Below are 57,671 nucleotides of genomic sequence, written 5' to 3' on the forward strand. Positions count from 1 at the left end.
GCGAATAGGTCAGCAATTCGGCGCCAAGCTTGATATCGGTCGATGCTTCCGCGTTTCGTCCAACGGGTCCGGCAGCCGCTGCAGCGTCTCCGCCGATTTTGAATTTGTCCTTTAGCAGATCCTGCATGCCCTTATCGTTTACGGCAATCAGGACGAGATCGGTACCCTGACCTCCAGCTTGAAAACCAAAGGAGCCACCAGCCATACGAATAAATGCAGGAGCACTCCAGCCATGAGCTGTGCGGCAGGTAACGACGCCCTGGCCATATTCAGCTCCGATGATGAAAGCACCCTTCTTCAGTCCTGGAACCACGGCTACGCATTTTGCTTTGCGCATGATACTGTCCGGGATGCCCTTGTCGGGCGTTTTCATGATTTCGTTGATGACGTTCTTAGCGTTGTCCAGCCTTTCATTGAGCTGCGCCTTGTCGGTTGCAGCCGATGCGGAAAGGGTTGCTGCGGATACAAAAGCCAAAACCATCAAAGCATTTTTTGCACGACTGCGGATCGACACTCCAGAACTTTGGCAGCATTCAGCCGAAGAAAGCTGCACCTGAGCATCGTTGGAGAGTGCACGCCAGTGCGAGAAATGCTCCAGAGGGCGTTTTACTACCGTAGAGAGCTTTGTCAACATCTCTGCTTCCTCCTCTTTCTCCGGATATGGGATGCCGCATTTTCCCAAACGTAGGTACAGCATCGGGCGAGTATTTACAGGGATTCGGTCGGCAATCGTAACAGCGAATGCACGCATCAAATCCTCAATTTTCCCTGATTACGAGACTTCGATAGCTATTGTCCCGTTGTTACAGAGAGGTCAATTTTTTTTTGGCAACGATGCATTGGAAGTTACTAAATTCCATATCTTGCGATATCCGCGTGGACTTTCCCCTTGCCAGTGGCTTCGGTGGTTCTTTGTTCTGTGTTTGGGAGGGATTGGAATATACTGCTTCATCCAAGTCATCTCGACTTTGGCCAGTCCGCAACTGCTTGGTGGAATTCGGTTTTACACTGAGGAGGCGGAGATTTAAACGTTTTACGAGACGGCAGACAGGTTGCCGCACCTCGTTTGTAGGGATTGATTAGGAGGACAGGATATAGTGGCAATAGCATCTATGAGCGACACAGCCAATCTGGTAACGGAACAACGCAACCCCGCCACGGAAAATCTGGATCTCCTTTCCACCCAAGCTCTTATCGAAACCATTCATAACGAGGATGCCTCGGTACATCGGGCGGTCGGGGGCGAACTCGCAAAGATCGCGACAGCCGTTGACCACATTGTGGAGAGGCTTAGCTCCGGCGGTCGGATGTTTTATACCGGGGCTGGTACCTCAGGCCGCCTGGGTGTTTTGGATGCTTCCGAGTGTCCGCCGACCTATAATGTCGATCCCTCCCTGGTTCAGGGGCTGATTGCCGGAGGCGATCACGCTCTCCGCAATGCCGTCGAAGGTGCCGAAGACCGCATGGAAGAGGGTGTCGACGATCTGAAGGCCAACGGCTTCAGCGGCAAAGATGTCCTGGTCGGTATCGCTGCAAGTGGCCGCACCCCCTACGTCGTGGGTGCGCTCCGTCATGCCCGTTCCCTTGGGGCCTATACGATTGCTTTGAGCTGCGTCCCCAATTCTCGAATTGGAGCTGAAGCCGATCTGAGCATCGAGCCGATTACCGGACCTGAGGTGGTCTCCGGATCGACCCGTATGAAGGCTGGAACTGCGACCAAGTTGGTCCTGAATATGCTCAGTACCGCGACAATGGTCCGTTTGGGCTATGTTTACGGGAATCTGATGGTAAACGTCCAGACCACGAACCAGAAGCTGCGCGACCGTGCCGAACGGATTGTAAGGGAAGCGACCGGGATCACTCCGAAAGAAGCAGCAAGTCTTCTACAGGAGGCCGGATCGGTAAAGCTCGCAATCCTGATGCAGCAAAGGGGAATCGATCGCCAGGCGGCAGAGCTCCTATTGCAGAAATCCGAAGGAAATCTGCGCGTTGCACTGGGGCAATAAGATCTGACGGAATCGGGCTTTTTCCTTCTTGCGTGTGGCGGCTGAAAGGCAGATGATAGTCGCCGACGTGGGAGGACTCTATGACGAAAGATTCAATCGACGTCTATTACCTTTCGCTTGATCCGGAGCTGGAAGACGAAAAGCTGACCTGTGTTCGTGCAACAGCAACAAATGTAGCCGATCCCTCACGGCATGTTTCCTCGTCGCTCAGTCCGGCAAGGGCATATGACCTCCTTGAATTTGCGTATGGTGGCGAGCAAGAGGTGGTGCTCTATCAGTTTGAGCAGCTGGAATCCGGCCAGAAGGTGGCTTCTATGTCGGCTGGTGACGACTGCTGCAAGTTTACCGTCAACGAGCTGATTGCTTTTGGCTTCGACGCCAATCGTCTGGAGGCCGTTCATGAGGCCCTGACGAGGTTTGCGGCTTAGCCGGAATTAGATCTTCGTAGCCCCTCGCTTCGCTCTATCGAGGTCGGATCCTCTCCGGCCTCGGTAGAGAAAGAGGCTGACACTGTGGTGTGTGCCTCTGGTAGATTGCTCCTCCCACGGGAAAATTCAGTGCGAGTAAGGCTTCTCTGTATTTCAGATTTACCGGACTACATTTGGAGATGTCCACGGAAAGTATCCCGGAGGGATGCTCCGAAAGTAGCCACGGGTGTAGCGCAGCGAAACCCGTGGTGACGTACAAAAAGACATTGCCCGCCCCGTAAGGTGGCGGGGCGAAATCCTTGCCATCCAGCGAAGTAAGATTCGTTCCGCCCCATCCGGGGCGGAGATATTTGGGGGGAAGCTAACCCCGCGCTCCCATCCGCAGAGCGGACTCCGCACGGGCTATTGGCGATTCGCCCCTAATGGGGCGAGGTTGTGCAGTTTCTACATTTACCGCACTAAGTTGTTTCAGAGATATTTCTCATCGTCATTGCATGCTAATCCCGCCAACTTATAGATATCCCAAATCGTGGTAACATCCGAGAAATAGCTGGCATCAGGTTCAGCTATGGAGGTCTAAATGAGCAGCTTTTCCCGGCGCGACTTCCTCAAAGGATCACTTGCTGCTGGAACGATAGCCAGCATTGGAACGCTACCTCTACGAGCGGCACCCCGCACGGCTTCGGATGTTGTCACGCTCGGTAAATCTGGCATGAAAGTTACACGGCTTGCCTTCGGCACCGGCAGTGGCAATGGTTATGTTCAGGCTTCTCTTGGCCAGAAAGAGTTCAACCGCCTTGTTCACTATGCTTACGATCACGGAGTCCGGTTCTTTGAAACAGCAGAGGCCTATGTAACTCCAGCTATGTTGGGTGAAGCGCTCAAGCCCTTCCCTCGTGATAGCTATCAGCTTATGTCCAAGGTGACGACAAGTCATGGAAATGATCCACTAAAGCGCTTCGACGAGATGCGGCGTATCTCCCAGACGGAATACTTTGACATTCTGCTGCTCCATTGGCAGCACACGCCTACCTGGGTCAGCGATACGGCCCGTTGGCAGGACGGTATCCAGGAGGCACAGGAGAAGAAGATTATCCTGAAGCGTGGCGCATCGGTTCATGGTCTACCGGCCTTGCGTCAGATGCCCGGCAATAAATGGCTCGAAGTTGCGCTGATTCGCATTAACCATAAGGGCACGCGCATGGATGGGCCAACCTGGGAGGACAGCTCCTACCCGGATAGTGTTAGCGAGGTTGTTCAACATATCAAGCAGGTTCATCAGCAGGGAACAGGCGTTATTGGGATGAAGCTTATCGGTGATGCTGCGTTTGTCCGTAGGGAAGATCGTCAGGCCGCAATGCGCTTTGCCTTCCAGAATGCCGGGATCGATTGTGCAACCGTCGGTTTTAAAAACACGCAGGAGATCGACGAGGCCATCAGCAATATGAATCTTGCTTTGGCCTAAAGGTCATTGGTTTTATGCCATCCCAGAGCCGCCTTTCCTCGGAATGGCGGCTCACACCATAGTGGCCGCCAATTTCTGAGATACCTTAAGCGTGTCCTCCGTGTTCACGGATCAAACGCATTGCTTCTGTGTTGACGAGCTTTTTGAAATGGAAGCGTTCTCCCCAGCTAAGTGGAGTAACATCGCGATATTCATGTAATCCTTTAATCTCGTAGCCGGGATGCAGCTCTTTGCGTAGAGATGCGCGAGCATTTGGATCGGCTCCCCGGTCAAGGAGCAGACGTGTGAACGCTGCTTCCGGGGTGTGGCCAAGGTGATTGTTGCGGAAATTTGTTTGCGAGACGACGGTTGCAAAAAGAGCTGTGTGGCCGCCGAAGCCATCCTCGTCGATTGCAGCTCGTGCATCGACGTTCATCCCTTGATCTAGCAGCCAACGAGCAATTTCGATTTCGCCATAGTCAGCACAGATATGAAGTAAGGTAGTCCCTGAAAGTGGAGTTCCGTGGGTCATCATCACTTCGTCTCCGCAGCCAAGCTGCTCTGATGGGAAGATCTCTTCGTGGCTGAACGTTCGCCGAAGCAGATTGGGATCACGCCGAAGATGATCTTCGAGAAGATCGATACGGCCTCGATGCAAAGCCATGGTGGGAGTGTCTGGTAGGGAGAATCCGTGTTCTACATACGACTCCAGGATGCGATGTTTGGCGAAAGAATCCCGGCTATCGGTTCCCAGGACAACGCCAACAGGAGCGAGGCTGTGCCCCTGTTCGTCATAGACGCGGGCACCGAGTTCGAGCAACAGTTCTGTTCCCGCAACGTTGAGAGTGTAGGCTGGTCCGTCTAACGTGCCATCTGCAGGGCGGGGTGCGCCCATCATGGTGTGGAGCTTGCGTGCCGTCTCAATATGTCCTTGCAGGCAGGCGCGTTGAAAGGCATATTCCAGGTCGGAGGCGCCAAGTCCCCGAAGCATTTCGATGATGGCATCCTGCCCGACATTCGCTGCATAGGAAAGAGGCGGTCCCCAATTGCCCTTAATGCCACGCGCATCCTCGTTGAGTAACTTGGGATCGCTTAACACCAGCAGACGAACTCTTTCGGTGTCTCCCTTCCAGATGGCATCTGTCATGCGACATGCTGTTACCAGGCGGGGCCAGGAGGGAAGTCCATAGCTTCTGGCAAGAACAAGCTGTGCATCGGCAAGCTTCGCTTCGGAGGGCTCGACAAGACGAAGGTGATACTGCTGTAAATCGGCAATAGCCTCGGGGTCGTTTGAGCGTATCGACTTTAGCAGCTCTTTGGCTTGGCGTTTTAGTTGATCCAGGTTCGGACGAACGGGAAAGTGACGTTGCGGCATGACGGACCTCCTTGATAGTTGTGCCCGTGGTCCGCCGTCAGGCAAAAGGAGATACGTATGAATCTTGTTGTAGAAACTTCACAGGTGGACTCGGTCCTCTTCGCGGACTGGTGGCGGCCTGTACGCCGGAATCAGTGTACAACGGATGTCTTCGGGATGGTTCTTTTCAATTTCAGCTTATGCGGGGGCACTTAAGAGCTTCCATTTCTTCAAATTAGAGAGAAAAGGCTTTCTTCCTCTTTCGAAGTGTTGTTATATTGTCCCGAACACGATTCTGGGTAGATTTGCGGCCTGAACGGAGTATGGTTTCAGCAAACGCTTTCTGAATCGTAATTGCCGGTACGAACGAGAAGGTCATGTCAAAGAAGATTTCTATTGATCGTGAGGGCAAGGCGCCCTCTGAGGCAAATAATTCCATGGAGCACCTGGTCAGTCGGCGCACCTTCCTTGCTGGAGTTGCAGGGACCGCGGTAGCTGCCGCTGCCGCCGGACCTCTTACAGCCAATGCTCTGGCGGATGCTGGTGCTACACCGGTCAATCTGGCCATTGTGGCAACACCCTCGGCTCTCTACACCTCCGGCGACACGAAATTGTCTGCACTAAACGATGAGTCGAATCCCGCGAGTTCGAGAGACTATCGCGTCGTTCCTTTCGGAACCTGGCCTCGTACGGATAAGCAGTGGGTCCAGTACGACTGGAGCAAGCCGGTAACTACCAGTAAAGTCGATCTTTACTGGTGGGAAGATGGACGAGGCGTTGGTCTGCCTGCCTCCTATCGCGTGCTTTATTGGAATGGTAAGGATTTTGTTCCCATTTCCAATGCCAAGGGCCTGGGCGTTGCCGGAAATCAGTTCAATAGCACTACCTTCGATCCGGTGACGACCGATAAGCTGCGTCTGGAGATAGAGGGCGACGGCAAGAAGTCTATCGGCATCCTCGAATGGAAGGTGCTCAGCTCCGGACAGGTGCCTGCGTTCCCTCCGATCACTGAAGCTGGTCTGGACCGCGTGGTTGTGCTTGGCGGTCAGACTTACCTGGCCGGTAAGGCGAAGTGGCTTGAGCCTTCCGTAATGAATCGCGCGGTCTGGAGCAAAGTCTCCGGACCTGGAACCGTGACCTTTGCCAACGCTGCTGCTTCCGAAACAACGGCAAAGTTTTCTGCCCCTGGAGAATACATCCTTCAATTGATGGCAGGGCGCGGCAAGGAGACATCCGTTTCGAAGCTTCGTGTCCAGGCCGAATCGGCTCCTCCGAAGGAGCGTCTGGACGTGGTCTACACAACGAAGTATTCGATTGATAATCCTTTCTGGAACAAGAGGGCAAAATCGCTCATCACCAGCTGGATTCCGCAGTGTATCTACTACTGCGAGCGCACCGATTTGAAGCCCGGTAATGGTGACGGAGGCATCGACAACTTCATCGAAGCTGCCAAGGCTCTGCGTGGAGAACCGCATGGTAAGCACAAGGGCTATGTTTTCTCTAATGCCTGGGTTCATCAGACGGTCGAGTCGATGTGCATTGCGCTGATGGTGGATGCCCAGGGTGATCAGGAGATCCTGGCAGCACAGGCAAAGATGCGGGAGACCATCGATCGCTGGATTCCTATCATTCTCTCGGCACAGGAGCCCGATGGCTACTTGCAGACTGCTTATACCCTGGAAGACCGCTCGGAGTGGAAGGAACACTGGTCGCCCGAGCAGCGTGGTAACCATGAAGGCTATGTCGCCGGATACTTCATCGAATCCGCCATCAATCACTACACACTGACCGATGGCAAGGATCTGCGTCTCTATAATGCCGCCAAAAAGCTGGCCGATTGTTGGGTTGCCAATATCGGACCGGGAAAGAAAGAGTGGTTTGACGGGCACCAGGAGATGGAGCAGGCGCTGGTTCGCTTCGGGCGCTTCGTGAATGACATGGAAGGAAATGGTCGCGGTGACAGCTACATTAAGCTTGCCCGCTTCCTGCTCGATTCCCGTCGTGGCGGGCAGGAGTACGACCAGAGCCATCTTCCTCCGATACGTCAATACGAGGCCGTGGGCCACGCTGTCCGCGCCGTCTACTTCTACTCGGGCATGGCCGATATTGCTGCCGAAACGGGCGACATCGATTATCAAAGTGCCGTGATGTCGCTCTGGGACAACATGGTTAACAAGAAGTATTACGTAACGGGTGGAGTCGGTAGCGGCGAAACCTCAGAGGGTTTTGGTCCGAACTATTCGCTGCCGAACGATGCGTATTGCGAATCCTGTTCCAGCTGTGGATTGATCTTCTTCCAGTACAAAAACAATCTTTCCTATCATGATGCTAAGTTTGCCGATCTGTACGAGGAGACGATGTACAACGCTCTGATGGGGTCGGTGGATCTGGAAGGGAAGAATTTCTGTTACACCAATCCTCTTGAGGATACGATTCGCACGCCCTGGCATGTTTGCCCCTGCTGCGTCGGAAATATCCCGCGTACCTTGCTCATGGTTCCGACGTGGAGCTATGTGAAGAGCAAGGATGCAGTCTATGTGAATCTCTTCATCGGTAGCCGCGTCAATGTTGGCAAGATTGCGGGAACTGAAGTAGAGATGGTGCAGAAGACGAATTATCCCTGGAACGGGACGGTCTCGATTACCGTTAATCCCAAAGAGACCAAGACCTTTTCCGTTTATGTCCGTGTTCCCAACCGCCAAACCAGCAAGCTGTACACCTCGACTCCTGAGTTGCGTGGGTTAAAGAGCTTTGCTGTAAATGGCAAAACTGTCACGCCGCACATCGAGAAAGGCTATGCCGTCATTACGCGCGAGTGGAAGGCGGGCGACAGCATCAGTGTCGAGTTTCCAATGGAAGTGCAGCGTGTCAAGGCCGATCCGTTGGTCAAAGCCGATGTTGGAACCGTCGCTCTACGTTATGGTCCCCTGGTCTATAACGTTGAGAAGGCCGATCAGCCCGATGTTACCCAACCTCTCAGTGCTGCTCCACTAAAGGCGGAGTGGCGTGAAGATCTGTTGGGTGGACAGATGGCGATTACGGGTAAGTGGAAGGATGGTTCGCCGCTGCTGGCTATCCCTCACTATGCCCGCATGAATCGTGTCAAAGGCGGCCCGGAGGTCTTGGGCGGTACTGTGGATTATGCTCCAGGTTCGGCAAATGGCGGTTCTTCAGAGAATGCCGAAGCACAAGGCCCACAGCATCCACCAGTCCGATCACAGGTGTGGATCAAGGACAAAGCTTAGAGCAAAAACAGCGTTACGGTGTTTTTGCCCGAATATCGATGATGTGCAGGTTCTCTTAAGGGAAAACCTGCACAAGGATTTGTATATTTAGAGAAAGAAGAATTAAGAGAAGTGAAATAGTAATACAAGTGATTCAGCTTGTTTTGTGGCATTGTGTCAGGGCTGGCCTTCAGGCCAGCCGCAGCAAGTCTTATAAGAGTGAATAGACATTTTCGGTAACAAATGCAGCGTGAGGTAGGGCTGCGCGAACAGTTACAAGACACGACTTGATTAGTCTTGGATGTGAAGAGGCAATGGCAGAACGCGGGAACGGCTATAGGTTTAATGCTTTTGCACCTTCATCAACATTCGTTACCGAGAATGTCTCACACCCAAGGAAGACAGCTTTAGGCAGGACTGAAGTCCTGCCCTGACACACAGCCGAAGCCAATTCGCCTTTACGATTCCGGCTGTATTCAGGAGAAAGCTGCTCTTCACTCGACATGGAATTCACAGCATTTGGGAAGGCTTTGAGCCCTCTCCTCCAAAAGTATTTCCCGGAAAGACGTAGATCGAAGTAATAGAGGTTGGCGCGGCTTTCCATCAAAGAAAGCCACTCTTTACCTAACTTAGAAAGTTCACAGTATTTCGGGAAATGCTGTAATTCGGAATCTCATTCACTAACCTTGGGGACAGCAATGAGCTTACATTCTTACTTACGACATCTCGCCATCTCTTCGCTTGCCATTTTCCTACTGCCCTGTCTTTGTCGCGCGGAAAATCCTATCATTCAAACCAATTTCACAGCTGATCCTGCTCCCCTCGTTTACAAGGGAACGGTATACCTCTATACCAGCCATGATGAGGATGATGCCACAGGATTCAAGATGGTCAATTGGAAGCTCTATACCTCTACAGACATGGTGAACTGGACTGACCATGGCACGGTGGCCTCTCTGGCGACCTTTCCGTGGGCTGTGCAGACCAACGATGCATGGGCGCCGCAAGTTGTGGAGCGGGACGGAAAATTCTACTTGTACACACCCATCAGTGTGCCCGGGTGGCCTAAAAATGTGATTGCGGTAGCCGTGGCCGACAGCCCCTTCGGCCCTTTCAAAGATGCACTCGGTCATCCCCTCATTGATAAAGCCGCGGACAATATCGATCCAACCGTCTTTGTCGACGATGATGGTCAGGCTTATCTTTACTGGGGCAATCCGAATCTCTGGTATGTAAAGCTCAACAAGGACATGATTTCGTATTCAGGTGGCATCGTGAAGGTGGATTCTAAGCCCGAGAACTACCAGGAAGGCCCATGGTTTTACAAGCGGGATGGCAAGTATTACATGGCCTATGCGTCACACTGCTGTCCGGAAGGCATTGGATATGCCATGAGCAACAGCCCTGTCGGTCCTTGGGAATACAAAGGCATGATCATGGATTCGGACAAGAGGTCGTCTGGCAACCACCCAGGCATCATTGATTACAAGGGACACTCTTATGTTTTTGGATTCCATTACGTGCTCAATTTTTCATTAACAGACGTACATCGGGAAAGACGCTCCATTTGTGCTGCTAAGTTTAACTACAATTCCGATGGCACTATCCCTACTCTCCCATGGTGGGACAAAAAGGGCGTCGAGCAGCTTGGCACCCTGGATCCGTATCGCCAGAATGAAGCTGAAACCATTGCATGGGAATCTGGAGCTCTCAGTGGCACTTGGAAGACCGGTGTAAGGACCATGCAGAGCGACAAGATCGGTGTCTATGTCACCCAAATAAATAATGGCAGCTATATCAAAGTTGCGGGCGTGGATTTTAGTAAGTCGTCCGCCTCGACGTTTACGGCCAGCGTTGCCAGCGGTTCGAATGGTGGATCGATTGAGCTACATCTGGATCGTACCGATGGGCCTATGATTGGCTCATTGCCGGTTACCTCGACCGGCGGATGGTACAGGTGGGAAACCTTGACGGCTCCCGTTTCCAATGCAACCGGAATACATGATCTCTATTTTGTGTTTAAAGGAGATCCGGGTACACCACTGTTTAACTTCGATTACTGGAGATTCGATCGAGCAGAATCCCATCACTAGACACTATGCCTCCCCCCTTTATGAATCACTCTGCTGCTTTCGCAGTGTGTGGATTGGCCGGGATGCAGCTATCACCGGCCATTCTTTTCCATTTTGATCGGTACGGAGTTTGATTCATCCCTTCGAGCCAATCTGCGTCCATCATGGTCCCGCCCTTGGATGGAGTGGCTATAAAGGTGTGAGAACAGCAAAGTCCTCCGTAGGCGTTCCGCGTGATTTTGGTCTCACCGGTAATTGACGATTCGACCTTTAATAACTCGCCGAAATATCCCCCCGAATCAGGGCGCTTCGTGATCGTGGGTGAAAGTAAGACTCGACCCATGGCCTTGAGTGAGTCGAACCATCCAATGTATTCTCCGGGTGCGCCCTGTGCGATATGTAAACAGCTTAGGGTTACTCCTTCGGCAGAAGACCAGGTGCCAAGGAACCAGGCATTGCTCCCTGTTGAAGAGGATGTAGGCCGTCGCAATGTTACCTGGGTATCGAGGGGACCACGATGCACTCGTCCTGTCCATTTGTCTCCGGCGATATGCTGCAAATCCAAATCCAGGAATGATGAGTGTAGTGTCAGACGTCCGTTTTCATAGCGTAGCCCGCCTTGCAGGGTATCACTGCCTCCAGTCCCATAGCCGGGAGTGAATTCTCCACTTGTTCGTTGATAAAGACGTGCTTGAAGAGAGACCCACCTCAAAGGGGCGCCAACAAGCGTTGTTGCGTTCGGGGGAGCAGAAACGGAGAGCTCAAGTTGCAAGCCTATCACTCCGCCGTCCTGGTCAGAGGTTTCCCATATGCCGGATAACTCTTCCGGGTGAGTTACAGGTCTTCCTAGATAAACGCTTTGCTCTCGTGGCTCTTGTGGATTGAGGGTGGTCTGCGCGACGGTATTCCTTGAGCAGGCAATTGCGAGCAGACTTGAGGTAATAAGGAGAAGTGCAAGCGACTTGGAAGGCGGCCAATACTTCATGCTGTCTTTAGACACCGCAAGCGAGTAAATGTTCGCGGGATTCTAAGTTGGTTTCTCCGTGGATTGAAATGTGCGAGTGCAGAAACCCGGGAGGCTGTAAGTGTAGACTCCCGGGTTGAAAGAGTTATTTACTTTTTGAGCGGACGTGATACTACGCACGCGTTTACGCCACCTATGCCCATGGAAAGCTTTCCGGCAAGCCCTGCTGGAGGTGTGCAGGCTTGGGTGAAGACGAATTCGTGGTGGAGTGCTCCAATTGTCTTATTCAGCTCGTCCTTTGTTAACGGGGTGGGGAAGAGATGGCCTGCTTCAAATCCCATGTACTGTGCTGTTAGTTCCCAGCCGCTACCGGCGCCCATGCCATGTCCGAAGGTTCCTTTCCGTGCAGTAACGAGCACCGTTTCAGGAAGCATTGTTCGTAGCGTGCTGAGCTCCGCATAGTCGCCGGGAGTTGCGGTGGCGTGCAGATCCCATGTTCCAATGTCGCTGGCTTCTGCGCCGCCTTCTTCCAAGGCTTGTCTGATCGCGGCTCTGGGGCCTTCTGCAGACGGGGTAATGATGTGATGCGCGTCTGCGCTTACGCCAACTGCAACCGGCTCCATCCCGATGGGCTCAAAACCCTGGCTGATCATATAGTCCATATCGCCGACAATCCAAACGACAGATCCTCCCGCTACGTGAGTTCCTTGGAGATGAGTTAGCGGATAGGATACTTTGCCGGTTGCGGCCAGAACCCTTGCCGCATAGAACGAGCCAACCGTCAGCGGATGCGGTGGAGGATCGGTGGCTCCGACTACAACAATTTTAGCGTCTCCACACTGGATAGCTCGCATGGCCAAGCGAAGTGCAACTCCAAAGGTGGAGCAAGCAGCGACAGGCGCAAAGCTGAGTCCGCTGATCCCGGACAGGATCGATATCTGTGCTGCCGGAGTATTGTGAATGTTCCAGATGAGATTGGGCGAAACCTTCCAGGGTGGTTCGGGCGACTGCCATTTTCCTTGAAGACGGGCGTGGCGTCTGCTTCGTTCTCGTAGAACATTGAGCTTACTGTTCTCAATTTCTCCCTCGACGCTCAGGCTGTCGATGCTCGCTGCTTCCGCCAGATATTCGGCTAACTCCGGCGATTGAGCCATCCAGAAAACATCCCATTCCGGTGAACCTTCTTCCATTGGCGTGGAAGGTGGGGAGTATCGATGCGGTGTACTGGCTGCTGCTTCGATATCCTTACCGGCGATGCGATCCTCCAGATACGCAGCGATTGCCGAGTTCTTATCGGGGCGAGCCCAGAAGGTATTCCATCTTATTTGAGCTTCGTGGAGAGCGATGCTGCTCTTATAAACCGTGTCGATTGCGCCCAGTCCTGTCCCGACATAGACGTGGGTTTCTCCTCGAAGATCGCGAAGCAACGGCTCCAACGCTGGGACTTGTTCGATAGCTTGAATGAAGGCTCCGATGGCATAGAGCGATGGCAGATCCATCTTTTCCTTCAGATTCTGGAAGTGCCGCGGTGCAAAGCGTTCGTCGATCCAGGGCCGATAATCCTCGAAGTTGAATTCCGGCTGCCCAACCAGAAAATTGTTCGGTCCGAAGCCCTCAAAAGGAGATAGCCAGGATTCCGATCCTTCCAGATTTTTTCTGAAAGCAGTAATGTTTGGAGATTTAGGAGCAACGAGGCCCCAGGCAAATACACCTACTCTTTTATTCATGCAGTTTCGTAGCTCTTTCCGACAGCCAGGACAAATATCCGCATGTTCGTTGTAGGTTGTCTTCGATTACAGGGAGTAGTGCGGGGAACTCGATATATCGGAGATCTTCCATCTGTCCAACATACCGGATTGTGACTGAATGTTGTCAACTGCCGCGGCACTGTACCGCCGGCGTCCTCGCCAGTTGTCGTGGAGGGTCTCCAGGCCCTCCACTTGGGAAGACGGGAACAGAACGATACTTCCATTTCCTATGCTGCATCGCCTGTGTGGGCGAGGACGCCCACACGACAGCCGGCCTGGAGACCGGCGGTACAAAGGGAATACCTATTGGGCAATCTTTTTTCTTTTTGTTTTCAGGAATTTGGATTAAGCTGTTGTCACTTTTAGTTGTAACGTAAAAAAGACATATGAAATTTATAAACGACACACCGAAATTGCTTATCCTTTGGGTCCTTGCGCTTGGGATGTCGTCTTTTGCGCAGAATCGGCCTTCTGCGACTTGGTCCGACGATCTGCATCAACTGGAGGCTGTACCAAATTCGCAGGAAGTGACGCGGATACGTGCTGAAGTTGAAAGCTGGCTGAAGCAACATCCGAATTCGAAACTCTCTCTTGCTCCAGCGCCGGCGCAGCCGTGGACTCCGGAGCAAACAACGCAACAGGCACAGAGTCTCCATCTGCTGATCGAGGCGATTCTGAACCAGGATCCCAATCATCCATTTCATTTGGGCATAGCAGAAGTGCAGGTAACGGGTAAGAGCTCCGATCTCTCTTTGGTTACGACTTCGATCGATCAGAGCACCATCCGCCAATACAACGCCGTGACTGCGGCCAAGGCTCTCGACTATCTGCCTGGAGTATCGATCCAGCATATCGATGGCAACCGAAACGAAGCAGGCATCACGATTCGCGGCTTCAGTTCGCGTGGTCAGGTCCCGCTCTATCTGGACGGAATTCCGATTTATGTTCCTTATGACGGCTATGTCGACTTCAACCGCTTTCTGACCAGTGATCTTGCAGAGATCGATGTTTCGCGGGGAATCTCTTCTCCGTTGTTGGGACCGAATGGGCTGGGTGGTTCGATCAACATGGTGACTCGCGAGCCGGTAAAGCGTTTTGAGGGCGATGCGTTGATGGGAACGGCTGCGGGCGACAGCCTGTTGTCTTCGCTCCATCTGGGTTCTCTGTGGCCAAAGTTCTTTGCCCAGGGTTCGGTCGACTGGTATCAAACGGACTATATGCCGCTCTCGGGCAACTTCGTCCTGAACAAGTATCAGCCTACCTATGAAAGAAAGCAGTCCTATACACAGGACGCAAAGTACAGCGGACGTATTGGATGGAGACCCAAAGGCGAAGACGAATATGTCTTCAGCTTCATTAATCAAAAGGGCCAAAAGGGCGTGCCCCTCTATGCCGGTCCAAATTCGACGGCAACATTCAGAAATTTCTGGAAGTGGCCTTATTGGAACAAGACCAGCTATTACTTCCTCTCCAATACTGCTGTAGGCGAACAGAGTTGGCTCAAGTTCCGGGCTTTCTACGATCAGTTCCGCAACAGCATCGATATGTACGATGATGCGACCTATTCGACGATGAAGAGCAGTTCCTCCGAGCACAGTCATTATGACGAGCACACGGATGGGGCATCGATGGAGTTTACCAACCACAGCATCGCTCGAAACCAGCTCGGCGCCTCGTTTTTCTTTAAGGACGACACACATCGCGAGTATGGAACATATCCAGGAAAAGCTCCCTATCCCTTTGTACAACCTGCATTGGTTGATCGCGACCAGCAGATCTCTATTGGTGTGCAGGACAACTTTACGCTTAGTAAGCGCCTTTCTATTTCTGCAGGATTCAGCGCAGACCATATGAATGGCTTGCAGGCTCAGGCCTACAACTCAGCAGGCACGAAGTTGATGGCTCTAACCTGTACTACGGATCCAAAGAATACAAAGTTCTCCGGCTGCACGTCACATGTGTGGAACTACAATCCGCAGGTTACGGCAACGTATGGCATTTCCTCTAGCGATACCGTATTTGTTACTTTTGCCGATGCTGCACGTTTCCCGATGCTGAAGGACAGTTACTCCTATAGCATGGGAAAGGGGCTCCCCAACCCGGATCTCCGTCCGGAGCACAGCCGCAATTGGAACATCGGTTATACGCACCTCTTTCCGGCTACAACGCGGCTGGAAGTAGTGTTGTATCGCAGTGATTTAAGAGATGCGATTGAGACGGTCTATATTCCCGATTCCAATTCTCAGTGTCTGAACAACACCGGTGGACTGAAGGGATATTGCAATATGAATGCAAACATCGGGAAAGAGGTGCATGAGGGCGTGGAGATCGGTATTCATAGCACTCCTATCTCATGGCTCACCATCGATAGCAGCTATAGTTATCTGAACCGGACTCTTGAGTACAAATTCTCTGACTTTGCAAACGTGAGTCAGGTGAATACTACCGTTCAGACCCTGCCTACATTACCGAAAAACAAGCTCATTGGCAGCCTTACAACTAGATTGCCGCACAAGGCAATTGCGAATGCTCTTGTTCATTACGAAGGAGGTCTGACAATGCAGGATACGACTTACGCCAGCACGTCTCCTTTCTACAAACCCTTTAGTTCATGCTTTAGCACCGTAGAGCTAAACGGCTCGATCCCGTTCTACAAGACGGCGACATTGCAGACGGGAGTCAAGAATCTTCTCGATAGGAACTACTTCTTTGTTCCTGGTTATCCCCAGGAAGGAAGGAATTGGTATTTGAACTTGCGATATCAGTTCTAGATTTTATGGTCTCCATGGAAAAAGCTGAATCATTCCGCTTGCTCCACACGATTTGAGAATTTCAAGAATCGTGTGGAGTTCTTTTTTGTACAGTCTGAGACCAGCCCGAGGTAACTTGCTGTCCCGGTTTGCTGCAGCGGAAGCTGCAGTCGTAATTAATTCCGGATCGCTTGTCTGCTGTTCATTTGCGGACACACCCATTCCTTTTCGGACATAAGTAACAGTAATGTTGCGTCTTAATATATGATTCCAGGATATTTAGAAGGCTTCTCTTTTGGGCTGTGAATTGCTCATGAGGGTTTCCAGTCTGGCATTTCGCACAGATCTTTTCTGTGGCGAAATATTGGATGCCGAGGTGATAGGCAAATGAATAATCGGGTCCTCTCAGGTGGCAAGTGTTCGAAGACTTTTGAGTTTTCCTTTCTGCTGTTTGTAACAGGAGTGTTAGTTCTTGGCCTTTCTGCGCTCCCTTCTGTAAACGCGCAAACTTCAAGTAAACCAATCGCGTCTCCCGGGATAACTCAGAGTTTTTCGCTAGCCGATCTGAACGCGCTCAACGTGGTTGGAGGAAGGGCCGAAATCGTCCAATATCGGGGGCGTACAGCTTTGCATTTGACGACGACGGAGTCGAGTGAAAAGGTCATGGCTGTTCTCAAGGGCACGCAAATTCAGGATGGAATCATCGAGGCTGATGTTGCTACAAAGTTTGTGTCTCGACCTGGTGTTCGGATGCCCGGTTTTGTTGGAATTGCTTTTCGAACGAAGGCCGATGCTTCATCCTACGATCTGTTTTATGTCAGACCCGGAAATTCCCACTCCGAAGATCAGGCTATGCGGAACCACTCTGTGCAGTATTCCGCTGCGCCGGGATATGACTGGTATCGATTACGTCGGGAATGGCCGTCTATTTACGAATCCTATGTGGATTTGCAGCCCGAACAATGGACCAAGATGAAGATCGAGATTCACGGAAGAACTGCAAAGTTGTTTGTCAATGGGGCGGAGAATCCAAGTCTGATAGTGAATGGGATGAAGGGCGAAGAACTGCAGGGAAGAGTTGCTCTATGGGGATACTCCGGCGAGGACTCTTATTTTTCCAATGTCAAAGTTACTCCTGCAGCGCCGGTAGCCGTCACGAATGGTGGCGAAGCTTCCGGCAACTGGGCCGTAAAATTCGCCAGCGATTACGGCACCTATGAGGGAATCATGAATCTTCATCGCGATGGTAACGCGGTAAAGGGTACCTGGTCCGGGGCCTTTGGTCAGGAGCAGGCGGTCAGCGGAACATGGCGCAATGGCTATGTAGAGCTTACGTTCAACGGCACCTGGTCTGCCAACAAAGTGCCCGCGACAGCAACTCTGGCGGGGTGGATTGATGGAGATTCGGCTGGCGGACGTATGAAGGTCGAAGGCCGGGCCGATGGTCCATGGACGGCTCAGAGAAAGTAATCTAAAACGAAATCAGAGTTACTGTGTCCGATCCGGCCAAGGCTAAGAGCAGCTTTTGCAGACGGAAAAGCTGCGCGATCTTCCTGGGCTTGCGGATACATCTACCCTGATTCCTCTTGAGCTGTGAATTTTCGATAGATCACAGAACTTTGCAAAGATTACTCAAAGGGCATCCTGGAGGGATGCCGAGAGAGTAGCCACGGGTGAAGCGTAGCGAAACCCGTGGTCCCAATGCCAACAGGATCTCCGCCCCGGATGGGGTGGAACGAATCGTAGCCGTTCGTGCCATCTCCGTGCGTTTTATGAATCTACGGCAGACGTGCAGAATCGTACCGCCGGTCTCCGAACCGGCTGTGGTGGCGGTTTCTGACCGCCACCCTCTTTGCCATGCCCCCATGACAGATGTAGAAACTTCAGGATTCGCCTCTCTGGGGAGAAGTGTTGAATTGAATTTTAAGAGCTCACGGCCTGATACTTTTGTTTCCATAACCAGTCTTATCCGGCGCTATCCTTTACGATCTGCTCGATTGCCTGGAGTGCTCTTTGAATATCTTTCGAGGTATTCGAAAGGCCGATGCTAAGCCTTACCGTTCCAGTCTTCTCGGTGCCGAGGGTCTGGTGAGCGAGGAATGCACAGTGCAGGCCAGGACGAGAGGCAATGGAATAATGGTCAGCCAATTCCTCACTCACACGATTGCAGCTCAGATTCTCAATTCTGAAAGAGACAACGGGCGCCCGTTCTTCTCCCGGAGGCGGACCAAAGAGTTCGATCCCAGAAATTGTCGCGAGTCCTGCAAGCAATTCTTGAGTGAGCTTCTGTTCGTGCGCTCTGATGGTTTCGACACCATGCTGCAGGATGTATTCGAGTCCTCCCTGGAGTCCGGCGATTCCCGGAGTATTCAATGTTCCTGTCTCATAACGATCGGGCATAAAGTTAGGAACGTTGGGGAGTGCAGAGTCACTGCCTGTTCCTCCCTCGCGCAGAGGTTTGAGGGTAATTCCTTCGCGAATATAAAGCCCTCCCGTTCCTTGCGGCCCAAGTAAGCCCTTGTGTCCAGGGAAGGCTAATAGATCGATGTTCATTGCTTCAACATCGATGGGAAGCGAGCCTGCCGATTGCGAGGCGTCGACGAGAAAGAGACAGTCCTTGCCGCGAAGAGCATTGCCGATTTCTGCAATGGGATTGATTGTGCCGCTTACGTTCGAGGCATGAAGCACAACAACCATGCGCGTATTCGGACGGAGCTTTTGTAGAACAGCCTCGACGCTGACTCGCCCCTCTGTATCTGCGTCGGCATGCGAAAAGCTGACACATGTTTGAGAAAGGGCAACCAGGGGTCTCCAAACAGCATTGTGCTCCATGCTGGAACAGACAACGTGGTCACCTGGGCGGAGACAGCCTTTGAGTGCCAGATTCAGGGCTTCGGTTGCGTTTGTTGTAAAGCAAAAGCGAAGTGGATCGTCGGTGTGGAGGAGTGTTGCCAGAGACTGTCGGCATTCGAGAATTTTCTCGATTGCCTGGAAGGCTTCCGGATAACTGCTTCTTCCCGGATTTCCCCAGGGACGCTCCAGTGCCTGACAGATAGCGGTGCTGACGCCGGGAGGTTTGGGCCAGGAGGTTGCGGCCTGATCGAGATAGATCATTGTTCCTCTTCTCCGAGATCTATTGCTGGCTTTCTCGAAGGCTCGTCTTCTGCTTCGAAGATGCCGCGTAGCGTGAGTGCGATTCGTCTGCAAACTGTATCTAGTATCTGCATCTGTTGCTTATCTCCCTTGAGAGCAAAGCTGCATCCGGTGTGGAGCAGGCACTCCGGTGTCCGGCACATCTCCAGGTACACGCCCTCGTGCGAAAGGTGCCGTCGCACGAGAGCGGCCTGGTTCAGTGAAGGGAATACAGCAAACAGACACTTCAACGGACAGCTACCTCCTTTTCAACTTCGTCGAAGAGCACTTCGTCGGGAAGGTCGAGAACCTCGTCTGCTCCCGCGTGCAACTGGTCTTTTACGCGGATCGTGCAACTGCCGTTATCGGCTGTTAAGCGAACCATCCAATCGGTAAGCGAATGCGGCTTTTCTTTGAAGCTCATCGTATGATGCAGCACACTGCATCCGGTAACAGCTTCAATTCCTTGAGCGAAGAAGTTGCCTCCTTCGACGACCGCCGATTTGGGGTCGTTGCGGCCGAGGCCCAACTCTCGTAGGGCTCGGCGTCCGGCGCGAAGCCCGATGCAGAAGCCCACATTTATCGTGTCCCAGTGCAAAAGACGAGAGGTGGTTTCGATCTCCGTTTTCTGGCACCAATGGAGTGGCGCTTCTGCATTCGGGAAACAGTCATATTTCGGAATATAGATTTTGATATCGAGAACCGGTGTTCCATCGACGGCATCGAGCCCCCGAACCTTGAGCCGGTTGCCTTGTTTTTCCAGCAGTTCAACGATACAGAAGCCGATACCGGAGGGACGTGCAGGGGAGCGACTTGTATAGATACCTTTGCAGGTAGGTTCTCCCATGAGAGGCATTGTTAGTACTTCGACATCAGGAGGCATATGCGCGCGGATCTTCCACTCTGCGCGCATATGCTGGTGATAGAGGACGTAGATATGCGTGAAGTGTTCGAGGCCTAGAAGTCCATCCTCCAGATCTTTACGCATGACTACCCAGCTCTCTTCTTTGTAGGTTGGGAGATCGTTGAAGGTCTTGAGCGGAGACTCTACGTATCCCACCGGGCGAATGGTCACCGGTTGTTGCCAATCGTAGTTACTCATGATTCCTCGTTGCTGCTGCTAGTATCTGATCTAGTTGCTGATCTGTAAGTTGTACGTGATAAAACTTTGCGTAGAAGTTGCGCGTCTCCGCACGCATGTCATAGGGGAAGAGGTCGGGATAAAAAAGATTCGCCAGCCATTTTATGCCTATAATCCGGTTTGCGGCAGGTGGACGGTCGATCCATGAATATGGATATTGAGGACCTTCATAAACCTGACGATGCTTTAGAGCATCGATGCCTTTCCAGTGAGGATCGTTCCACACATGCTTGTAAAAGACGCCGGGCGAAGAACTGTGGTCGTAACCGGTAATCACGATCTGCGGATTCCAGCGCAACACCTGTTCCATGGATACCGGCGTATGGCCATAGCCCTTTTGTTCTGGGACTGCTGCAACATTGACACCGCCTGCGAAGTCGAAGGTTTCTGTGTGCGAGGTTAACCCCGGCTCGGTTTCAAGTCCTCTAGGCCCTTCCGCATAGTAATAACGACGGCGCTTTTCTTCGGGTATGGTCTGAACTTTGTGCGCAACCTCGTCCAGCGTTTGCTTGCAAATCGTGCTCAACTCATTTGCTCGTGACTGAACACCTAATAGCTCTCCAGCTTTCTCGTAGGCTTGAGGCAGGCGGTCTAGTCTGCCGTCCAGAATTACGACAGGGATATGCGTTTGCTGTTGGACTCGGTCCGGCTTATCCGGGATAAGGTTAGGGCCCATCCAGATCATGATGTCGGGGTGAATGCGAACGATCTCTTCCAAATTCCCGGTATTGTCTTTGCCAAACCAGCCTCCAAGGACGGGCAGGTTTTTGTATTGCGGAAGGATGAGCGACAGCTCTGCTTGGGCGGGTTGATAATTCCAGCCCAACAGATCTTCCGGTGCTAAGGTGTAGACAAAGACGGTCCCAACAGGACTCATCCCGTAAACGCGAGTGATCTTCTTCGGAACGATGAGCCTGCGGCCTGCCATATCGACAAAGACGCGGTGATTGGCATCCGGAGCAGAAGCGTCGTGCTTTAGTAGGCGGCATCCCCCCAATAGAAGAAAAGTGCAAAGTAGAACAGCTTTCAGTCTTCTCACATTCATTTCCTGGGAAACATTGGGTTATCGTTGATTGCTAGATAATCTCCATTACGATTTCTTTAAGGTTCAAACATCGGTAGCACTACCGGAGTGTTAGCATCCACGGTCATAACTCGCAGCGGAACTCCATAAGTCTTACTGAGTTGATCCGCCGTCAGAACACTTTCCGGAGAGCCTGTTGCCAGCAATCGTCCATGTTGCAGCAGTGCTACGTGCGAGCCGCATAGAAAGGCGTGATCCGGAGAGTGTGTCGTTAAAAGCATTCCTAATCCACTGGAACGCAGTTGCTTAATTGTTTGCAGGACACGAATTTGGTTGCCGAAATCCAGGTTGGCCGTGGGTTCATCGAGAATCAGAATCTGCGGCTCTTGAGCAAGTGCGCGAGCGATGAGAACCAGTTGGCGTTCTCCGCCGCTGATTTCGGTATACAGAGCATTCGCCAGCCATGATATCTGTAACTGATCGAGCGCCTTTTCCGCAATTTTGATATCCCGCTTACCAGGAGAAGCGAAAAGCTTGAGATGCACGGAGCGCGCCATCAGCACGACATCTTTCACCTTGTAGGCAAAGGGCAGGCTGTGTTCCTGCGGCACATAACCCAGGCAAGAAGCTCGCTCCCGGGCCGACCATCCTGACAGATCGTGTTCATCGAGCATCACCTTGCCCGACTTTGTTGAAAGCAGTCCCAGGATGGCCTTCAGCATCGTTGTTTTGCCTGAACCGTTTGCGCCAAGAAGACAGAGAGCTTCGCCAGATGCGACACTGAGTGAGAGATCGTAAAGAACCTGCTTCTTGCCGTATCCGGCAGAGAGCCCTTCCACAGTTAATCTCATAGACGATCCCTCTGTGTGCGGATTAGCAGATAGAGGAAGAATGGAGCGCCGATCATTGCGGTCAGAATGCCAAGAGGAATCTCCGTGGTGTAGACATTGCGCGCGATATCGTCGACAAGCAGGAGATAACAGGCTCCGGTAAGAAGCGATACGGGAAGAAGAATCTTGTGATTCGGACCTCCGAGCATGCGCGCCAGATGTGGAACTACGAGTCCTACCCATCCGATCATTCCTGCAACGGAGACGGCTGCCGCTGTAATCAGCGTGGAACAGATAATGATGAGGAAGCGCATTTTTGTGGTGTCAATGCCCAAGGTTCGAGCTTCTTCTTCTCCAAAGCTGAGGACGTTCAACTTCCAGCGCAGTAGCAGCAAGGGGATGAGTCCGATCAGGATGGGAATGCTGGCGAAGAGAGCATCGCTCGTGGTGGTTGGCGCCAGGCTGCCCATCAGCCAGACCGTAATCTCAGGAAGCTTACTGTAAGGATCGGCTACATACTTCACCAGAGAGATAAGGGCGGTGAAGATGGAACTGACCAGAATGCCGATCAGGACAAGTACCAGCACCGGATCGCCCGAGCGTGCCCAGCGGAAGGCCATCAGCCAGACGAGCAGAACAGCCGCCAGTCCAATGACAAAGGCAAGTACCTGTGTCGTTAAGATGTTTTGATCGGTAAGAATGCCGATGGCTGCTCCGAAGCCGGCTCCCGAGGCTGCTCCCAGAATCTCGGGTGAGACCATCGGATTATTGAAGAGCCCTTGATAGGAGGCTCCGGAGACTGCCAATCCTCCGCCGATCAATGCTGCCAGAATTACTCGGGGCAGGCGAATCTGTAACAGTACAAGATCTGGCGTACCGGGCTGTATTGCTCCCGTAAACAGGTTCAGCCACGTTCGCAAAGGCACGTGATACTGGCCCCATAGCATGGATACCATCGCCAGCAGAAGCAGAAGTACAAAGAGTCCTGCAATGAGAAGAAGCTCGCGTCGGCTTCCTGGGTCTTTTTGTACTTCGCTCTCTTTATCTGGAGTTGGAAGCACTTGCAACCGCGGCAAGAGGAACCTTGACCATTTTTGTTCCGGAGGCAAAGATGTCGTGACGGCCTCCTTGTTGTATAACTTCATGGACTCTTTGCTCCTCTAAAACCACCAGCCCTCCAAGCAGATCAATGCCGTGGGAGGCCAGCAGCGGTGTCAAGGGTGTACTGGGACCTGCAATAACGACACGTGCATGGCGGCTAAGTTCGAGTAAGCGGGGGAGGGTTTTGTTGATCAATGTAGTGGCCGTCATGATGACAATGTCCTGATCGGCCAGGATGTACTCGCAAGCCGGATCGGGGAAGTCGCCCGGTTGCGGCTTGCGCTCGAGAATAGAGAGCGTGCAGATAGGAGCCAGCTTTTCCAGCCCATAGAAGTGTCCGACGACGGCTACCTTCTTGCCTCGCAATTCCTCACGAAGATATTGAAAGACATCTTCGTTTGGGCAGTCGTCGATGGATATTTCGCAGTTGGCCTCTACCTGAGAAGGTTCATTCAAGACAGAGTTGATCGCTGCCAAGCCAAGTGCCGCTTCATAAGGGTTCCAGGACTTAATCCATGCGGCAATTTCGCGGGTGCGCCGTCCGACCAGATCCCCGGCATAGCGGATCATGCCATCTTCTTCTCGTGGCCGCATGGACAGGCCCGTTCCCGAGGAGGAAACCAGGAACCAGCTGAGGCCGGCAACACAGGCTCGAATGGTCGAGTCTTCCGGTATTAGAGAGATTAGTTCGTCGTAGATTCGCCACTTGTCCGGCATAAGGTTTCCTCGCGTAAAGCTTCTGAGGTCTTGATTCTGCATTCAACATAGCCGACCTTTTGTCATTTAACAAGGACAATGTTGTATATAGAAGACAATTGTTAACCAGCATGAAAGGCGACCCGGAGAAGTGGTCTGTGGGCAGCATTTTGAGGAACGAACGGAGGAGAGTTGTATTATGTTTATTAAAATCAGTAACCTGCGGGAGGTTTTATGAAGGATTTCCCAAGAGTGTAATCGCGGGCCTATTATGACGGGCAGGCAGAGTGTATATACATTTGGAACTGCTGAATGGGGCCTAAATGGTAGAGCAACTTGTTCCCTGGATCTTTTTAGTCCTGGAAATTGTGTTCTTCACAGGTGTGTTGGGATGTGTTGTAACTGTGCTGGTCAGTTGGATTGAGATTGTGTTGGAAGGTTTTTCGAAAGATCAGGTTGGCGACATTTAGAGCATTTTTCGAATTAGTGTAGACCATTTATACAGAGACGGAACCAAGCCTGAGCATTATCAGGGGAAATAAGCTTGAGAGCGTCGGCTATAGCTTGCTCAAGGGATTCTCTGGTTCTAGCTTTGGCAGCCCGAAGCAGTTGTTTGAGCTTAGCCCAAGCCTTTTCGATCGGATTCAGATCGGGCGAGTAAGGCGGCAGGTATAGCAATTCTGCTCCAGCGGCCTCGATCAGCCTCCGTACGCCGTTGACCTTATGGGAACTCAAGTTGTCCATTACCACCACATCGCCAGCTGTCAGTGCCGGACAGAGTATGTGTTCGACATAGGCTAGGAATATCTCCGCATCGGTAGCGGCTTCGATGGTCATCGTTGCTACCATGCCACGAAAACTCATTGCTCCCAGGATGGTCATGATTTTCCATTGTCCTCCAGGAGTAGATTCGTGTATACGAGTGCCTCCGAGGCAACGGGCATAACGCCTCGTCATCGAAGTTGTCACACCACTCTCGTCAAGGAAGATCAGCCGTTCCAGACTTGTCGCCTGGATCTTGGCGACAAATTCTTGGCGTCGCTGGCGGTTCGCTTCGGTATCGCGTTCACTGGCATAGAGCGACTTTTTTTCAGCCGTAAACCCAGTTTCCGAAGTAGAAACCAAATCCGCCCCAAGCTCAGTTCCACGCTTGCTTCATTGTGCAACTTTGCTTGCACTTCAGCCAACGTTAAATCCGGCTCCGCTTCCACCCACGCTATTACCTGCTTTTGCTCTTTGGCTCCGACGTGTGGTTTTCTCCCGGGACGATGAACAACTCGCTCGGCTTGACCACTATGCTTCCGCTGGCTGGAAACCTTCTTCGCCCAACCTACACTTACTCCAAATAGCTCTGCCAATTCCTCCAGCGTCCCATTCCCATCATCATAGGCTGCTAGGAACTTACGTCGCAGATCATCTTCGTAGGCTTTCGCCATTGCTTTGCTTGTCGCTGAGTTTCGCCATGCTCAGTCTACACTAATTCGAAAAATGCTCTAGTCTGGTTTTTGGCCCCAGGGAAAGCTTGTCTGCAATTTCTACGTGTTTTTGTGTCACGACCGGCTTTCGCTCTGAACAGCTTCGCTATTTTTTTCAAATCATTTTGATTTCAATCCCATACATCGTGATCGGTTGATGTTCTCCGCTCCAAGTCAGCTATTCAAGCGGTGTGGAATGTGGGACACCTGTCTTTCGTTCCTTCTATCTTTGATATGGTGTCTTATATAGGGATTTCGACATTAGAGGATGAAGGCTGCGATTTCTGATCTGGAAGCGGTAGGGTTGGCTGTAACCGGCTTTACCTGTTGGGTTTTGGCTGATACCAGCATTAAGATCGTTGGAAACACAAGGCTGCCTGCCTACGAAGTCATCGGTTTCCTCGGCCTGTTCGTTGCAGGATTTCTCTTCTTCCGAGGGCTGCTAAGGAATGAGCTGACATCGCTGTGGCCAAAGCGTCCGGGACGTCCACTGGTTCGCTCTTGCCTGGATGTTGGAAATAATCTCTGTGTCGTTATTGCCCTCCGGCACCTGCCCTTAGCTTTGTTCTACATTCTGGTGTTTATGGCGCCGATGGTGACGACTATTCTGGCGGCATTGTTCCTGAATGAACGATTGCAATGGAGAACAACTGCCGCGATCGTTCTTGGCTTTGTGGGCGTAGTCATCGCCGTAGATCCGGTCAATGCAATCAAGCATGGCGATTGGGTGGGCTATGGAGCCTGCTTTATCTGTGTAATCTGCTTCTCATCCAACATGGTGTGGTCCCGGGTCATAACGCAGACTGAGAAGCCCGAGAGCCTTACCTTCTTCTCCGGAATTCTTTCTGCCGTGATGGGGTTTGCTTTCATGCTAGGACATGCGGAGCCGCTGACGGAGGGGATTGCAGTGGTCCTGGTGGCCATGGGAGTATTTGCCGCGATTGGCAGTCTCTGTTTCTTCATCGCACTGAAACATACCTCTGCAGCCAATGTTTCCCAGTACCACTACACGCAGTTGATTTCAGGAACCCTGGTTGCGTATCTGCTCTGGCATGAGAAGCCGACTCTTTCAATGTGGATTGGCGGGGCGCTAATCATCGCAGCCGGACTTTATATTGCTGTCGGAGCCTCCCGTAATCGCAACAATGCCGAAGCGCTTGCTCTTGTTTCCTCAGGAGAGTAACGCCGCCTTCTGTCGAGCTATCAATCACCTACGATTTGTGGAGCATTTCATTCCGCTACCATACGGGGCGGAGATTTTCGAGGGAGAGCTAACCCAGCGCTCCCGTTCGCAAAGCGGACTCCGTGCTGGGCTCTTGTTGATTCACCCCGCTGGGGCGAAGTCTCGACTTTTGTTCAGATCTCTATCTGGAATTCTGCAACAAGCGGCAGATGGTCTGAGGCAATCAACGCCTTTCGGCTTCGCCAGAGATGTGTCTCCTGTAGATCCAGAGGTGATTCGTAGTAGCAGTGATCGAGTGTCAGGAGTGGGAGCATTCCCGGATAGGTGCGAGGAAAGCGAAAGCCGTGTCTCGGGCGAAAGGTATGGAAGTTCGTTCTGAGCAGCTTTGTCGTTAATCCTCGTGTCCACTCGTTGAAATCACCGAGGATGAGCCTCGGTCCATGCCACTCGGGTTGACCGAGGATTTCAACGCTCATTAATTTCTTTGCCTGATAACGGCGCTCGCCATAACCCACCCCAAGGTGCACATTGAAGATATGAAGCAGCTTGCCTTCGCCCACCTCCAGATCTGCCTGGAGAACTCCGCGGGCAATGCGACCCTGCCTTGTGAGGTCATGATTGCGCCATGCCCGTATGGGCAGACGCGTTAATGTCATGTTTCCATAAATGCCTCCGCGCAAAGGGCGGTTGGCACCAAAGCACCAGTTGTATGCAGGAAAAGCGCGGATGAACTCTCCTGCCTGATCGTAAATCGACGGTCCGTCTGGCGCGTGTACTACCTCTTGAAGACAAACAATATCGGCATCCAGCTCCCGGAGGACATCTATGATGCGTTCCGGAACAACCTTGCCGTCAAAGCCCCGGCATTTGTGTGTGTTATAGGTTGCAACGCGCAGTCGGCTTCGTTCGGTTATCGCCAGAGTCACTGACGGAGCTCGAAATTGCGGCTCGACAATGCGGGAACGCGGTTGAATGCCACTACTTAAGCTGAAGGAGCGATTATCTGATTTTGGGGTCTTCAGCACGGCTCGGAATCCCTCTATGCAAAGAATCTTAGTATGAATTGCGGAAGTTAGCATTCATTGGCTGTGAATTCCTTGGTTTTCCCTATGGCTGGAGCAATTTAGGTCTTCGATCAGACCCGGCATTGAGATATTCCTGGGCATTTCTTCGAACAACAGGGTTCGAGAGCAGGTAACGCGCTTCTGGCGCTCAGATTTGTGGTCTGTTTACCTAGTCCTGATGGACTGGGCTTGGAGTTTTTACATTAGCCATTGGGGCATGGAAAAGAGGAAGAAGCTGGGAAGGGTGGCGGTTTCTGACCGCCACCTTCCTGCTCTGATTTCTTCTTCATCGTTTGCTGTAGAGACTGGGCTGACATTTTGTCTCGGCCCTTTGGGCCTATTCCTTGCTTCCGTTCACTCCTCAGTTAAATAAGGGAAATGGGGAAGAGCAGGATGGTCGAGTCCCCAGGACTGCGAGAGCATCCGAATATGGAATACTCATCGCCATTGCAACAATAGAGGGGGATCCACTCTGATGCTCAGGACAGACTATTTCATCTTCTTATCTTTAAGAGAACGTAGATAAGCAACTAGATCGTCGAGTTCGGTTGGTTTTAGGGTTTCTCCGAAGGGAGGCATCTGCTGGCTGCCCTCCGTTATTTGTTTCTTCATCTGCTCTGGTTTCAACCTCAAGCCAACGGCAGAGAGATTTGGTCCTTTGGTTCCTCCCTTACCTGCGACGACATGGCAATGCTGGCAGCCGCTGTCCTCAAAGACGGATGCTCCGTGAGTGCGTTGTTCTTTTACGGAAGCAGCTATTGCCAGATTGCATGTTCCCAGCAGAAGTACAACAGAAAAACAGGTCCCGAATTTCTTCATCGTGATTGAGCGCCGCTCCCTTCCGGCGACATTGGCGTTAGGGCACTATGAGTGTGCCAGGGCACGCTTTCTGAGGCGATTTCACCATGTTTGCGGAGGAACTCCAGTGCATAGGTGCTGGCTGTCGGATCGTCCTTTTGATCGGCGAACATGGCAGATTCTCTTGTTGCTTCGGCTTTCATGCCCAATCTGCGATAGACAATCGACAGAATGTAGTGGGCTGCCAGGTCGTCAGGATCGATTGTTTGAAGCTTCTCGTATTCCGTTCGTGCTTGTTCGTATTTGTGTTGCTGGTAGTAAGAGAAGCCGAGCTCTCGATGAGCATCGCGGGAGAGAGGGAATTGAGCGACGACCTTTTCCAGATCGGCGATGGCATTCTCCAGTTTTCCCTGGTTGCGTTCAACGAGTGCCAGATAGTAGAGAGCGCGAGCATTATTCGGACTCAGCTCCAGTGCCTTTTGCAACATCTGCCGGGAGACGTCGTAGCGCTCCCACTGGAAGTTGGCGATCGCGATATTGGTATAGGCATCGGCGTAGTCGGGGCGGAGTTCGGAGACATGGCGGAAGGCCTTGGCACTCTCGGCGTACTGTTGTGCGTCGAGCATGGCAATGCCGTAGTTGTTCCACCGCATCCAGTCTTTATTGTCTTGTGGGTCGGAGGCTGGTGCATTCTCTCCGATGACAAAGGTCCGTGTGCGCGAAGCCATATCGACGATAGGCATTTCATAGTGCTTGCCCAGACCGAAGTTCATGAAGTGCTGGTTAAAGCGTCGATAGTTGACCTTGGCTGTTACCGTAAGTGGTCCCTTTACATCCTGCGGTACGGAGAATTGATAACGGACAAGCTGTGAGCGGCCGGAAGAGATGGTGTTATTGTAGGCCACGACGCGCGTGTCCCACACCTGATGGAGATCGTTTAGCCCGCCACGCACATTGATGAGGCGATTGGTAAAGCTGTGAGCACGAGGATCGAGATTACCGTCGGGCTGCAGTTGTCCGGAATGATAGATCTCGCGACCGGAAGCATCCTTTACTTCGAACTCTACCCAGCTCTCGTACATATCGCGTTGTTCGGGGACATGGCTATGCGCTATCCCTTTGTTCTGTATGACCACGGAGGCAGTGAGAACATCTCCCGGAGCGACGGAGAAGGACTCTGTGCCAAGCGGTGCGATCATCTTTCCGCTGTTCTTTTCGAGTGCGAAGATATCTACGTTGAAGACGTTATTGCGAAGGAACGCAATTGTCTTCTCCAATTGCTGGTCAAAGTTGTAGTACTTGGGAATCATCGTATTCGCACCGAGCCAGCGATGCGAAGCAAACTTTCCAGGCTGGGAGCCGTAGTCGGTCGTCTCCAACTTTTCGTGCGGCATGTGGCAGTCCTGGCAAGTGGACACCTTATCCTTTACGTAGAAGGGAAGCGGCGACTGCTTGGCGAAGGAAGAGACTTGCCACTCGTCGTACAACGAGATTGCCCGCTGCCATTTGTAGTCATTCAGCTCCCGTGGCAGGGCGGCTTTGTGGCAAACCGAACAGTATTCGCTTGTTCGATAGAAGTCCTTCATTACAGCTTTCGTGTGGCGATCCAGGTGCGCAAGAATCTCTTTGTCGGGGACTTCCCCATAGACAGGCTTGTCGTTCTCATCCACCATGACAGCAGGTTGGGCGAAGATGTAGCTGCCGGTGCCACGAGTGTTGACTTTCTGAATGGAGTGGCAGACCGAGCAGGTAATTCCATCCTCATCGAATTTACGGTCGACACTGGACTGCTTGGTCAGAGCGCCGGAGAAGAGCGCCGTGGGATTATGGCATCCTTCGCAATGCCGGGTGAACTCGATCCCTTTCGAATCTGCCAGAAGATTTACGTTCTTGCGATACCACGGTGGACGGAAGGAGTTCGAGTGAGCTGCCTGCCGCCATTGTGCATAAGCTTCGCGATGGCAGTGTCCGCAGTATTTTGCTGTGGGAAAAGCCTTCGGGTTCAGGAATTCGCCTGTGTCGGTCGTAGCATTCGAAGGCAAGAACGGTCTGTCAGTTCCGAAGCGATAGTTATAGTGCGGGGCAACATTCTGGGTATAGCTAAGCTGCGCAGCGGGCGAGGTGTTGTCTGTCTCTGCAAGGACAGCATGAGTTCTCCATGCCATGGTTCCACACACCGCAGAGCCGCCCAGCAGAATGCCTGCAAGAATTCTGTCAAATTTTCTTTTGGCCATCATACGGATTCCTTATGGCTGAACGCCCTTGCTTTCAACAATGGTGACAATTTGATCGATCTTGTTGAGTGGAAGCTTTTCGACGGCTCCGCTCGGCCAATGAATCTCTATCTCTGTTACAGAGGTCTCTTCTCCGAGACCGAAATGCAATCTTGGATCGTGCGTGGAAAGATAGCTGCCTCCGGAGAATATGTCGCCGCGTTGGCGTTTTCCTCCGGAAGTCAGATAAACCGTGGCTCCGGTAGCGTCACGGGGGCTCTTTGGTCCGCCAACGAGTTTCAGTTCAACCCAGTGGTGCTTGTCGGCGGAGACGTTTCGTAACAATGCGGGATAGCTGTCGATAGCATTGATTACCACATCGAGCTTTCCGTCATTGAAGAGATCTCCGACAGCCATGCCTCGCCCGCTGTATACGGTGGCTAATGCCGTGCCATAGACGGCAGGGACGAGATCGAACTTTTTCCCTTCTAGATTGTGGAAGAGCAGCGGTCGCTGTGCCCAACTGGTGCCCCAGGGCATTTTGTCTACGAGAGGGTAGACATGTCCGTTGGCGATGAAGAGATCCTTCCAGCCATCATTGTCGAAATCCAGGAAGGCAGTTCCCCAGCCAAGGAAGGGAATGGTCGGCTCGGCGATGCCCATCTGGTAGCTGATGTCCGTAAAGTTGGCGTCCCCATCGTTGCGGTAGATGGGATTGTAATCATCCGAGAAGGTGGTGTTATAGAGATCGAGCAATCCGTTATTGCGGTAGTCGCCAATGGCGATTCCCATCGATGCAGTTTCGCGCCCGTTTTCGTTCAGAGCATAGCCGGAGGCATAGCTTACATCTTCGAAGGTGCCATCACCTTTGTTGAGGTAGAGATAATTGGGTGTCGAGTCGTCGGCTACAAGAAGATCCGGTTTGCCGTCGTTGTTGATATCGACGAAGGCGGAAGAGAAGCCGTAATAACCATTCTTGTCGGCGACACCAGCCTTCTCGCTGACATCCGTAAAGGTACCATCTCCATTGTTATGGAAGAGATGGTCGGGCTCGCCTCTTAGTCCGCGAGGCCCGCACATGACATTTTCGCCCCGGAATTGGCAAAAGCTATAGCTGACGGCCTTGCTACCGGATTCCGGAGGGTTGCTGAAATCGTAATGAATATAGCCAGGGACAAAGAGATCGAGCCTGCCGTCTCCGTCGTAGTCTCCCCAGGTTGGGCCCGTTGACCAGTTCCCTAAAGTGACTCCTGCTTTTTCGGCAACATCGGTGAATGTTCCGTTGTGGTTATTGTGGTAGAGACGATTCTTCCCGAAATTGCTGACGTAGATGTCCGGCCAGCCGTCGTTATCGTAATCTCCGATGGCAACTCCAAAGCCCCAGCGTTCATTCGTGACGCCTGCCTTCTCTGCGACGTTTGTAAAAGTACCATCGTGGTTGTTATGGAAGAGGGCCGCTTTGGGTGCCGGGGCTGTTCCGGCCAAGGCTTCGGCAGTGGAACCACTCACAAGATAAATATCGAGCCAGCCATCCTGATCGTAATCCAGCAGGCCCACTCCGGAACCATTTGCTTCAATGATGAAGCGTTTTTCTGGAGCCCCCATGGTGTGCTTCCAGGAAGTTAGCCCGGCTTTCTTCGCGATGTCCTGGAGTATGACGGGGCCGTTGGGAACAAAGCCTCCAGCCGTAATCGGGCGTCGCTCAGTATCGAAAACTGCTGCGTGAACTCCACCAGTATTGACTCCACCTGAGGATGGAGCTTGACCTCCCTCTTGAGGCTTGTCTGACTGTACATCTATAGAATGAGCGTTGGGTGCGGTAGACTGTGCCTGAAGCGGCTGCGAGGTTGAAAATACTGCCGCAAAAATTAGGGAAGCCAAAAGCCTGATCGACGAAGCTCGTCGGGAGGTCACGCCGAAGTTATTCAAAACACACCTTTCCAGGGACAACGTATGTTGGCTTTGTCCGAGACAAAGTTCAGTCAGAGGAGGGTGCGAAAGCCTGCGAAGTTTTTGTGGACCAAATGACCGTACCTCCTCAATTGAAACTGCATCGGGAATGCTTCTCCGACAGGTCCGTGCCTGCGGTTACAAACCCTGATGGCATCCAGCGCAGGTTGGGAATGAACCTTCGCTAGGGGGAATCTGCTTCATGTTGTACCGATCAGCGTATTTTGTTGTCAATAGGGTAGAAAACAGCACGGTATCGTTTGCTGCACTGTCAGGATGTGCCGGGCAACAAACCTCGGACTTCAGGTCGCCAGTCCCCCGCGTCCGTGGGTAGGAATAAACCTTCATTCTCTTCCATCCGTCTCTCCTCTCCAGTAGAGGAGTGTGGGTCTAAAAAGGGGAGGAGTTTGGGGCTAAGGTTAAAACATAAGGATGACCATGGGGGTTATGGTTGTGGCAGATATAAGATATTCAGATATTACAAATTCCTTTGATGGATATTGATACCTGTGATAGAGACAGTTATGGAGTAAGAATGATGGAGGCATCAGGTCCTGACGGATCCATAGCTGTCTCGCTCCTGAAAGTGGACGAACCTCAGGTGCTTCCGGCTGCGGGAAGCTTTGCGAGATCACCGCTGGTTAATGCGACGGGATAAAGATAAATTGCAGATATCGAGAAAACCATTTTCACCCATTCATTTTCTAACTGCCCGCTTTACTGCTGTTTCTAGTGCCAGACGAAGCGTACGTTTTATATAAGTACGGAGCCTCCTGTTAAGGGATTGTTACTCCTGCTTATTCAGAAATCTTTCCTTGCGAGGGCTGCAATCGTGCTGTTCCAGCTTTCGAAATACGAAAACACAGATGTGTTACCACTTTGGCGCATTTCCCCTGAGTGATTTTTGTATTGACAAATATATAAACAGCGTCTTAGTGTACGTCGATTAGATAGAGAAAACATTTACTAGTCGTGCCGAAATTCTTTCATCTGAGTAATCGAACTTTGCGGGCCAATGCAGAATCTGTTCGAGCCCGAGCCTTGGAAAGCAGAAGGTGGACCGCGCTTTGGAGGCGTGTCTTTAGGCCGTTGAGGCTTAGCAATTACTGTTTCGCGGGGGTGTTCGATTGAGAAAACGAGATCCTTAGAATCCGATACAACCGATATCCAGATTTGCAAACTAAGTAAAGTGCGAGAACGAATTCCGGCTTGTCCCCTCAAGCAATATTCGTACTCCGAACGTTCTTCCCCCTTGCAGCTCCTGTTGCGAGAAGAGCGAAGTTTTGCCAATGAATGACTTCGGGAGGTCGAAGTATGAAGGATACGTGTGGAAGCTATTGGCAATTTCCGGGTTTTCTACAGAAGCTAGTGCATTTCCCTCTAAGATGTAGACCAAGACACAGAAGCTTATGCGGCTTTTCGCCAAGAGAAGATGCGCTTAAGCTCACAATGCTGGTCTTATTCATTTCCCTTACTTTTCTGAACAGCCATTATGCATACAGTCAGGCGGATCAGGGCGCTATTACAGGCGTTGTGCAAGATCCTAGCGGGGCCGTGGTCCCAAATGCCGAAATCACTCTTACCAGCACCGACACCGGCTTGGTCTTCAAAGGCAAGGCCGATGCCAACGGAATCTACAATTTCTCTCCAATCAAAATTGGGAACTACACCGTCACGGCAAGCGCTCAGGGCTTTCAGACGACCACGCAGACAAATGTTCATGTCGATCTGCAGCAACGCTTGAGTGTGAATCTTAAGCTGCAGCCAGGCTCGGTTTCAGAAACAGTAACGGTTACAACAGCTCCGCCGCTGATGCAGACACAGGACAGTTCTGTCGGTCAGGTGATGAGTGCGGAAGCTATTAACAATATCCCTCTTAACGGCCGTAATTGGGTTTATATTGCGCAGTTGTCAGCCGGGACTACTCCTCCCGAGGGCTCCCGCGGCGCCGGGAAGGGCGACTTTAATGCAAATGGACAGAGAGCGGAACAGAATAACTTTATTCTCGATGGCGTCGACAATAATGTGAATGTCGTCGATTTCGTGAATGGTGCCAGCTTTGCGCAGCAACCTCCGCCGGATGCTTTAGCTGAGTTCAAGGTCCAGACCGGAGACTATAGTGCCGAGTTTGGTCATTCTGCCGGGGCTGTAGTTAACGCCAGCATCAAGAGTGGAACGAACCAGATCCACGGCGACCTGTGGGAATACTTTCGGAACGATGTACTGGACGCCCGCGACTTTGACGCACTGAAGGTGCCGAAGTACCGGGAGAATCAGTTCGGTGCAACTCTGGGATTTCCAATCTTGAAAAACAAGCTCTTCTTCTTTGGAGATGTGCAGGCCAACCGCATTGTTTTCGGAGAGCCTTCAACGCTGACCGTTCCGACTCCGCTGATGCGCCAAGGAAACTTTACGGAGTTGCTCAATCCATCGCTTACCGGCTCTTCGCAGTCGATCACGCTCTATCAGCCGAATTCCGGCGGAACCACGACATTGAGTTGTAATGGGCAACAAAATGTTATGTGCACCAATCAGATCAATGCCGTGGCTCAGAAGATCCTGAATATGTATCCTCTGCCGAATATCAATGGAGGCAAGACATACAATAATTATCAGGTGAATCGTAATTCCTGGGACAACACCTTTCAGTGGGATGCGCGCATGGATTTCAACCTGAGCGCAAAGGACCAGACCTATTCAAGATTCAGTTACTGGCATGAGCCCGGATATCGTCCGCCTCCGCTGGGGCCGATCCTTGACGGCGGCAATTTCAGCGACAACGGTACCTTCCTCAATCTCGGGGAGAACTTCATGTGGAGCGAGACGCACGTCTTTACTCCTTCGCTGACAAATGAATTTCGCTTCGGGTACAACTACGTGCACACCGGCTTTCAACAACCAAATCACGAGACGAATATTGCTCCGACGCTTGGGTTGGGCGGCATTCCTTACGGTCCAGGGTTCCCTGAAAATGGCGGCCTGCCGAACGTAACAGTAAGCGGCATGTCGACGTTCGGAAGTACAACGTACTTCGTGACAGACGAGCATGAGAATGTCTTTCAACTGCTCGATAATGTGACGAAGATTGTTGGCAACCACTCCCTGAAGATGGGTGTGGAGTTCCAGAGTGTTCGCTTCTCGACCTTGCAGCCTCCTTATCCGAGAGGAACGTACAACTACACAGGAATTTTTACGAGTAATGCAGGTGCCAGCTATACGGGCTTTGGTGTAGCGGATTTCCTTGCCAATCAGAATCACGATGCCAACCTTTCCAATGAATTCAAGAATGGTGACGCGCATTGGTACCGGGCTGCTTATTTCCAGGATGATTGGCGGATTACGAGTAAGCTCACGTTGAACCTGGGTGCGCGCTATGACTACTTCCAGCCCTATAAAGATGTTGGCGGATATCAGGCAACCTACTATGTAACAGGTCCGGTCGGAGTGGGGACAGGATCGGCTGTGTACCAGATTCCTGCCGAACAGAGGGGGTATCCTCTAGCCCCTGCCTTTACCAGCCTGCTGGCTAAGGACAACATCACCTTGCAGTATGTGAACAATCCTCATCTGATTAATGCGCAGTCTACAAATTTTGCACCGCGTGTCGGCTTCTCTTTTTCTATTACTCCGCAAACAGTTATTCGGGCGGGATACGGAATCTTTTATGGAGGACTGGAGAGCACCGGGTATTACCCGAATCTGGGTGAGAACTATCCCTTCCAGTTCACGGACACTTTCACAGCGCCTTCCTGCAAGCTGGGGAATTGTCCGAGCCTGAGCGCTACATCGAGTCCGCCTTCGGCTGCTGCTCCCGGCATAACATTGGAGAACGGTTTCTCGAACGCTCTTGCAAATGGGCTGTCGAACTTCCTGGCACAGCCCGCGCTGAGAGGCTCCGATCCCACGGCGAAAACTCCGTATACGCAGGATTGGAACCTGAGCATCGAGCGTGCCATCGGTAATAATATGGCGGCTACCATCAGCTATGTAGGAGATGTTTCGCGACATCTGGCTGTGTTTCCAGATCCGAATGCTCCGATGGCTTTGCAGAATACCTCTGCCAGCCAGCAAAGCGTGCGGCCCTTCCCGGATATTGGAGGTACGGCATACACCAACTATGCAGGAACGAGCAGCTACAATTCGTTACAGACAAAGTTCCAGAAGCGCATGTCAAATGGTCTGAACTTTCTCGTCAACTACACCTATTCCCATTCTTTGGATGATGCTCCTACTCCGCTGGGGAGTACAGGTGACCCCGGCTATCGCAACTATAACCTTCTGCCGATTCGGTACGATTACAGCAATTCACCTTGGGATACGCGGCATCGTTTGAGCTTCAACAGTTACTATGAACTTCCATTCGGCTTCAAGCGCCGTTATTTGAATCATCCTGGGATTCTGAATCAGATCGCAGGCGGTTGGGCTACGAATCTTACCTTCTTTGCTCAGACCGGAAATCCATTTACGGTCTATCCGGATATCGCGACGGCTTCCGGTGGAAACTCTCGCGCTGTGCGCATCGAAGATCCATTCAGCACGCGGCTTACGGCGAATGCCTCTAATCCTGGAGTCACTTGTGCTTCTCACACGCGAACGCTGGCGCACTGGTATAACCCGTGTGCCTTTGCGAATCCGCTGAGCGGCTCGTCAATTACAGGATTGATTACCGATCGAACTCAGGTAATGCAATATTTAGGCGGACCACGTAATACCGTCTATGGGCCCGGATATGAGAGGGTTAATATGTCGGTCTTCAAGGATTTCGGCATCTGGCGGGAACAGTTCCTGGAGTTCAGAGCCGATATCTTCAATGTTCTGAATACGCCTGCATACGGACAACCTACTTCGGCGAATACCAACTCTACGAACGGTACATCTACACCAACAATTACCTCTGCAGGAGGTCAGATTACTACGGCAAGATCGTTCCAGAACTTTACTCCGGATGCCCGATACTTCCAGTTTTCCTTGAAGTATCAGTTCTGATGAAATAGCTGGGACATGACACCGGCCTGGAGGTCGGCGGTTACTTCACTAGCGTGCAAGGAAATAGCAATGAAGGGAGTTGGGTGGTTCTTGGCAAGTGTCGGCTGGGCGTTGCTCGGTGTAGCTTACGCCCAGCCATCGGCACCTTCAGGTCCGGACGATAACCAGATCTTTCAACAGGCTTTGGCCGCGTTGAATACCGGGAACACGGTCAAAGCAGAGTCCTTGCTGAAGGTTCTGCATAGTCGCCATCCTAAGAGTTTTGAGATTAACGAGTCTTTGGGCTTGCTCTATGCTTCGCAGCAGAAGTTCGGAGCGGCCATTCCGCTCCTTGATGCTGCGCGGCTTGAGCAGCCCAATTCCGATGTTGCCCATGCAAATCTCGGCACGGCATATCTAAAGACTGGACGTGCGGAGGATGCGGCCAGGGAACTTGATCGTGCAGCAAAGCTAAATCCCTCGAATGCGACGACGCAGAAGGCGCTCGGGCAGGCATGGATGTTGCTCCGGCAACCGCAGAAGGCCATAGTGGCGTTCCAGGCTGCTTTGTCGGTCGATAGTTCGAATTCCGATCTCATCTACAATCTTGCACTTGCCTTCTTCGATTCAGGCGAAGCTGCAAAAGCTGGGCCATTGCTTGCACGTATGCCGGGTGGCGAGGCTTCTGCCGAAGCTCAGTCGCTCTATGGCGATGTTGAGGAACAACTTGGCCAATATCAGGCAGCTGCACAGCATTACGCAAATGCTGTCAGGCTTGCTCCGTCTGAGCCAAATGTATATCTTCTCGGAATCGAGTTCCTGCGCCATTGGACCTTTGGCCCTGCGGTACAGGAGTTTGAGGCTGGAGCGAAGCGCTTTCCCGGAAGCAAGAGAATGCGGTTTGCACTTGGAGTTGCGTATTACGGAAATCGAAATTACGATCAGGCAATCCCTGTCTTTGCAGGATTGTTAGCTGCAGAGCCGGAGAACAGCATGTATGCCGAGTTGCTAGGGCGCACATGCACGGTATTAACCGAGGGGCTGGACCCAAAGTGTGGAGCATTGATTGAGTTTGCGGAGAAGCATCCTGGCAATGCAATGCTTTCTACGTATGCTGCAACCAGTATCTTGCATCGGCCTTTCGATGCTGCTTTGTTGCAGGTAGCCCGGCGTCTGCTGGAAGGGGCAGTGAAAGCTGATCCCAATCTTGCTCCGGCGAGATATGGAATGGGAATGCTGCTACAGAACGAGTCGCAGTGGCAGCAGAGTATCCCGCAGTTGGAAGCGGCTGTCCGGCTCAAGCCTGATTTTGCTTCAGCGCACTACCGCTTGGCCCTGGCATACTCTCATGTAGGCCAGCGTGAGAAGGCCGAGAAGGAAATCGGTTTGCAGCAGCAATACAGTAAGCAGGAACGTAGCGGGCTAGATGCACGTCTGCAACAGGTAACCAAATTTCTTGTAACGATGCAGTGATGCGAGCCGGGTTGAAAGACTACATATGTCTCTGAAAGAAATTGCTTCGAAGGTTGCCTGGAACAGAAGAGAGTTTCTACGGGGAGCAGCCGGTATTGCCTGTGGCAGCACGCTTACAAGCTTTGCTTCTTTGCGGGCAATCGCTTCTGCTCCGAAACCTAAGGTTGTTGTTGTCACCTTCGGTGGCGGTGCGCGGGACGAGGAGACCTTTGCTCCTGAAGGCCAGGAGAATATTCCGAACCTGTTGCATACTCTATTGCCGCAAGCTACTTTCTTTGCGCAGGTTATCAACAGTGGGATTCTTGGACATTATGTCGCAACGGCGAGCCTGGCAACCGGAGTTTACGAGACCTTCAACAACTTTGCCGCGGTGCCGCCGCATAATCCGACGGTCTTTGAGTATTTCCGCAAGGATCTGCGCCGACCGGCTCACGACGCCTGGGTTGTAGCTCCGAGCAACGGCTTCAATCGGATCGGAGAAAGCGACCACCGTCAATACGGCGAGGGGCTTGGTGCCGGAGTGATTCTTCCCAAACATCTGCTGACTGCCAGCATGCGTCAAGGGAATGCTTCGGACTACGAGCATCTTCTGCGCGATAATTACGAGTCTCCACTCTACACTCCGGAATCGATACGCAATGTATTTGAGATGGAGAAATTGCATGCTTTGCTTAAGCTCTCTGTAACCGACTTTGTGGCGAATGCCCGCAGTCTTGCCAGTCCCGACGAGCTTTCGGTTTATATCGCTCATCGGCTTATGCGGGAACTGGCTCCGAGTTTGCTTTGGATTACCTTGCACGATATCGACATCGCTCATTCGGGAACCTACTCTTTGTATCTGGAAGGAATACAGCGTTCAGATCGGCTCTGTGCTGAAATCTGGAAGACGATTCAGTCCGAGCCTGAGTATGCGGGAAAAACAACGATGTTTATTCTTCCGGATTTTGGCCGCGATTCCGATACCGACCCGGGAGGGAACGGCTTTCAGCATCATCGCACAGGAGATCCTCTTTCCCGTACAACATGGATGTTGGCAATGGGGCCCAACGTTCGTCAGGGAGTAGTTGTAGACAGGCCGGTAAACTCGATTGATCTTGTGCCTACGCTGGGCCGATTGCTGGGATTTTCTCCGCTCTTTGCGCAGGGCAAGCCCTTATCGGAGATTGCGTGACGACTATGCTTCCGAAAGACCTCAATCTGGAAAGTTTTCACGGATACCCTCCACAGGCACAAGCTCTTCTGGCAACACGTCTGGAAATATTGCGTCAGGTTCCCCTGATCCTGCTTCCGAATCTGCTGCGGGAAGCAATCGTCTATGATTGGCGCTTCCCGGCAGAGCGACGCGAACTGGACGATCAGTTGGAGTACCTTGGCAAGCTTTCGAGGCAGCAACTCGATCAACTCTTTTCGGAATTTTCCGGACTCTCACTGCCAAGAGATCTAGAGAAGGTCGATTGGGTCCATGATCCGAATCTCTTCGTGCAACAGCTCACGGCCCATCTTTGGGCCACGCATCAGATGGACCGCTTCCGCAGCGCAGCAGATACATATTGGAAGACATGGAAGAAGGGGAGTCCTGCTATGACTCATCCCTTGCCACCTCTGGGGATTGCGGTGATCGGCCAGGGAGTCGAGGGAACGAAGTACGAGCCCTTTCGCAAGCTGCGGCCGCTTGGGGTTTTCTTTAGCAAGGTTTCTGCCGGCGAAGGAGTGGATTCTCTTCTGGAAGCGGTTTCGGCGAGGGCTGCAGCACACTCCACTTCCTATGGCCATTGGTACATCGATGGAGGCGAGGGCAGAAGTGTTTCTCCTGGTGTCACGGCAATTTCGTATGCCAGTCTTGATTCCGTTCGTCATCGCTTGTTAGAACGCATAAAGAAGTACATGGAATCCGGAACCGCAGGCCCTGAGGCATTACGAACAATGCTTGTGCAAATGAAGCCGCAAGAATTCGGTCTTCCCGCAGAGGGCGATGCGGCGGTATTGAGCTATTTTCAATTGACGCTGCTGACCGAAGGCTCTGGCACACAGATCTTTAGCACGACCTTTGCGCAATGGGCGGCCAGAGAGGCGTTACGACGTGCCCAGCCTCGCACTTTGCTGGTCCGATTTGCACCAAGACAGCGTCAGTTACCGATGAATGAGCTGCTCTCCGGATCACAGCAAAACGTTCAGTTCGATCCCGAAGGCTCTTTAATCGATGCTGATATGGGGGCTTATTACACCTACCTGAATCAGCAGCGGCTCGTGGGTGCTGAGGAGGGAACATTCCTTGCCTGGTTTGAAGGACACGAGCAGGCGGTGGCGATTGGTCCAACGCTTCCGCGGGGAACGGTGTCATCGACTCCGACCAAGCTAAGGCAGATTCTTTCCTGGCTGACTTGATGTTGTAGTTGCATTTCCCTGTGTATGTTTTTGTCATTTATGATCTTATGCCATGCGGATCATACATATAGGGATATGGACGAACGATATTGAGCGGTGTAAGCGCTTCTATACATCCTATTTTGGCGCTATTGCCGGTGAGCACTATTTCAATTCTGCCAAGGGTTTCGAGTCATGCTTCTTGAGTCTTGAGGATGGTGCTCAGATTGAGTTGATGAAGACCACAAAGCTCTCTCCTGTCGTAATAGAGAAGGGAGCGAACCGGATGGGGCTGACTCACTTCGGTATCCGGATGGGGGCGGAGCGAGCCGTCGACGAGCTTTCACAGAGACTCAAGGCCGATGGTTATCCCATTCTCGACGGACCGAGGAGAACAGGCGACGGGTACTACGAGTGCGTCGTTCTCGATCCCGATGGAAATCGTATTGAGCTTGTTGCCTGAACAGATAAACGATTCGACAACCACAGTAGAGAGGCCCCTTCTTCCTGCTCCGGGACTGGCCGGAAGAAGGGGGCCTCCTCATGTAAGGCGGGAACCGTGCAAGCGATTAACCCTCCGCTGCGTGTAGTCAGGCAGCTTTAGGTGGTTCGAGGAATGCCCAGCGTTCGGCGATCTTGCCACGATCGAAACGCCAGATTACGATTCCGCCGAATTGGATTTTGTTTCCACTCTCAGGATCTGTTGCCCGCCAGACATTTCGGACTACTACTTTGTCGCCTTCCGCAATGATGTCTTCCAGGGATACTCGCAGGTCTGGAAATTTCTTCAACATATTTCCTACGTAGTGTTTTGCTCCTGCAGGACCGGGAGGCGTTCCCGGTGGCACGTCGCTTCCATGGTCAACATAGTTGGCAGCAAAGTTGATTTCGGCTAAATCCAGATTTCTGCGATTTACAAATTGCTCGAAGTGATTGCGGACGAAGATCTTCATCTCTTCGATGGACATCTCCATGCCGTAATACTCGGCTCGTGCGGCAGTCATTCGTGGTCGTCCTCCTGCTGATGTTTTCGGGGAGAGAGTCTTTTTTGTGTAGCTATGCGCCTAAGGAAGCAACATAAGATCGTAGGCGAGCGTGATCATCTGTTCAGCATAAACTTGAGCAGGCAGTGGATTCCAGTACTTTGTATCTCTTTATGCAAGAGGGCACGGGAAGTCATAATGTGTGCAGAACTTTTCAGGTTTCCCGCTACAAAGATAAGAAGTTGTATTTCTTGTGGTTAGCTTGAGAGTGCTGTAATTAACTTTGTTTATTACTCTCGCCTTCGGGGCGCGAGCGTACAAAAGTGAAGCGGCTCTTGAGTTTCAGGAAGGGTTTTTCAAAGAACTGGTAAGAGAGACTGGCGAGTCCAATAGTTAACGCCATGACTAGCGTTGTTCCAATCGCGGGATAGGTTCCGGAGGGAAGATGGAAGCTACTAAGAAGGTGCATCAGCCACTTGTTGCCGACTCCCAGGATGAGATAGAGAAGCAGCGAGTGAAAGAGATATAAGCCGTAAGAGATTCTGCCAAGATAGCTCAACCAGCCAGGAATCAATCTTTCCGAAATTCCATACGCGGAAAGAAAGAAGAAGATTGCACCCAGCAGCACAAGCCCCCATCCGAGGACTGCGGGAAGCGGATGCAGATGCGGCTCCCAGCTCTTTACGCCTAAGCCCATGAAGGTGGAAACCCAACAGCTTGAGCCCAGAAGGAAGAGTGCTGCCCGAATGCTGAGAGTCCAGCGCGGAGTTCTCCCGTGCAGCAGCAGGGCAAGCAACGCTCCGGCTGCGAAGAATTGAAATTGAAACCAACTGTTCGTCCACTGTCCGTTATCTCCGGGTGCGTCATGGCGCGCATAAAGAACGATGGTTACGTAGGAGAGAACAAGAAAGCCTATGCTGATCCACGCCAGTGCTTTTCTGCCTCCCCAACGCATCAGCAAAGGAATACAAAAATAGAACTGCTCTTCGACAGAGATGCTCCACAGTGGATCGAAGGGACCAGCAATCCAGCCGTATTTCAAGATGTACCAATTGCCAGAGAAGAAGGTGAAGGCGAGCAAGGTCCCAACGGTTTTGGGACCGGTTCCTGTCAGGAAATGCTCAAGCACTGCCAGTCCATAAAGACAGACAAAATAGAGTGGCCAGATTCTTAGTAGACGGCGAAGATAGAAGGCTCCTATGTGGATGTCGCCCATCTTCTCCCGTTCCCGCAAGAGCAACTCTACAATGAGAAAAGCGCTCAGCAGAAAGAAGAGCGTTACGCCAAAGGCCCCAATCCAGGCAACCACATAATTCACCGGGTGAGTTGCTTGATTCAGAGGAATAAAGTCGGCGCGATGAAACCAGAAGACGCAGACAAAGGCGAAGAAACGCAATGCGTCCAGTTCCGGACGGTAGAATCCTGATTTTCGCGAAGATCCCTTTGTAGAGTGCTCCTCTTGTAATGTGGCCGGCTGAGTCATTCGTATCCCTGATAAACTTACGGCAATCTTGAGCCGGAACAATCTAATGATAGAAACTCTATCATTTCCGGGGCTGTGAGATATGGGCTCCTGAAATGGAATGGTGCGGATAGCGATTTTCTCGCGGTCGCCGGAAGTATGGACATCTTTCTCTTGCAAATTCCAGAGTTCCACGCCAAACTTGAAACTTCAGTTCCCATTCCTAATTTTCCGTACAACTTTGCATAAGCGAGGATCACGGCTATGGCCATGACGCGGCGGGCATTTCTTACCCGAGTAGCGCAGGTAGGCGGTTACCGGGCAGCTTTTCGAGCGATGCAGTCTTTGGGGCTAATGGCAATTGCTGCGGAGGCTTCTCCGTTACCGCAGCTGCCGACAGGGTTTGGTTCAGGAAAGAAGATCGTCATCTTAGGCGCAGGGATTGCAGGACTGGTTTCTGCTTATGAACTCCGTAAGTCGGGATTTGCCTGCACGGTTCTAGAGGCGCGGGAGCGTCCCGGTGGGCGTAGCTGGAGCGTTCGTAATGGAAGCAAGGTCGAGTTTACCGATGGCACAGTACAAAACTGTAGTTGGGAAGAAGGGAATTATCTGAACGTCGGTCCTGCCCGCATCCCTTCGATCCATCGGACACTGCTCGGGTATTGCGAAGAGCTCGGCGTGCCGCTGGAGGTCGAAATTAATACCTCGCGCAGCACCTTGATGCATTGCAAGGATCTCAACGGTGGCAGGCCCGTTGAGCAACGCCAGGTAATCAACGATACTCGCGGACACATCTCTGAACTGCTCGCCAAGAGTATTAATCAACATGCTCTGGATCAGCAGCTGACAAAGGAAGACAGCCAGCGGATGCTGGAATTTCTTCTTCAATATGGGGATCTTCAGTCGGATTACAGCTACAAAGGTTCGGAGAGAAGTGGCTTTGTCGTTGCTCCCGGTGCCGGTCCGCAAGAGGAGAAGTTGCGTCCGCCGCTTGATCTGCATGAACTGCTGATGGCCAACTTCTCGAATGGGGAGCTGTATGAAGAGCAAATCGATTGGCAGGCGACGATGTTTCAGCCAATCGGTGGCATGGATCGTATCCCCTATGCGTTTGCCAAATCGTTAGGGGAGATAGTGAAGTATCGATGTCCGGTAAAGGAAATTCGCAAAACGCCGCAAGGGGTTCGTGTTGCCTACTCCGATTCGACTGCAGGAAAGATCCAAACGATTGAAGCCGATTACTGTATCTGTACTCTTCCGGTTACGATTCTGCAGACACTCGATACCGATTTTTCTGCTGAGAAGAAGAGAGCTTTTCAGGGAATGAAGGTTGCTGCGATTTACAAAATAGGCTGGGAGGCTCCGCGATTTTGGGAGAAGCAGTACAACATCTATGGAGGGATATCCTTCCTTAAGCAGATGGTAGATGTGGTTTGGTATCCAAGTGCAAATCTCTTCTCGAAGAACGGCGTAATTCTTTCCGGTTTCAACTTCGAAAAGAACGATTTTGCTGACGGCTCGCTGACAGAGTTTGGGAAGCTGCCTACGATGGAAGCCAAGCTGGAGGCCTCTCGTACTGCCGTGGAGACTTTGCATCCTGGACATGGGAGATCTCTTAGCAAGCCGATCTATGTGTATTGGGGGAAGATTCCTTATAGCTTAGGATGCTTTGGCCTGAATATGGTGCCTTCCGCTAAGCCTGCTTACGAAGAGTTATCGACTCCAGACGGACGGCTCTTTCTTGCCGGAGATTACATCAGCCATCTCTCCGGTTGGCAGGAGGGCGCTGCACTATCGGCTCATCGGGCAATTGAAGGGATCGTAGCGCATATGCGTAGTAGCTAGTCCTATCCGTGAAAGATGGTGGGTCAGCGTATGCGGAGTGGATTTCAGCGCTGTGCATTCTTCCGGTATGGAGAATGCTGGAGTTTGTACATCTAGAGAAAGAAGAATTAAGAGAAGTGAAATAGTAATACAGGTGATCTGCTTATTTTGTGGCATTGTGTCAGGGCTGGCCTTCAGGCCAGCCGCAGCAATTCTTATAAGAGTGAATAGACATTTTCGGTAACAAATGCAGCGTAAGGCAGGGCTGCGCGAATAGTTGCAAGACACGGCTTGAGTAGTCTTGGATGTGAAGAGGCAATGGCAGAACGCGTAAACGGGTATAAATTCAATGCCTTTGCACCATTCTTCAACATTCGTTACCGAGAATGTTTCACCCCACAAAAGAAGACAGCTTTCGGTAGGCCTGAGGGCCTACCCCCTGACGCACCACAAAAGCCAATTCGTCTTTACGATTCTGGCTGTATTCAAGATTTTTGCAATTCCAGCTCGGGAAATGTAGAAACTCGAGCATTCTCCCAGTAGGGAGAATTGAGCGATGTTTATGAAATTGAGGAGAAAGAGACAGGCGGGAGTAGGAAACTCACTTTGCGTTCATCTCCTATGCCCGCCTGTTGTGGCAGGAATCATACCTCCTACGTGCTCTACATCAGCTCTTCAATAAACGAGCGAGCTACATCGGGAGGTATGTGTGGGGTTTGGTGCACTAAAGGCCCTTCGTTTAGAACCGGATCGTTACCGTGCAGCGTCGGTACGTCGTTGCGTTCGAAGAATCTCCCGATAGGAATCTCTTCTCCCCAAACGAGAGATTTTTCTACTGCCGCCGACCAATCGGTTGGATCGTAGCTGCCATCCTCTTCGAGCTTTTTCACGCGAGGGCGGAACCACTGATAGGTATTGTCTTTGTTGTAGGTGACACAGGGGCTGAAGACGTCGAGGAAAGAGAAGCCCTTGTGCTGAATGCCTTGTTTAATCAATTCCGTTAAGTGTTTCTGTTCACCGCTAAAACCTCGGGCGACGAAGGTGGCCCCGGCGGAAAGAGCCAGTGAAATAGGGTTGATCGGAGCTTCGACATTGCCGAAGGGCATACTCTTCGTCTTCATTCCGACGCGACTGGTGGGCGAGGTTTGTCCGGTGGTGAGTCCGTAGATTTGGTTGTCCATCACGATGTAAAGCAGGTCGACGTTGCGTCGCATGGTATGCATGAAGTGATTGGCTCCAATGCCGAAGCCGTCGCCGTCGCCTCCTGTAACCAGGACCGTCAGTTCATGGTTGGCAAGCTTCAGCCCTGTTGCAACCGGCAGCGAACGGCCATGAAGCGTGTGCATGCCATAAGTATTGATGAAGCCGGGTAGATTTGAAGAGCAGCCGATACCGCTTACCACCACGACATCGTGGTTCGGAATCTGGAGATCGACCAGCGCCTTCTGAATTGCGGCGAGTACACCATAATCGCCGCAGCCAGGGCACCAGTCGGGATCGACCTTGCCTTTCATATCCGCCATTGAGAACTGGGGAGTAACTAGTTCCGTCGCCATGATCCCTTCTCCTTAAACCATGATTTCGTGGGTGGGAACCGAGAGTGTGGTGCTCCCGGTCAGTTGTTCTCGTACCGCTTCGACGATGTGATGAGGCATGAAGGGCTCTCCATCGTATTTGCGGATATGGCCGTTGGCGACAAAGCTGGTTTCGCTGCGAAGATAGCGGGCGAATTGTCCGCTGTAATTGTTCTCCACAATGATGGTGCGTCGTGCATTCTTCAGAATGTCGAGGATGGCATCGCCATGCAGGGGAACCAGCCAGCGAATCTGCAGATGATTCGTTGAGATCCCTTGCTCGCGCAGCAACTGGCAGGCCTCTTCGATGACACCTTGCGTCGATCCCCAACCGACTAACGTTACGTCAGCGTCCGCTGGTCCTTGCAACGCGGGTGTTGGAATCGAGTCGGCCAGGTTATTCATCTTGCGCATACGCTTTTCCATCATGGCGCGGCGCTTGTTGGTGTTCGTGTACTCATCGCTTACGAGCACTCCATTCTCGTCGTGCTCGTCACTGGAGACGGTATGGACATATCCCGGTACTCCCGGGATTGCGCGGGGAGAGATACCGCTGGGGGTGATCTGATAGCGGTTGTAGGAACCGCCCGAGCCGTTTGCCCGGGTGATCAGCTCGCCGCGATCGATGGGTGGATTGAAGCTCAGCTCTTCGGGATCGACACTCAATCTTCCTTCGGAGAGCAGCAGGTCGCAGAGCACAATGCCCGGACATTGGAGCCGGTCAGCTATGTTAAAGATCTCCGGAATGAGTTTGAAGCAATCGGCAATATCGAGTGGTGCGGCGATTACGCGTGGATAATCTCCAAAGGCTGCGCCAAGCATCTGCCAGAGGTCGCCCTGCTCGGTCTTTGTCGGTACTCCGGTTGACGGCCCTGCTCTTTGGCAATCGATAACAACGACAGGCACTTCCATCATGGCTGCTAAGCCGAGGCCTTCCGTCATCAAGGCAAAGCCTCCTCCGGAAGTTGCGCACATAGCGCGAACGCCTCCATGAGCTGCTCCTACCGCCATATTGATTACGCCGATCTCGTCTTCTACCTGGCGAACCATGATTCCGGCCTTGCGACCATGCGCTGCCATCCAGTGCAGGACGCCGGTCGAGGGGCTCATGGGATAGGCACAGTAGAACTTGACTCCGGCCGCGGCTCCTCCCATGGCCAGGGCTGTATTGCCGCTCAGAACGGCATAGCGCTTTTCCGTCATTGGCAGCGGGCGGGTAAAGGCTTTGAAATGTGCCGTGGCATAGTCGTAACCGGCTCGGGCCAAGTTTACGTTTTCCGCGATGACGGCTTCGCCCTTCTTTTGGAACTGTTCGGCGAGTACCTCTTCCAAGGACTGGAAGCCAATGCCCATCATGCTTAATGCTGCGCCGATTGCTAAAGTGTTCTGCGCAACTTTGTTCTTACTGATGTCAGCGAGTTGGGAGACGGGAATGGGGCAGAGCTGCACCCCTTCCTGAGGAGTGCCGGGTTGAATAGTATCCGCATTGTAAAGGCAAGCATCTCCAGCTGAGAGGAGCTGCAGGTGCCGGTTCACTGTGTCCTGATTCAAGGGAATCAGCAGGTCGATATGATCGCCCATATTAGTGACCGGTTCTGTCCCGGTGCGAATGGTCAGAAAGGTATGTCCACCGCGGATGATGGATTGATAGGCGTTATAAGCGTTCAGGTGTAGTCCGCGTCGACTAAAGATCTTAGCGAAGATATCGCCGGGTGTTGCGACACCCTGACCGGCGGCGCCTCCGATACCAATGGCAAAGTTCTGCCTCATCGTGTTTTCTCTCCAAGCGAAAGCCGCTGGAGTCGCCTGCCCAAGCTGTAGAAATGCCGGCGGCTCTATCGGCGGGAACAATGGTGAGCCGGTCTGCGTGGGACCGCCTCAAGGGAATTCCAAGTTCTAGCCAACAAGTACTTAAGGAATGCGTTCGGCAAAGGTTTGACCACCGGTTGCCGAGCGGAGAAAGCATACACCTAAGTCCTTGGCTCCCGGAAGATTGCGGTTGGAATATTTGCAGGCTCAATTGTTTGCAAAGTAGAGGGAGAGCGAATTCTCAAGCACCCGGTAGGTCGTATCCGTCTCATGCCACCGGGTGCCGTAGTTCGTCAGATAGAACAAATCGGGATCTTTCTCACATAATGGTCCAAGCTGAGAAGATAATTGTGATGCTAAACACAAGATATGAAAAGACTTTGCTAGACTTGTGCTAGCAATTCGAAAAAATCTTTTTTCCGAGTCCAGCGGCGAATGTGCACATCTAAGCTGGTGAAAGCAAAGGAGGTAGCAAGCGGCAGCAGCGCAGGCGTCTGTCGGACTTGCTCCAAGTAGAATAACTAGAGAAGAGAGCGAACAACTAGACGAGCCGGAAGTAGGGCTATTTCGCTGAGTTCTGGCAAGAAACCGAAAGCACTTCCCCTGTTCGTAGTGCCATTCGGAACAGATACGGTTGAGTGGCGTTTCCCCTTAGTTAAGTATTACTATCCCTGCGCAGCGCCATCCGGGACCGTAAATGATGGAAAAGATGCTTATACGTTCTTTCGCATATACGTATACGAACTGAACCGGAAGATATCGAAGATAGTTTTTGGAAATTGGGTAATTGATCGTGCCTGGCTCTCAGCCGCTCACGGTCCAACTGGAACAAATCAAAGGCGAGTCGGTCGTTGAAGATTATGAATACAAAAGTTGCTATCCCCGTCCCCTCCGAATTCTCCCAAGAGCTAGCTGAGTGGATTGAAGCTTTCGACGAGATTGTCGTCGAAGAAGGCCCAGAACGTGCACAGGAACTTCTCGCCGTACTGCGGAAACGCGGGCGTGAGGCTGGCATCAGCACCCCTACAGAGTTAACTACGCACTACATTAATACTATTTCCAAGGAAGAAGAGGTCCCTTATCCTGGGGATCGTCACATTGAGCGTCACATTAAAGGACTGATCCGCTGGAATGCGATGGCCATGGTGCATGGCCAGAATAAGAAGGACTCCGGCATCGGCGGCCATATCTCTACTTACTCTTCTTTGGCTACTTTGTTGGAAGTTGGCTTTAACCACTTCTTCCATGCCTCCTATGGAGAAGAGCCCGGTGATTTTATCTATTTCCAGGGCCACGCTTCTCCTGGCGTTTATGCCCGTGCTTATTTAGAAGGACGTTTGACGGATGAGCATCTCAAGAACTTCCGCCACGAACTTCGCGATACTCCGGGACTCTCTTCTTATCCCCATCCCTGGTTAATGCCTAACTTCTGGAAGTTCCCGACGGTTTCAATGGGCATCGGACCTTTGAACGCGATTTATCAGGCACGCTTCATGAAGTATCTGGAGAATCGCAGCCTGATTCAGAAGACACCTCGTAAGGTTTGGGCATTTGTAGGCGATGGTGAGACAGATGAGGTCGATACCCTTGGCGGGCTCACGGTAGCTTCCCGTGAGAATCTCGACAATCTGATCTTTGTTGTTAATTGCAACCTGCAGCGTCTTGATGGCCCAGTTCGCGGCAATAAGCGAATCATCGACGAGCTGGAAGGTATCTTCCGCGGTGCCGGATGGAATGTTATCAAGGTCGTCTGGGGTTCCGGTTGGGACAAGCTCTTTGAGCGCGATCACAGCGGACTGCTGCTAAAGCGTATGGAAGAGTGCGTCGATGGCGACTATCAGGCCTTCAAGGCTAAGGGTGGCGCTTACGTTCGCAAAGAGTTCTTCGGAAAGTATCCCGAACTCTTGGAACTGGTCAGCGATATGACCGACGACGAGATCTATGCTCTGCATCGTGGCGGACACGATCCGGTGAAGGTCTACAACGCCTATAAGCGCGCTGTGGAACACACCGGCAGCCCAACCGTCATTCTGGCGAAGACCGTTAAAGGCTTCGGCATCGGAACAACGGAAGCCCGTAATGCTGCGCACCAGGAAAAGAAGCTCACCGATGAGGCGATTCAGGCCTTCGTCAAGCGCTTCGATATTCCGGTTCCCGAAGAGATTGCGAAGCAGGCAAAGCCGTATCGTCCAGCGGAGCACTCTTTGGAACTCCAGTATCTGCATGAGCGCCGCAAGGCTCTTGGCGGATACATGCCTAGCCGCGAGATCAAGCCCTATGACTTCAAGGCTCCTCAGCTGGACTTCTTCAAAGAGTGGACTGCAGGATCGAAGGGCCGTGCCGTTTCGACGACAATGGGCTTCGTCAGCATCCTGCGGGGTCTGTTGAAAGATCCGGCCATCGGTAAGTTGATAGTTCCTATCGTTCCGGACGAGGGACGTACCTTCGGTTTGGAGTCAGCCATTCGCCAGGTCGGTATTTATGCCTGGGAAGGGCAGAAGTACAAACCGCACGATCTGGATATTCTTCTCTACTATCGCGAAGAGAAGGACGGCCAGATTCTGGAAGAGGGAATTACCGAAGCCGGTGCCATGGCTTCGTTCACCGCAGCCGGAACCGGATACTCGAACTACAATGTTCCGACGATCCCGTTCTACATGTATTACTCGATGTTCGGATTCCAGCGTGTTGGCGACATGATCTGGGCCTTTGCCGATTCTCGCGGCAAGGGATTCCTGATGGGCGGTACCGCCGGACGTACCACGATGCTGGGTGAAGGCTTGCAGCACCAGGACGGACACAGCCATGTATTGGCCAGCACCGTTCCTACCTGCGTCAGCTACGACCCTGCGTATGTGTACGAAGTAGCGGCGATCGTTCAGGATGGCATTCGCCGTATGTATCAGGACGGCGAGAATGTCTTCTACTACATCACGATGTACAACGAAGACTATGCCATGCCGGAGATGCCTGGAGACGTTCGCGAGGGAATCATTCGCGGTATCTATAAGTACAAGGCGGCAGCAAAGGGCGAGGCTGCGGTGCAGCTCTTCGGCAGCGGCACGATTATGAACGAGGTGCTTCGCGCTCAGGACATTCTGGCCGAGAAGTACGATGTTCCGGCCGATGTCTGGAGCGTAACCAGCTACAACGAGCTGCGGCGTGAAGCTCTGGCCGTCGAACGCTGGAATCGTCTCCACCCGGGCGAAGCCGAGAAGCAGCCTTACATCCTCTCGGCGCTTGGGGCTGCAAAGGGGCCGATTGTTGCGGCTACCGATTATATGAAGATCGTGCCCGACCAGTTGGCTCCCTGGTTGCAATCCAGACTGGTAACACTGGGAACCGATGGCTTCGGACGTAGCGACAACCGTGAGTATCTGCGCCGTCACTTCGAGGTCAATGCCGAATCGATCGTGGCCGCAACGCTGTCGAAGCTGGCTCGTGAGGGCAAGTTCGATGCCGGTCGAGTTCAGCAGGCGTTTGCGGAATTGGGTGTCGATACCGAGAAGGTCGATCCCGCTCACGCATAACCAGGAAACTTATTCATAACCGGTAAAGGCCCTGGAGCATTCCTCCGGGGTCTTTTACTGCCAGGTCCAAGGTAGCAACGGCTTATCCCCGCACGCTCCTGATATAAGGAATCAGGCAGTTCGGGGACGGCCGTAACGCAGGGCTCACCGGATATCCCTCTTTCCCCTTCAACATCGTTTCCCGATACGTTGTCGTATTTACTTTTCTGGTACCTAACATTTCACATATTAACCAGATAGAGACCCCCATTCCGAGGAATCAAAGGTAGGTTGGTTGTTAGTTGGTCTTCGAGTCCTCGAATGTAGCTATCGCTCTCTCAAATGCGGCCCCGGCTCAGGAATAGGTCTCTTCAAAGGGGAGAGCGGGTTGAATCTGGTATCTCTCTCGACCCTGTTCCGGACCGATTGCTGTAGCGGTACGAGGGTGGGCTGGAGGCCTGAGATGGAAAAGCTGGTAGTCCTACTGCTTTATTCGTATGCGTGATTAAAAATGTCTATAGATAACCTCTGGTGCTATCAGCAACTTGCAATTACACTTGGCAGGTGACTGAGTGGGATTGGACGAAAGGGGAGCTGGCCGAAGGTCTTCGATGCTATCAGACGGAGCGATTTTTCGACGCTCATGAGCATTGGGAAGGTGTGTGGTCAGACCTCCAGGGGCAAGAACGAAGCTTTTTGCAGGCCCTGATCCAATTAACCGTAGCTTTTCACCACTCTCGTCGTGGAAACCAGCGAGGCATGAGGTCGATGTTGCAACGGTCTCTTGAGAAGCTGGAAGCTTGTCCGGACTCCTTCGGCGGAGTCTCTGTAGCTCCGCTTCGAAACGAGATTCGGGAGTGTCTGCGGCAGATGAACGACGCAGAGGGCCCTTTGCCGTTTCGTAGTCCACAAATAACGATTAAGTAGCTAATTCTGTTATTTATTGTTGTATTTTTGCCCCGGTGTACAAAAATAGTTACTCCTGATCTGCACTTTCTGAATCTGTACAAAAGGTGACTAAAGTTACTTTTGTCGTTGCCGATAATGAGAGAAAGCGCATTCCACGCCCACCACGCTGAGCCGCAGTCTGGTTACAGCTCTTTGGGAATGTAGCCATAGCAGAGCCATGAGGCTAAAGACTTTTCTGCTAAATTTCATCTCTCACTCGCAATGTCAGCCGTTGCAATCGATGCTGAATAAGTTGGAAGTGCAAAGGAAGATGAATGTACGCCAGTAGCTACAATAGCTCACTCGTTCTCTTTTCCATCCTGGTGGCCATTTTGGCGTCTTTTACGGCGCTGGACATGGCCGCCCGGATCACGGTAGTAGAGCGTCGTTATGCAAATTGGTGGCTGGCCGGGGGTGCTGTCTCCCTGGGGGTTGGCATTTGGTCTATGCATTTTGTAGGGATGCTGTCCTTCCACTTACCCATTCCTCTCGGCTATGATCCGAAACTTACTTTTCTTTCTTTGCTCATTGCGAATGCTTCCTCGGCGGTAGCTCTGTGGTTGGTGAGCCAGCCGCGTCCGACCCGGAATCGTCTTATTTATGGATCGTTGTTGCTGGGTGCCGGAATTAGCGGTATGCACTATACGGGGATGGCGGCGTTACGGATGTCTCCTGCGATTCGCTACAAGCCGGTCCTCTTTGGACTCTCAATCTTGCTTGCGATAGCCGGTTCCAGCGTAGGCCTCTGGATCGCGTTCTTTCTCGGACGATCGGCTCCCCGGGCCGGACGCTTTCGTGGCATGGCTGCGGTTACGTTGGGGATAATCGCGGCTGGTACTTTCTATTTGCAGATGGCAGCGGCTGAGTTTCCGAAGGGAAGCCTCTGCGGAGCTGCACGTTCGGGACTCGATATCGGTTGGCTGGCTTTGCTAACCATCATTGTTACGCTCGCCATTTTAGCTATCTCGCTGGTCTTTTCCGTGCTGGACATGCGGATGGAGCGGAAGACCTCTGTTTTGGCCAACTCCTTGGCGAAAGCCAATCAGGAACTGACCTATTTGGCTCTGCATGACAACCTCACGAAATTGCCCAACCGCGTCCTGATGGAGGACCGGCTCAATCAGGCTATGCAGGAAGCGGATCTCGAAAGGCAGCCTTTTTCCCTGATGGCCATGGACCTGGACGGATACAAGGCGATTAACGATGCCTTCGGTCACCATATCGGTGACTTACTGCTGATTGAGGTTGCGGAGCGCATTCGGGAGGTAATAAACCCGCAAGACACGCTTGCCCGTGTCGGGGGAGACGAGTTCATTCTGCTATCGAGCGTAGGCGAGCCAGCCGAGGCAGCCTCCTTGAGCCATCGTCTGGTCTCCGCCGTTGCCCAACCTTTTACGGTTCTTGGCCACGAGTTGCGGGTTTCTCTTAGTCTGGGGGTAGCTCTCTATCCGAGCGATGGGGAGCTTTCCGAAGATCTGCTGCGTAACGCCGATGCCGCGATGTACCATGCCAAAGCCCAGGGCCGGAACGGCTATTGCTTCTTCGAAAGCTCGATGAATGCCAATGTTCGTGAGCAGTTGCAGTTGCTGCATGATCTTCGCCTGGCACTGGAGCGGAAGCAGCTGGTTCTCTACTATCAGCCGAAGTTCGACGTTGTGAATCAATCGGTTATCGGTGCCGAAGCTCTTCTTCGCTGGCAGCATCCCACTCGCGGGATGATTTCTCCTGACGACTTTATCCCCATGGCAGAAAAAACCGGCCTGATTGTTCCTATTGGAGAGTGGGTGCTGGATGAAGCCTGCTGCCAGATGAACAGATGGCGAGCCGAGGGTCATGCCGACTGGACGATTGCCGTAAATCTCTCTTCGCTGCAGTTCGATCATGCCGATCTGGTGCAGATGGTGCGGACAACGCTGGACCGCTACGATCTCGACCCTGCCTGTCTGACTCTGGAGATCACGGAGACGACAGCGATGCAGGATGTCGATGCCAGCATGCGGATTCTTCAGCAGCTTTCGGAAATGGGAGTCCGTATATCAATCGATGACTTTGGCAGCGGGTATTCGAGCCTGCTTTATCTGAAAAGGCTACCGGCGAATGAACTGAAGATTGACCGTGGCTTCGTGAACGATCTGGTACATGATTCGGAAGATGCTGCAATCGTATCCGCCATTGTGGCTCTTGGCCGGATACTGAATCTGAAGATCGTTGCAGAAGGTGTAGAAACCATGGCGCAACAGGAGTTCTTGACGAATTTGGGCTGTAATTCTCTACAGGGTTTCCTGTTAGGAAGACCGATGCCCGCTGAGAAGTTTATCGAGACAGCTTTTGCGAAGTGGGCTCCCTCCGGACTCGCGTGACGAAAGAGCTACGGCACAGCTCGTTACGCTTCTAGGCTAGCTACCCCACCCCTCTTTACGCTTATGGCGTTCTTCAGGATGGGGTATCTGGTTGTGGTTGCCGATTACCGCTCTGAAAAGCTGGGCTGCCTAACTGAGCGTTCTCTTGATAAGCCGGAACAGAACATCTGCCCTTACCACCTCATACTGAGGGCCAAGGGAAGCAACGAAGTTCTTTACGTCTGTCGGAGTCATGTTCCAGGCAAGTACTCCAAGCGCAACGAAGAGCGGGCTATTCCCATCCCAGTTTTGTGTTGCCTTGGTTAGCGCTGCCTGACCGTCGGAGGCACTGCCAATACCGATTTGCGTGATGATTGGCAGCCCGGCCGAAGTGCTTACTGTGCTCTGATCGATCCAGTTGTAGAGAATGCCGAGCAGGGGCACATCTTTCTTGAATTGCTGAGCAACGGCATCCGTCAACGGGATATTGGTGTCATTCTGGCGGTTGAGTGCATAGATGACATTCATCCCTGTGCGCCGCATATAACGACCAGTTGCGGCGGTAAAGCTGGGTAGCATTGCTGCGGGCCACTCGCCAGGATAGGTGTATCCGGCTCCCGATGGTCCGGCCAGCAGGAAATCATTTACTGTCTGCGTTCGCTGGAAGTAGTGCAACATGGAGGGGCCTGCATCCAGCAATAAGGGACTGATGCTCCAGTTTAGGGGAACCTGTCCTCTCGAGGCATCGTCCCAGAGATCACGCATACGGTGCTGATCGTATTGGAGGTTATCTCCTTCGCTCATCGTTAGCGTGACGTAGACCTTATTTTGCAATTGTGGAGTATTGCTGGTGGGTTGCCACGGTACGACAGGAGCGAGTACGCCTCCAAATACCGTTGCATTGTTGAAATAGTCGGCTGCTTCCACGGTTACTCCGTATTCGGCACAAAGTGTAACTCCCTGAGATTCGTGGCCGCCTACGAACCAGCCGAGATAGGGAGTATTGGGCGCTACCTTCTTGAGTATCTGCTGGAAGAGAGCAGCTTCTTCTGCGACTAAGGGATCAAGCCAGAAGACAAGAGCATTGGTAGCTACGATATAGTCCCGGAAGTTGGAGAAGGGAATGTATTGGATCGGCATCTGGTTCGTTGCCGTCACGTTGTATTCATTCCACATCTGAGTCTGGAGCGTTAGTGCGGTTGTTCCTGCGGGCGGAGTGAATTTGTAGATGAAGTAAGAGTTGCCGTCGGCAAAGCGCCAGGCAGAGGCAAGGGAAGAGCCGTCGGCGTCCAGAAGAAACGGCTTTTCGGCATCTGTTCCGGGCTGGAATGAGGCGATTACATTTCCGTCGGCAATGACCGTTACCTGCCCAACCGAAGGGCCCCAGCCATCATTCGTATAGGCATCCTGATAGCGAACATAGACTGCTTCGCCACCAAGAAAGCTTGAGAGATCGGCTGTATAAACGGCCTTGTTTGAGGCATCGGTTACTGGTTGGGAGACTTTGAGCAAAGTCGTCCATTGAACGCTGGGAATCAGCTGCGAATCCGCCGGGTTGATTCCTGTCAGCAGACGGTGGTCAAGAGCGGACCAGTAATTGTCAATCAGCCAGTTATAAGCATCGAGCTTGGTGGTAAACCGCCCGCGCAAATCTTCAAGGATAGGTAGCTTGAACTGCGCGGCCAGATCGGCTGTTGCAACAACAGCGTTCTTCAATCCTGCCAGACTGGTTGCGACGTTGATCGTGTCCGGCACGTTGGGATCGTAGACAATCGCTCCCCGGATTTCATTCCTGTACTTTTGCACCAGATCGAGAGGCGTGGC

Annotated in this window: 41 protein-coding genes (2 of these 41 only partly in view); 19 read left to right on the forward strand and 22 right to left on the reverse strand. The window is 52.3% G+C overall.

Annotated features, from left to right (window positions below):
* Positions 1 to 751 carry the 5' portion of a lipid-binding SYLF domain-containing protein gene (locus tag AC6I7T_RS29915; RefSeq protein ID WP_497791531.1) on the reverse strand. 203 nt of this gene lie to the left of the window's left edge, so the window shows 751 of its 954 coding nt (coding positions 1-751); the start codon lies at positions 749 to 751; its stop codon lies beyond the left edge, outside the window.
* Positions 752 to 1,097: 346 nt separating this feature from the next.
* On the opposite strand from AC6I7T_RS29915, the gene murQ reads away from it, so the two are divergent.
* The 3 genes from murQ to AC6I7T_RS29930 all read left to right on the forward strand — a co-directional run bounded on the left by murQ (position 1,098) and on the right by AC6I7T_RS29930 (position 3,899).
* Positions 1,098 to 2,006: an N-acetylmuramic acid 6-phosphate etherase gene (gene murQ / locus AC6I7T_RS29920; RefSeq protein ID WP_497791532.1), complete on the forward strand. Its 909-nt coding sequence runs from the start codon at positions 1,098 to 1,100 to the stop codon at positions 2,004 to 2,006.
* A gap of 80 nt (positions 2,007 to 2,086) precedes the next feature.
* Positions 2,087 to 2,434, forward strand: coding sequence for a hypothetical protein (locus AC6I7T_RS29925; protein WP_497791533.1), 348 nt, complete (start codon positions 2,087 to 2,089; stop codon positions 2,432 to 2,434).
* Positions 2,435 to 3,014: 580 nt separating this feature from the next.
* Complete coding sequence (locus AC6I7T_RS29930) at positions 3,015 to 3,899, forward strand: aldo/keto reductase (RefSeq protein ID WP_497791534.1); 885 nt, start codon at positions 3,015 to 3,017, stop codon at positions 3,897 to 3,899.
* A gap of 85 nt (positions 3,900 to 3,984) precedes the next feature.
* Here the strand turns inward: AC6I7T_RS29930 and AC6I7T_RS29935 are convergent, their stop codons facing one another.
* Positions 3,985 to 5,253: an ankyrin repeat domain-containing protein gene (locus AC6I7T_RS29935; RefSeq protein WP_497791535.1), complete on the reverse strand. Its 1,269-nt coding sequence runs from the start codon at positions 5,251 to 5,253 to the stop codon at positions 3,985 to 3,987.
* Between the two features lie 356 nt (positions 5,254 to 5,609).
* Between AC6I7T_RS29935 and AC6I7T_RS29940 the strand changes: the two genes are divergently transcribed.
* The gene (locus tag AC6I7T_RS29940; RefSeq protein ID WP_497791536.1) at positions 5,610 to 8,477 is read left to right on the forward strand and encodes a beta-L-arabinofuranosidase domain-containing protein; all 2,868 of its coding nucleotides are present in this window, start codon (positions 5,610 to 5,612) and stop codon (positions 8,475 to 8,477) included.
* A 677-nt stretch (positions 8,478 to 9,154) separates the two neighbouring features.
* Positions 9,155 to 10,549: a glycoside hydrolase family 43 protein gene (locus AC6I7T_RS29945; protein WP_497791537.1), complete on the forward strand. Its 1,395-nt coding sequence runs from the start codon at positions 9,155 to 9,157 to the stop codon at positions 10,547 to 10,549.
* 25 nt (positions 10,550 to 10,574) lie between these two features.
* On the opposite strand, the gene AC6I7T_RS29950 is transcribed toward AC6I7T_RS29945, so the two are convergent.
* Both AC6I7T_RS29950 and AC6I7T_RS29955 read right to left on the reverse strand, forming a co-directional pair.
* Positions 10,575 to 11,513, reverse strand: a complete 939-nt coding sequence (locus tag AC6I7T_RS29950; protein WP_497791538.1) for a hypothetical protein — start codon at positions 11,511 to 11,513, stop codon at positions 10,575 to 10,577.
* A 128-nt stretch (positions 11,514 to 11,641) separates the two neighbouring features.
* On the reverse strand, positions 11,642 to 13,219 hold the full coding sequence (locus AC6I7T_RS29955; protein WP_497791539.1) for a beta-ketoacyl synthase N-terminal-like domain-containing protein: 1,578 nt from the start codon (positions 13,217 to 13,219) through the stop codon (positions 11,642 to 11,644).
* 407 nt (positions 13,220 to 13,626) lie between these two features.
* Here AC6I7T_RS29955 and AC6I7T_RS29960 point away from each other — a divergent pair, with 407 nt between their 5' ends.
* Positions 13,627 to 16,011: a TonB-dependent receptor plug domain-containing protein gene (locus AC6I7T_RS29960; protein WP_497791540.1), complete on the forward strand. Its 2,385-nt coding sequence runs from the start codon at positions 13,627 to 13,629 to the stop codon at positions 16,009 to 16,011.
* A gap of 366 nt (positions 16,012 to 16,377) precedes the next feature.
* Positions 16,378 to 17,460, forward strand: a complete 1,083-nt coding sequence (locus AC6I7T_RS29965) for a hypothetical protein (RefSeq protein ID WP_497791541.1) — start codon at positions 16,378 to 16,380, stop codon at positions 17,458 to 17,460.
* 139 nt (positions 17,461 to 17,599) lie between these two features.
* Here the strand turns inward: AC6I7T_RS29965 and AC6I7T_RS29970 are convergent, their stop codons facing one another.
* The 8 genes from AC6I7T_RS29970 to AC6I7T_RS30005 form a co-directional block, all read right to left on the reverse strand.
* A complete protein-coding gene (locus AC6I7T_RS29970) occupies positions 17,600 to 17,947 on the reverse strand; it encodes a hypothetical protein (protein ID WP_497791543.1) in 348 nt (115 codons plus the stop codon).
* Positions 17,948 to 17,955: 8 nt separating this feature from the next.
* Positions 17,956 to 19,104: an aminotransferase class V-fold PLP-dependent enzyme gene (locus tag AC6I7T_RS29975; protein WP_497791544.1), complete on the reverse strand. Its 1,149-nt coding sequence runs from the start codon at positions 19,102 to 19,104 to the stop codon at positions 17,956 to 17,958.
* Positions 19,101 to 19,373, reverse strand: coding sequence for a hypothetical protein (locus AC6I7T_RS29980; RefSeq protein ID WP_497791545.1), 273 nt, complete (start codon positions 19,371 to 19,373; stop codon positions 19,101 to 19,103). Before AC6I7T_RS29980 ends, AC6I7T_RS29975 begins: the two co-directional genes overlap by 4 nt.
* Entirely contained in the window at positions 19,370 to 20,224 is an 855-nt protein-coding gene (gene tsaA, locus AC6I7T_RS29985; protein ID WP_497791546.1) for a tRNA (N6-threonylcarbamoyladenosine(37)-N6)-methyltransferase TrmO, read from the reverse strand. The genes AC6I7T_RS29980 and tsaA overlap by 4 nt, the downstream gene beginning before the upstream one ends.
* Complete coding sequence (locus tag AC6I7T_RS29990; RefSeq protein ID WP_497791547.1) at positions 20,217 to 21,302, reverse strand: ABC transporter substrate-binding protein; 1,086 nt, start codon at positions 21,300 to 21,302, stop codon at positions 20,217 to 20,219. Before AC6I7T_RS29990 ends, tsaA begins: the two co-directional genes overlap by 8 nt.
* Positions 21,303 to 21,364: 62 nt before the next feature.
* Positions 21,365 to 22,138: an ABC transporter ATP-binding protein gene (locus tag AC6I7T_RS29995; protein ID WP_497791548.1), complete on the reverse strand. Its 774-nt coding sequence runs from the start codon at positions 22,136 to 22,138 to the stop codon at positions 21,365 to 21,367.
* A complete protein-coding gene (locus AC6I7T_RS30000) occupies positions 22,135 to 23,193 on the reverse strand; it encodes a FecCD family ABC transporter permease (RefSeq protein ID WP_497791549.1) in 1,059 nt (352 codons plus the stop codon). The genes AC6I7T_RS29995 and AC6I7T_RS30000 overlap by 4 nt, the downstream gene beginning before the upstream one ends.
* Positions 23,159 to 23,977 (reverse strand): Rossmann-like domain-containing protein, encoded by an 819-nt coding sequence (locus tag AC6I7T_RS30005; RefSeq protein ID WP_497791550.1) that lies wholly within the window; start codon positions 23,975 to 23,977, stop codon positions 23,159 to 23,161. Before AC6I7T_RS30005 ends, AC6I7T_RS30000 begins: the two co-directional genes overlap by 35 nt.
* A 260-nt stretch (positions 23,978 to 24,237) precedes the next feature.
* Between AC6I7T_RS30005 and AC6I7T_RS30010 the strand changes: the two genes are divergently transcribed.
* Positions 24,238 to 24,384: a hypothetical protein gene (locus AC6I7T_RS30010; protein WP_497791551.1), complete on the forward strand. Its 147-nt coding sequence runs from the start codon at positions 24,238 to 24,240 to the stop codon at positions 24,382 to 24,384.
* A 13-nt stretch (positions 24,385 to 24,397) separates the two neighbouring features.
* Here the strand turns inward: AC6I7T_RS30010 and AC6I7T_RS30015 are convergent, their stop codons facing one another.
* Positions 24,398 to 25,039, reverse strand: coding sequence for an IS630 family transposase (locus AC6I7T_RS30015; RefSeq protein ID WP_497788089.1), 642 nt, complete (start codon positions 25,037 to 25,039; stop codon positions 24,398 to 24,400).
* Between the two features lie 618 nt (positions 25,040 to 25,657).
* Between AC6I7T_RS30015 and AC6I7T_RS30020 the strand changes: the two genes are divergently transcribed.
* Positions 25,658 to 26,572, forward strand: a complete 915-nt coding sequence (locus tag AC6I7T_RS30020) for a DMT family transporter (RefSeq protein WP_497791552.1) — start codon at positions 25,658 to 25,660, stop codon at positions 26,570 to 26,572.
* 173 nt (positions 26,573 to 26,745) lie between these two features.
* Here the strand turns inward: AC6I7T_RS30020 and AC6I7T_RS30025 are convergent, their stop codons facing one another.
* From AC6I7T_RS30025 to AC6I7T_RS30040, 4 genes are all read right to left on the reverse strand, one after another.
* Positions 26,746 to 27,597 (reverse strand): endonuclease/exonuclease/phosphatase family protein, encoded by an 852-nt coding sequence (locus tag AC6I7T_RS30025; protein WP_497791553.1) that lies wholly within the window; start codon positions 27,595 to 27,597, stop codon positions 26,746 to 26,748.
* 528 nt (positions 27,598 to 28,125) lie between these two features.
* A complete protein-coding gene (locus AC6I7T_RS30030) occupies positions 28,126 to 28,455 on the reverse strand; it encodes a c-type cytochrome (protein ID WP_497791554.1) in 330 nt (109 codons plus the stop codon).
* On the reverse strand, positions 28,452 to 30,671 hold the full coding sequence (locus tag AC6I7T_RS30035) for a tetratricopeptide repeat protein (protein WP_497791555.1): 2,220 nt from the start codon (positions 30,669 to 30,671) through the stop codon (positions 28,452 to 28,454). The genes AC6I7T_RS30030 and AC6I7T_RS30035 overlap by 4 nt, the downstream gene beginning before the upstream one ends.
* 9 nt (positions 30,672 to 30,680) lie before the next feature.
* On the reverse strand, positions 30,681 to 32,576 hold the full coding sequence (locus AC6I7T_RS30040; protein WP_497791556.1) for a CRTAC1 family protein: 1,896 nt from the start codon (positions 32,574 to 32,576) through the stop codon (positions 30,681 to 30,683).
* 556 nt (positions 32,577 to 33,132) lie between these two features.
* Between AC6I7T_RS30040 and AC6I7T_RS30045 the strand changes: the two genes are divergently transcribed.
* The 6 genes from AC6I7T_RS30045 (at position 33,133) to AC6I7T_RS30070 (ending at position 41,862) form a co-directional block, all read left to right on the forward strand.
* Complete coding sequence (locus tag AC6I7T_RS30045) at positions 33,133 to 33,255, forward strand: hypothetical protein (RefSeq protein WP_497791558.1); 123 nt, start codon at positions 33,133 to 33,135, stop codon at positions 33,253 to 33,255.
* A 791-nt stretch (positions 33,256 to 34,046) separates the two neighbouring features.
* Positions 34,047 to 37,583, forward strand: coding sequence for a TonB-dependent receptor (locus tag AC6I7T_RS30050; RefSeq protein WP_497791559.1), 3,537 nt, complete (start codon positions 34,047 to 34,049; stop codon positions 37,581 to 37,583).
* 69 nt (positions 37,584 to 37,652) lie between these two features.
* On the forward strand, positions 37,653 to 39,035 hold the full coding sequence (locus AC6I7T_RS30055) for a tetratricopeptide repeat protein (protein WP_497791560.1): 1,383 nt from the start codon (positions 37,653 to 37,655) through the stop codon (positions 39,033 to 39,035).
* Positions 39,036 to 39,060: 25 nt separating this feature from the next.
* Positions 39,061 to 40,206 (forward strand): hypothetical protein, encoded by a 1,146-nt coding sequence (locus tag AC6I7T_RS30060; RefSeq protein WP_497791561.1) that lies wholly within the window; start codon positions 39,061 to 39,063, stop codon positions 40,204 to 40,206.
* 5 nt (positions 40,207 to 40,211) lie between these two features.
* Positions 40,212 to 41,420, forward strand: coding sequence for a hypothetical protein (locus AC6I7T_RS30065; protein WP_497794656.1), 1,209 nt, complete (start codon positions 40,212 to 40,214; stop codon positions 41,418 to 41,420).
* A 52-nt stretch (positions 41,421 to 41,472) separates the two neighbouring features.
* Positions 41,473 to 41,862, forward strand: a complete 390-nt coding sequence (locus tag AC6I7T_RS30070) for a VOC family protein (protein ID WP_497791563.1) — start codon at positions 41,473 to 41,475, stop codon at positions 41,860 to 41,862.
* A gap of 127 nt (positions 41,863 to 41,989) precedes the next feature.
* Here AC6I7T_RS30070 and AC6I7T_RS30075 read toward each other — a convergent pair whose 3' ends face one another.
* Both AC6I7T_RS30075 and AC6I7T_RS30080 read right to left on the reverse strand, forming a co-directional pair.
* Positions 41,990 to 42,403, reverse strand: coding sequence for an ester cyclase (locus AC6I7T_RS30075; protein WP_497791564.1), 414 nt, complete (start codon positions 42,401 to 42,403; stop codon positions 41,990 to 41,992).
* Between the two features lie 256 nt (positions 42,404 to 42,659).
* Complete coding sequence (locus AC6I7T_RS30080; protein ID WP_497791566.1) at positions 42,660 to 43,865, reverse strand: acyltransferase family protein; 1,206 nt, start codon at positions 43,863 to 43,865, stop codon at positions 42,660 to 42,662.
* 243 nt (positions 43,866 to 44,108) lie between these two features.
* Here AC6I7T_RS30080 and AC6I7T_RS30085 point away from each other — a divergent pair, with 243 nt between their 5' ends.
* A complete protein-coding gene (locus tag AC6I7T_RS30085; RefSeq protein WP_497791567.1) occupies positions 44,109 to 45,689 on the forward strand; it encodes a flavin monoamine oxidase family protein in 1,581 nt (526 codons plus the stop codon).
* Between the two features lie 641 nt (positions 45,690 to 46,330).
* Here AC6I7T_RS30085 and AC6I7T_RS30090 read toward each other — a convergent pair.
* Both AC6I7T_RS30090 and AC6I7T_RS30095 read right to left on the reverse strand, forming a co-directional pair.
* Entirely contained in the window at positions 46,331 to 47,224 is an 894-nt protein-coding gene (locus tag AC6I7T_RS30090; protein ID WP_497791568.1) for a 2-oxoacid:ferredoxin oxidoreductase subunit beta, read from the reverse strand.
* 12 nt (positions 47,225 to 47,236) lie between these two features.
* Complete coding sequence (locus AC6I7T_RS30095; protein WP_497791569.1) at positions 47,237 to 49,012, reverse strand: 2-oxoacid:acceptor oxidoreductase subunit alpha; 1,776 nt, start codon at positions 49,010 to 49,012, stop codon at positions 47,237 to 47,239.
* A gap of 899 nt (positions 49,013 to 49,911) precedes the next feature.
* Between AC6I7T_RS30095 and aceE the strand changes: the two genes are divergently transcribed.
* The 3 genes from aceE to AC6I7T_RS30110 all read left to right on the forward strand — a co-directional run bounded on the left by aceE (position 49,912) and on the right by AC6I7T_RS30110 (position 55,868).
* Positions 49,912 to 52,581, forward strand: coding sequence for a pyruvate dehydrogenase (acetyl-transferring), homodimeric type (gene aceE / locus AC6I7T_RS30100; protein ID WP_497791570.1), 2,670 nt, complete (start codon positions 49,912 to 49,914; stop codon positions 52,579 to 52,581).
* Positions 52,582 to 53,091: 510 nt separating this feature from the next.
* Positions 53,092 to 53,487: a DUF309 domain-containing protein gene (locus AC6I7T_RS30105; protein WP_497791571.1), complete on the forward strand. Its 396-nt coding sequence runs from the start codon at positions 53,092 to 53,094 to the stop codon at positions 53,485 to 53,487.
* Between the two features lie 296 nt (positions 53,488 to 53,783).
* Positions 53,784 to 55,868, forward strand: coding sequence for a putative bifunctional diguanylate cyclase/phosphodiesterase (locus AC6I7T_RS30110; protein ID WP_497791573.1), 2,085 nt, complete (start codon positions 53,784 to 53,786; stop codon positions 55,866 to 55,868).
* Between the two features lie 129 nt (positions 55,869 to 55,997).
* Here AC6I7T_RS30110 and AC6I7T_RS30115 read toward each other — a convergent pair whose 3' ends face one another.
* Positions 55,998 to 57,671: the 3' portion of a GxGYxYP domain-containing protein gene (locus AC6I7T_RS30115; RefSeq protein WP_497791574.1), read on the reverse strand. The gene runs 333 nt beyond the window's last position; the window shows 1,674 of its 2,007 coding nt (coding positions 334-2,007); its start codon lies beyond the right edge, outside the window — the gene reads right to left on this strand; the stop codon is at positions 55,998 to 56,000.

The organism is Humiphilus diazotrophicus, from assembly GCF_059726315.1.

Excerpts from the sequence above, each read along its gene's own strand:
- AC6I7T_RS29995 (WP_497791548.1), bottom strand. The coding sequence starts at position 22,138 with ATGAGATTAACTGTGGAAGGGCTCTCTGCCGGATACGGCAAGAAGCAG.
- AC6I7T_RS29940 (WP_497791536.1), top strand. The coding sequence starts at position 5,610 with ATGTCAAAGAAGATTTCTATTGATCGTGAGGGCAAGGCGCCCTCTGAG.
- AC6I7T_RS30110 (WP_497791573.1), top strand. The coding sequence starts at position 53,784 with ATGTACGCCAGTAGCTACAATAGCTCACTCGTTCTCTTTTCCATCCTG.
- AC6I7T_RS30020 (WP_497791552.1), top strand. The coding sequence starts at position 25,658 with ATGAAGGCTGCGATTTCTGATCTGGAAGCGGTAGGGTTGGCTGTAACC.
- AC6I7T_RS30070 (WP_497791563.1), top strand. The coding sequence starts at position 41,473 with ATGCGGATCATACATATAGGGATATGGACGAACGATATTGAGCGGTGT.
- AC6I7T_RS29975 (WP_497791544.1), bottom strand. The coding sequence starts at position 19,104 with ATGATCTATCTCGATCAGGCCGCAACCTCCTGGCCCAAACCTCCCGGC.
- AC6I7T_RS30055 (WP_497791560.1), top strand. The coding sequence starts at position 37,653 with ATGAAGGGAGTTGGGTGGTTCTTGGCAAGTGTCGGCTGGGCGTTGCTC.
- AC6I7T_RS29970 (WP_497791543.1), bottom strand. The coding sequence starts at position 17,947 with ATGGAAACAAAAGTATCAGGCCGTGAGCTCTTAAAATTCAATTCAACA.
- AC6I7T_RS30080 (WP_497791566.1), bottom strand. The coding sequence starts at position 43,865 with ATGACTCAGCCGGCCACATTACAAGAGGAGCACTCTACAAAGGGATCT.
- tsaA (WP_497791546.1), bottom strand. The coding sequence starts at position 20,224 with ATGAGTAACTACGATTGGCAACAACCGGTGACCATTCGCCCGGTGGGA.
- AC6I7T_RS30095 (WP_497791569.1), bottom strand. The coding sequence starts at position 49,012 with ATGAGGCAGAACTTTGCCATTGGTATCGGAGGCGCCGCCGGTCAGGGT.
- AC6I7T_RS30075 (WP_497791564.1), bottom strand. The coding sequence starts at position 42,403 with ATGACTGCCGCACGAGCCGAGTATTACGGCATGGAGATGTCCATCGAA.
- aceE (WP_497791570.1), top strand. The coding sequence starts at position 49,912 with ATGAATACAAAAGTTGCTATCCCCGTCCCCTCCGAATTCTCCCAAGAG.
- AC6I7T_RS29955 (WP_497791539.1), bottom strand. The coding sequence starts at position 13,219 with ATGAATAAAAGAGTAGGTGTATTTGCCTGGGGCCTCGTTGCTCCTAAA.
- AC6I7T_RS29935 (WP_497791535.1), bottom strand. The coding sequence starts at position 5,253 with ATGCCGCAACGTCACTTTCCCGTTCGTCCGAACCTGGATCAACTAAAA.
- AC6I7T_RS30005 (WP_497791550.1), bottom strand. The coding sequence starts at position 23,977 with ATGCAGAATCAAGACCTCAGAAGCTTTACGCGAGGAAACCTTATGCCG.
- AC6I7T_RS29950 (WP_497791538.1), bottom strand. The coding sequence starts at position 11,513 with ATGAAGTATTGGCCGCCTTCCAAGTCGCTTGCACTTCTCCTTATTACC.
- AC6I7T_RS30035 (WP_497791555.1), bottom strand. The coding sequence starts at position 30,671 with ATGATGGCCAAAAGAAAATTTGACAGAATTCTTGCAGGCATTCTGCTG.
- AC6I7T_RS30050 (WP_497791559.1), top strand. The coding sequence starts at position 34,047 with ATGCTGGTCTTATTCATTTCCCTTACTTTTCTGAACAGCCATTATGCA.
- AC6I7T_RS29945 (WP_497791537.1), top strand. The coding sequence starts at position 9,155 with ATGAGCTTACATTCTTACTTACGACATCTCGCCATCTCTTCGCTTGCC.
- AC6I7T_RS30065 (WP_497794656.1), top strand. The coding sequence starts at position 40,212 with ATGCTTCCGAAAGACCTCAATCTGGAAAGTTTTCACGGATACCCTCCA.
- AC6I7T_RS30090 (WP_497791568.1), bottom strand. The coding sequence starts at position 47,224 with ATGGCGACGGAACTAGTTACTCCCCAGTTCTCAATGGCGGATATGAAA.
- AC6I7T_RS30010 (WP_497791551.1), top strand. The coding sequence starts at position 24,238 with ATGGTAGAGCAACTTGTTCCCTGGATCTTTTTAGTCCTGGAAATTGTG.
- AC6I7T_RS29925 (WP_497791533.1), top strand. The coding sequence starts at position 2,087 with ATGACGAAAGATTCAATCGACGTCTATTACCTTTCGCTTGATCCGGAG.
- AC6I7T_RS30045 (WP_497791558.1), top strand. The coding sequence starts at position 33,133 with ATGATGGAGGCATCAGGTCCTGACGGATCCATAGCTGTCTCGCTCCTG.
- AC6I7T_RS30030 (WP_497791554.1), bottom strand. The coding sequence starts at position 28,455 with ATGAAGAAATTCGGGACCTGTTTTTCTGTTGTACTTCTGCTGGGAACA.
- AC6I7T_RS29930 (WP_497791534.1), top strand. The coding sequence starts at position 3,015 with ATGAGCAGCTTTTCCCGGCGCGACTTCCTCAAAGGATCACTTGCTGCT.
- AC6I7T_RS29965 (WP_497791541.1), top strand. The coding sequence starts at position 16,378 with ATGAATAATCGGGTCCTCTCAGGTGGCAAGTGTTCGAAGACTTTTGAG.
- AC6I7T_RS30060 (WP_497791561.1), top strand. The coding sequence starts at position 39,061 with ATGTCTCTGAAAGAAATTGCTTCGAAGGTTGCCTGGAACAGAAGAGAG.
- AC6I7T_RS29960 (WP_497791540.1), top strand. The coding sequence starts at position 13,627 with ATGAAATTTATAAACGACACACCGAAATTGCTTATCCTTTGGGTCCTT.
- AC6I7T_RS30085 (WP_497791567.1), top strand. The coding sequence starts at position 44,109 with ATGGCCATGACGCGGCGGGCATTTCTTACCCGAGTAGCGCAGGTAGGC.